Annotated in this window: 54 protein-coding genes and 2 pseudogenes (2 of these 56 only partly in view); 19 read left to right on the top strand and 37 right to left on the bottom strand. The window is 59.8% G+C overall.

The features are described from left to right. Positions 1–439: the 5' portion of a protein-export chaperone SecB gene (gene secB / locus ACERZ8_RS05655; protein WP_407591191.1), read on the bottom strand. It extends 56 nt beyond the left edge of the window; only the first 439 of its 495 coding nucleotides appear in the window; it begins with the start codon at positions 437–439; the stop codon falls past the left edge of the window. 58 nt (positions 440–497) lie between these two features. Continuing rightward, complete coding sequence (locus ACERZ8_RS05660) at positions 498–965, bottom strand: FxsA family protein (RefSeq protein ID WP_407591193.1); 468 nt, start codon at positions 963–965, stop codon at positions 498–500. A gap of 115 nt (positions 966–1,080) precedes the next feature. On the opposite strand from ACERZ8_RS05660, the pseudogene ACERZ8_RS05665 reads away from it, so the two are divergent. From ACERZ8_RS05665 to ACERZ8_RS05675, 3 genes and pseudogenes are all read left to right on the top strand, one after another. Then, positions 1,081–1,741 (top strand): annotated as a pseudogene (locus ACERZ8_RS05665) (Tim44/TimA family putative adaptor protein). Positions 1,742–1,782: 41 nt separating this feature from the next. Continuing rightward, positions 1,783–2,772: a murein transglycosylase A gene (mltA, locus tag ACERZ8_RS05670; RefSeq protein ID WP_407591195.1), complete on the top strand. Its 990-nt coding sequence runs from the start codon at positions 1,783–1,785 to the stop codon at positions 2,770–2,772. Next, complete coding sequence (locus tag ACERZ8_RS05675) at positions 2,769–3,359, top strand: Smr/MutS family protein (RefSeq protein WP_407591197.1); 591 nt, start codon at positions 2,769–2,771, stop codon at positions 3,357–3,359. Before mltA ends, ACERZ8_RS05675 begins: the two co-directional genes overlap by 4 nt. On the opposite strand, the gene ACERZ8_RS05680 is transcribed toward ACERZ8_RS05675, so the two are convergent. The 4 genes from ACERZ8_RS05680 to hslV are packed head-to-tail and all read right to left on the bottom strand — an operon-like array spanning position 3,342 to position 7,610. Continuing rightward, the gene (locus ACERZ8_RS05680) at positions 3,342–4,586 is read right to left on the bottom strand and encodes an MFS transporter (protein WP_407591198.1); all 1,245 of its coding nucleotides are present in this window, start codon (positions 4,584–4,586) and stop codon (positions 3,342–3,344) included. The genes ACERZ8_RS05675 and ACERZ8_RS05680 overlap by 18 nt on opposite strands. Then, positions 4,583–5,686, bottom strand: coding sequence for an alpha/beta hydrolase (locus tag ACERZ8_RS05685; protein WP_407591199.1), 1,104 nt, complete (start codon positions 5,684–5,686; stop codon positions 4,583–4,585). Before ACERZ8_RS05685 ends, ACERZ8_RS05680 begins: the two co-directional genes overlap by 4 nt. Before the next feature lie 54 nt (positions 5,687–5,740). Further along, entirely contained in the window at positions 5,741–7,048 is a 1,308-nt protein-coding gene (gene hslU / locus ACERZ8_RS05690) for an ATP-dependent protease ATPase subunit HslU (RefSeq protein ID WP_407591200.1), read from the bottom strand. Then, the gene (hslV, locus tag ACERZ8_RS05695) at positions 7,041–7,610 is read right to left on the bottom strand and encodes an ATP-dependent protease subunit HslV (RefSeq protein ID WP_407591202.1); all 570 of its coding nucleotides are present in this window, start codon (positions 7,608–7,610) and stop codon (positions 7,041–7,043) included. The genes hslU and hslV overlap by 8 nt, the downstream gene beginning before the upstream one ends. A gap of 66 nt (positions 7,611–7,676) precedes the next feature. Here hslV and ACERZ8_RS05700 point away from each other — a divergent pair, with 66 nt between their 5' ends. Then, positions 7,677–8,645, top strand: coding sequence for a phosphotransferase (locus tag ACERZ8_RS05700; protein WP_407591205.1), 969 nt, complete (start codon positions 7,677–7,679; stop codon positions 8,643–8,645). Here the strand turns inward: ACERZ8_RS05700 and trxA are convergent, their stop codons facing one another. The 8 genes from trxA to regB all read right to left on the bottom strand — a co-directional run bounded on the left by trxA (position 8,646) and on the right by regB (position 20,480). Then, positions 8,646–8,966: a thioredoxin gene (gene trxA / locus ACERZ8_RS05705; protein ID WP_407591207.1), complete on the bottom strand. Its 321-nt coding sequence runs from the start codon at positions 8,964–8,966 to the stop codon at positions 8,646–8,648. A gap of 38 nt (positions 8,967–9,004) precedes the next feature. Continuing rightward, the gene (addA, locus tag ACERZ8_RS05710; protein WP_407591209.1) at positions 9,005–12,340 is read right to left on the bottom strand and encodes a double-strand break repair helicase AddA; all 3,336 of its coding nucleotides are present in this window, start codon (positions 12,338–12,340) and stop codon (positions 9,005–9,007) included. Continuing rightward, positions 12,337–15,285, bottom strand: coding sequence for a double-strand break repair protein AddB (addB, locus tag ACERZ8_RS05715; protein ID WP_407591211.1), 2,949 nt, complete (start codon positions 15,283–15,285; stop codon positions 12,337–12,339). The genes addA and addB overlap by 4 nt, the downstream gene beginning before the upstream one ends. After that, positions 15,278–15,970 carry a nucleotidyltransferase family protein gene (locus ACERZ8_RS05720; RefSeq protein ID WP_407591213.1) on the bottom strand — a complete coding sequence of 231 codons (693 nt, stop codon included), beginning with the start codon at positions 15,968–15,970 and terminating at the stop codon, positions 15,278–15,280. The genes addB and ACERZ8_RS05720 overlap by 8 nt, the downstream gene beginning before the upstream one ends. Next, the gene (locus ACERZ8_RS05725) at positions 15,946–16,968 is read right to left on the bottom strand and encodes an aminoglycoside phosphotransferase family protein (RefSeq protein WP_407591215.1); all 1,023 of its coding nucleotides are present in this window, start codon (positions 16,966–16,968) and stop codon (positions 15,946–15,948) included. The genes ACERZ8_RS05720 and ACERZ8_RS05725 overlap by 25 nt, the downstream gene beginning before the upstream one ends. After that, positions 16,961–17,434 (bottom strand): tRNA (adenosine(37)-N6)-threonylcarbamoyltransferase complex ATPase subunit type 1 TsaE, encoded by a 474-nt coding sequence (tsaE, locus tag ACERZ8_RS05730; RefSeq protein ID WP_407591217.1) that lies wholly within the window; start codon positions 17,432–17,434, stop codon positions 16,961–16,963. The genes ACERZ8_RS05725 and tsaE overlap by 8 nt, the downstream gene beginning before the upstream one ends. Positions 17,435–17,478: 44 nt before the next feature. Beyond that, on the bottom strand, positions 17,479–18,876 hold the full coding sequence (locus tag ACERZ8_RS05735) for a PAS-domain containing protein (RefSeq protein ID WP_407591219.1): 1,398 nt from the start codon (positions 18,874–18,876) through the stop codon (positions 17,479–17,481). 206 nt (positions 18,877–19,082) lie between these two features. Then, on the bottom strand, positions 19,083–20,480 hold the full coding sequence (regB, locus tag ACERZ8_RS05740; protein ID WP_407591221.1) for a sensor histidine kinase RegB: 1,398 nt from the start codon (positions 20,478–20,480) through the stop codon (positions 19,083–19,085). A 78-nt stretch (positions 20,481–20,558) separates the two neighbouring features. Here regB and ACERZ8_RS05745 point away from each other — a divergent pair, with 78 nt between their 5' ends. Continuing rightward, positions 20,559–21,176: an SCO family protein gene (locus ACERZ8_RS05745; RefSeq protein WP_407591222.1), complete on the top strand. Its 618-nt coding sequence runs from the start codon at positions 20,559–20,561 to the stop codon at positions 21,174–21,176. A gap of 87 nt (positions 21,177–21,263) precedes the next feature. Further along, positions 21,264–21,818, top strand: coding sequence for an ActR/PrrA/RegA family redox response regulator transcription factor (locus ACERZ8_RS05750; protein WP_407591223.1), 555 nt, complete (start codon positions 21,264–21,266; stop codon positions 21,816–21,818). 37 nt (positions 21,819–21,855) lie between these two features. Here the strand turns inward: ACERZ8_RS05750 and ACERZ8_RS05755 are convergent, their stop codons facing one another. The 3 genes from ACERZ8_RS05755 to adhP all read right to left on the bottom strand — a co-directional run bounded on the left by ACERZ8_RS05755 (position 21,856) and on the right by adhP (position 24,037). Next, on the bottom strand, positions 21,856–22,341 hold the full coding sequence (locus tag ACERZ8_RS05755; RefSeq protein ID WP_407591224.1) for a GNAT family N-acetyltransferase: 486 nt from the start codon (positions 22,339–22,341) through the stop codon (positions 21,856–21,858). Beyond that, positions 22,338–22,934, bottom strand: a complete 597-nt coding sequence (locus ACERZ8_RS05760) for an HD domain-containing protein (RefSeq protein ID WP_407591225.1) — start codon at positions 22,932–22,934, stop codon at positions 22,338–22,340. The genes ACERZ8_RS05755 and ACERZ8_RS05760 overlap by 4 nt, the downstream gene beginning before the upstream one ends. Before the next feature lie 74 nt (positions 22,935–23,008). Beyond that, positions 23,009–24,037: an alcohol dehydrogenase AdhP gene (adhP, locus tag ACERZ8_RS05765; protein ID WP_407591227.1), complete on the bottom strand. Its 1,029-nt coding sequence runs from the start codon at positions 24,035–24,037 to the stop codon at positions 23,009–23,011. A 155-nt stretch (positions 24,038–24,192) separates the two neighbouring features. Between adhP and ACERZ8_RS05770 the strand changes: the two genes are divergently transcribed. Then, positions 24,193–24,504, top strand: coding sequence for an S-adenosyl-L-homocysteine hydrolase (locus ACERZ8_RS05770; RefSeq protein WP_407591229.1), 312 nt, complete (start codon positions 24,193–24,195; stop codon positions 24,502–24,504). A 75-nt stretch (positions 24,505–24,579) separates the two neighbouring features. Then, the gene (gene ahcY, locus ACERZ8_RS05775; protein WP_407591232.1) at positions 24,580–25,968 is read left to right on the top strand and encodes an adenosylhomocysteinase; all 1,389 of its coding nucleotides are present in this window, start codon (positions 24,580–24,582) and stop codon (positions 25,966–25,968) included. An 80-nt stretch (positions 25,969–26,048) separates the two neighbouring features. Here ahcY and ACERZ8_RS05780 read toward each other — a convergent pair whose 3' ends face one another. The 4 genes from ACERZ8_RS05780 to ACERZ8_RS05795 all read right to left on the bottom strand — a co-directional run bounded on the left by ACERZ8_RS05780 (position 26,049) and on the right by ACERZ8_RS05795 (position 30,929). Further along, on the bottom strand, positions 26,049–27,164 hold the full coding sequence (locus ACERZ8_RS05780; protein ID WP_407591234.1) for a polysaccharide biosynthesis/export family protein: 1,116 nt from the start codon (positions 27,162–27,164) through the stop codon (positions 26,049–26,051). A gap of 139 nt (positions 27,165–27,303) precedes the next feature. Next, positions 27,304–28,785 carry a heme biosynthesis protein HemY gene (locus ACERZ8_RS05785; protein ID WP_407591236.1) on the bottom strand — a complete coding sequence of 494 codons (1,482 nt, stop codon included), beginning with the start codon at positions 28,783–28,785 and terminating at the stop codon, positions 27,304–27,306. A 12-nt stretch (positions 28,786–28,797) separates the two neighbouring features. After that, entirely contained in the window at positions 28,798–30,162 is a 1,365-nt protein-coding gene (locus ACERZ8_RS05790; protein WP_407591237.1) for a COG4223 family protein, read from the bottom strand. 101 nt (positions 30,163–30,263) lie between these two features. Continuing rightward, positions 30,264–30,929, bottom strand: coding sequence for a uroporphyrinogen-III synthase (locus tag ACERZ8_RS05795; protein WP_407591239.1), 666 nt, complete (start codon positions 30,927–30,929; stop codon positions 30,264–30,266). Between the two features lie 89 nt (positions 30,930–31,018). On the opposite strand from ACERZ8_RS05795, the gene tsaD reads away from it, so the two are divergent. The 5 genes from tsaD to ACERZ8_RS05820 are packed head-to-tail and all read left to right on the top strand — an operon-like array spanning position 31,019 to position 34,200. Beyond that, positions 31,019–32,113, top strand: coding sequence for a tRNA (adenosine(37)-N6)-threonylcarbamoyltransferase complex transferase subunit TsaD (tsaD, locus tag ACERZ8_RS05800; protein ID WP_407591241.1), 1,095 nt, complete (start codon positions 31,019–31,021; stop codon positions 32,111–32,113). Next, positions 32,110–33,048: an NAD(P)H-dependent glycerol-3-phosphate dehydrogenase gene (locus tag ACERZ8_RS05805; protein WP_407591243.1), complete on the top strand. Its 939-nt coding sequence runs from the start codon at positions 32,110–32,112 to the stop codon at positions 33,046–33,048. Before tsaD ends, ACERZ8_RS05805 begins: the two co-directional genes overlap by 4 nt. Before the next feature lies 1 nt (position 33,049). Beyond that, complete coding sequence (locus ACERZ8_RS05810) at positions 33,050–33,325, top strand: YciI family protein (RefSeq protein WP_407591245.1); 276 nt, start codon at positions 33,050–33,052, stop codon at positions 33,323–33,325. Further along, positions 33,322–33,741 carry an EVE domain-containing protein gene (locus tag ACERZ8_RS05815; protein WP_407591246.1) on the top strand — a complete coding sequence of 140 codons (420 nt, stop codon included), beginning with the start codon at positions 33,322–33,324 and terminating at the stop codon, positions 33,739–33,741. Before ACERZ8_RS05810 ends, ACERZ8_RS05815 begins: the two co-directional genes overlap by 4 nt. 60 nt (positions 33,742–33,801) lie before the next feature. After that, positions 33,802–34,200 carry a DUF1761 domain-containing protein gene (locus ACERZ8_RS05820; RefSeq protein ID WP_407591247.1) on the top strand — a complete coding sequence of 133 codons (399 nt, stop codon included), beginning with the start codon at positions 33,802–33,804 and terminating at the stop codon, positions 34,198–34,200. A 228-nt stretch (positions 34,201–34,428) separates the two neighbouring features. Here ACERZ8_RS05820 and ACERZ8_RS05825 read toward each other — a convergent pair whose 3' ends face one another. From ACERZ8_RS05825 to dnaN, 7 genes are all read right to left on the bottom strand, one after another. Then, positions 34,429–34,770, bottom strand: coding sequence for a DUF2853 family protein (locus ACERZ8_RS05825; RefSeq protein ID WP_407591249.1), 342 nt, complete (start codon positions 34,768–34,770; stop codon positions 34,429–34,431). 183 nt (positions 34,771–34,953) lie between these two features. After that, positions 34,954–35,448 (bottom strand): PRC-barrel domain-containing protein, encoded by a 495-nt coding sequence (locus ACERZ8_RS05830; protein ID WP_407591251.1) that lies wholly within the window; start codon positions 35,446–35,448, stop codon positions 34,954–34,956. A 74-nt stretch (positions 35,449–35,522) separates the two neighbouring features. Further along, the gene (locus ACERZ8_RS05835) at positions 35,523–36,197 is read right to left on the bottom strand and encodes a nitroreductase family protein (RefSeq protein WP_407591252.1); all 675 of its coding nucleotides are present in this window, start codon (positions 36,195–36,197) and stop codon (positions 35,523–35,525) included. A 3-nt stretch (positions 36,198–36,200) separates the two neighbouring features. Beyond that, positions 36,201–38,618, bottom strand: a complete 2,418-nt coding sequence (gene gyrB, locus ACERZ8_RS05840; RefSeq protein WP_407591253.1) for a DNA topoisomerase (ATP-hydrolyzing) subunit B — start codon at positions 38,616–38,618, stop codon at positions 36,201–36,203. Between the two features lie 80 nt (positions 38,619–38,698). Further along, a complete protein-coding gene (locus tag ACERZ8_RS05845) occupies positions 38,699–39,319 on the bottom strand; it encodes a LysE family translocator (protein ID WP_407591255.1) in 621 nt (206 codons plus the stop codon). Then, on the bottom strand, positions 39,316–40,416 hold the full coding sequence (recF, locus tag ACERZ8_RS05850) for a DNA replication/repair protein RecF (RefSeq protein ID WP_407591256.1): 1,101 nt from the start codon (positions 40,414–40,416) through the stop codon (positions 39,316–39,318). The genes ACERZ8_RS05845 and recF overlap by 4 nt, the downstream gene beginning before the upstream one ends. 48 nt (positions 40,417–40,464) lie before the next feature. Next, positions 40,465–41,583 (bottom strand): DNA polymerase III subunit beta, encoded by a 1,119-nt coding sequence (dnaN, locus tag ACERZ8_RS05855; RefSeq protein ID WP_407591258.1) that lies wholly within the window; start codon positions 41,581–41,583, stop codon positions 40,465–40,467. 304 nt (positions 41,584–41,887) lie between these two features. Here dnaN and ACERZ8_RS05860 point away from each other — a divergent pair, with 304 nt between their 5' ends. Further along, positions 41,888–42,580, top strand: a complete 693-nt coding sequence (locus tag ACERZ8_RS05860; protein WP_407591259.1) for a 1-acyl-sn-glycerol-3-phosphate acyltransferase — start codon at positions 41,888–41,890, stop codon at positions 42,578–42,580. 66 nt (positions 42,581–42,646) lie between these two features. Here the strand turns inward: ACERZ8_RS05860 and dnaA are convergent, their stop codons facing one another. The 5 genes from dnaA to ACERZ8_RS05885 all read right to left on the bottom strand — a co-directional run bounded on the left by dnaA (position 42,647) and on the right by ACERZ8_RS05885 (position 47,252). After that, positions 42,647–44,008 (bottom strand): chromosomal replication initiator protein DnaA, encoded by a 1,362-nt coding sequence (gene dnaA, locus ACERZ8_RS05865; protein WP_407591260.1) that lies wholly within the window; start codon positions 44,006–44,008, stop codon positions 42,647–42,649. Between the two features lie 497 nt (positions 44,009–44,505). After that, positions 44,506–44,769 (bottom strand): 30S ribosomal protein S20, encoded by a 264-nt coding sequence (gene rpsT / locus ACERZ8_RS05870; protein ID WP_407591262.1) that lies wholly within the window; start codon positions 44,767–44,769, stop codon positions 44,506–44,508. A gap of 110 nt (positions 44,770–44,879) precedes the next feature. Continuing rightward, positions 44,880–45,656 (bottom strand): enoyl-CoA hydratase, encoded by a 777-nt coding sequence (locus ACERZ8_RS05875; protein WP_407591264.1) that lies wholly within the window; start codon positions 45,654–45,656, stop codon positions 44,880–44,882. A 63-nt stretch (positions 45,657–45,719) separates the two neighbouring features. Further along, positions 45,720–46,571, bottom strand: coding sequence for a bifunctional DNA-formamidopyrimidine glycosylase/DNA-(apurinic or apyrimidinic site) lyase (gene mutM, locus ACERZ8_RS05880; protein WP_407594175.1), 852 nt, complete (start codon positions 46,569–46,571; stop codon positions 45,720–45,722). 57 nt (positions 46,572–46,628) lie between these two features. Further along, positions 46,629–47,252 (bottom strand): hypothetical protein, encoded by a 624-nt coding sequence (locus ACERZ8_RS05885; protein WP_407591266.1) that lies wholly within the window; start codon positions 47,250–47,252, stop codon positions 46,629–46,631. A 96-nt stretch (positions 47,253–47,348) separates the two neighbouring features. Here ACERZ8_RS05885 and ubiE point away from each other — a divergent pair, with 96 nt between their 5' ends. Both ubiE and ubiB read left to right on the top strand, forming a co-directional pair. Then, positions 47,349–48,101, top strand: coding sequence for a bifunctional demethylmenaquinone methyltransferase/2-methoxy-6-polyprenyl-1,4-benzoquinol methylase UbiE (gene ubiE / locus ACERZ8_RS05890; RefSeq protein ID WP_407591268.1), 753 nt, complete (start codon positions 47,349–47,351; stop codon positions 48,099–48,101). A gap of 1 nt (position 48,102) precedes the next feature. Continuing rightward, positions 48,103–49,635 carry a 2-polyprenylphenol 6-hydroxylase gene (gene ubiB / locus ACERZ8_RS05895; protein ID WP_407591269.1) on the top strand — a complete coding sequence of 511 codons (1,533 nt, stop codon included), beginning with the start codon at positions 48,103–48,105 and terminating at the stop codon, positions 49,633–49,635. Positions 49,636–49,693: 58 nt separating this feature from the next. Here ubiB and ACERZ8_RS05900 read toward each other — a convergent pair whose 3' ends face one another. Beyond that, entirely contained in the window at positions 49,694–50,875 is a 1,182-nt protein-coding gene (locus ACERZ8_RS05900) for an acetyl-CoA C-acyltransferase family protein (RefSeq protein WP_407591271.1), read from the bottom strand. 96 nt (positions 50,876–50,971) lie between these two features. Between ACERZ8_RS05900 and ACERZ8_RS05905 the strand changes: the two genes are divergently transcribed. The 3 genes and pseudogenes from ACERZ8_RS05905 to tdh all read left to right on the top strand — a co-directional run bounded on the left by ACERZ8_RS05905 (position 50,972) and on the right by tdh (position 53,847). Then, positions 50,972–51,532 (top strand): helix-turn-helix domain-containing protein, encoded by a 561-nt coding sequence (locus ACERZ8_RS05905; RefSeq protein ID WP_407594178.1) that lies wholly within the window; start codon positions 50,972–50,974, stop codon positions 51,530–51,532. A gap of 94 nt (positions 51,533–51,626) precedes the next feature. Then, positions 51,627–52,813: pseudogene (locus ACERZ8_RS05910) on the top strand (glycine C-acetyltransferase). After that, positions 52,810–53,847 carry an L-threonine 3-dehydrogenase gene (gene tdh, locus ACERZ8_RS05915; RefSeq protein WP_407591272.1) on the top strand — a complete coding sequence of 346 codons (1,038 nt, stop codon included), beginning with the start codon at positions 52,810–52,812 and terminating at the stop codon, positions 53,845–53,847. The pseudogene ACERZ8_RS05910 and the gene tdh overlap by 4 nt, the downstream one beginning before the upstream one ends. Before the next feature lie 7 nt (positions 53,848–53,854). On the opposite strand, the gene ACERZ8_RS05920 is transcribed toward tdh, so the two are convergent. From ACERZ8_RS05920 to ACERZ8_RS05930, 3 genes are all read right to left on the bottom strand, one after another. Beyond that, on the bottom strand, positions 53,855–54,598 hold the full coding sequence (locus ACERZ8_RS05920; protein ID WP_407591274.1) for a metallophosphoesterase family protein: 744 nt from the start codon (positions 54,596–54,598) through the stop codon (positions 53,855–53,857). Between the two features lie 161 nt (positions 54,599–54,759). Beyond that, positions 54,760–56,355, bottom strand: coding sequence for a phosphoglycerate dehydrogenase (gene serA, locus ACERZ8_RS05925; RefSeq protein WP_407591275.1), 1,596 nt, complete (start codon positions 56,353–56,355; stop codon positions 54,760–54,762). An 81-nt stretch (positions 56,356–56,436) separates the two neighbouring features. Further along, positions 56,437–56,761, bottom strand: the 3' end of a protein-coding gene (locus tag ACERZ8_RS05930) for a phosphoserine transaminase (RefSeq protein WP_407591276.1). 818 nt of this gene lie beyond the right edge of the window; only the last 325 of its 1,143 coding nucleotides appear in the window; its start codon lies off the right edge, out of view; the stop codon is at positions 56,437–56,439.

Raw genomic sequence — 56,761 nt, forward strand, 5'->3', positions numbered from 1 at the left:
GCGAGATGAAATCGATGTTTTCAAGGTTGAGCGGCGGGAAGCCACCGTCACGGGTGATGTCGCTGACCACACGGCGCAGGAACGGGAAGATCATGCGCGGACATTCGATCAGCAGGAAGGGATGCATCTGGTCTTCGGGCACGTTTTCAATGTGGAACAGGCCCACATAGTCAACTTCAAGAACGAACAGGACGGTCTCACCCTCTTTGGCCTTCGAGGTGATCTTGAGCTTGATCGCGACCTCGTACTGGTTGTCTTGCGACCGTTTCTTTGCGTCCAGGTTCACCTGTACCTGAACGTCCGGCTGGACGTCTGGCGACGCACCTTTCTGCGCCACGATGTTTTCGAACGACATGTCGCGTACGAACTGTCCAAGCACGCGCATCTGCGGCTGAACTGGTTGGGCTGCTGGTTGCGCTGCTTTTTCTTCTTCGGCCATTAGTCTTCTCCCGAGGGCGATTGAATTTTGTGTCTGGTAACAGCTTGGCGACGCGGCCTCAATGCTTCGTCCAGCCTGAGGGTGGGCGACTGTCATCGGGTCCGGGTTCTACTTCTGCATACTCGCCTTCGATCACATCCGATTGGGGTGGTCGCTGGGGGTGCGTGCTGAACGTCGTGACGTTTATGCGGGCACGCGCCCATTTGAACACGGCCAACCGGACGGCGGGCACAAGCAGGGCAAAGCCGACAGCATCGGTGAAAAACCCCGGCGTCAGCAACAAAGCGCCGGAAAACAGGATCATTGCGCCATGGGCCAGCGCCTCGGACGGGTCGCGCATTTCATTAAACGAAGATTTGACCTGCCCCAGCGCCTGCATCCCCTGCGCGCGCACCAACATGGTGCCAATTACAGCGGTGATAACGACAATCAGCAGCGTGTACCAAAGGCCGATGGCCCCCCCGATCTGGATAAAAAGACCGATTTCAATCAACGGGACCGTAAGAAATGCTATAAATAACCACATCTGCGACATCCTTTCCCCTGCCCACGCAGGCCGTGCAGTGGACTTGGCACCACTGGTCACCTACATAGTGGTCAGACGTGGCGGTTGCCACCCGACCCCGCTTAACGAGGTATGAATGAACTCTCCGTTGATCCAGTTGCTTGTGCTTGCAGGCATCGCCGTCTTTTTGATCCTGCGTCTGAAAAACGTCCTGGGAACGCGTGAGGGTTTTGAACAGCCCCCCGTTCCGAAACAGGCGAATGATCGTCTTGGGCGCCCCGACCTCGAAGTGATCGAAGGCGGACCCGACCTTGATATCACCGATCACGTCGAAGAAGACAGTGACGCCGCCAAAGCGCTGGCCGGTATGAAGCGGATTGAACCGTCGTTCAACGTCGCCGACTTTTTGCAGGGCGCGCGCGGTGCCTACGAGATGATCGTGATGGGGTACGAAACGGGCGAGTTGTCCAATATCCAGCCCTTCCTGTCCGAAGAGATTTACGAGATCCTTTGTCGACGGTGTGGCCGCACGCGAAGATCAGGGCCTGACCATCGAGGCAGACTTTATCGGTGTGCGCGAGCTGAAGCTGATGGACGCCACTTTCAACGAAGACACGAACGAGGCTGAGCTGACAATCCGCTTTGTTGCGGAGCTGACATCCACTGTCCGCGATCAGGGCGGCGACATCGTGGAAGGCAGCCCGACCGAGGTAAAACGGCAAAAAGACACATGGTCCTTTGCCCGAACCATGGGGGCTGACGACCCGAATTGGCTGTTGGTGTCTACAGACGCGTAATCCGGCACTGTGTCGGGTTCCTTTGTGCGGCTGCGTTCACGGTGAGTGGGGCGGCCGCAGATATCCGTTACACGGTTCTGGATTATTCCGCCCTTGATGGGTGGGCTGAGGACGATCACGCGTCCGCCCTAGATGTCTTTCGCAGCACATGTCGTGACATGAACGACCCCGATTGGCGATCTTTGTGCGCGGTCGCATCAGAGATACCGGACGCCAAAGCGTTCTTTGAACTCTTCTTTCGCCCGGTTCTGATCGAAGACGGGCAGCCGGGGCTGTTCACGGGCTATTTTGAACCTGAGCTGCAGGGATCGAAGCGACCAAGCACCCGCTATCGCTATCCGGTCTATGCCATGCCGCGCGAGGCGCGCGTGTCCCGCCCCTGGCACACCCGCCGCGAGATCTTGCAAGGCGGTGTCATGAGCGGGCGTGGTCTGGAAATCGCCTGGGTCGATGATCCTGTCGAATTGTTTTTCCTTCAGATCCAGGGGTCAGGCCGCATCAAGCTGCCAGGCGGGCGCACGATCCGGGTTGGATATTCCGGTTCGAACGGGCACGAATACCGGTCCATCGGGCAGGAACTGGTGCGCCGTGGCACCTATGCACCTCATCAGGTCAGCGCGGACGTGATCAAGAACTGGGTGAAACGGAACCCTGCTGCGGGCGAGGAGCTGTTGTTTCACAACCCCTCTTACGTCTTTTTTCGCGAGGTGAGTGAGGTGCCGCCGGAACTTGGCCCGCTCGGTGCGATGAACCGGTCGATCACCACGATGCGGACAGTTGCGGTGGACCCGGCCTTTGTGCCGCTAGGCGCACCTGTCTGGATCGAAAAGGATGGGCGCGACCCGCTGCGCCGGTTGATGGTCGCGCAAGACACCGGATCGGCGATCAAGGGTGCGCAACGGGCTGACGTCTTCTTTGGCACAGGTGACAAGGCCGGTCGCGAGGCCGGTCGTTTGCGTGATCCCGGCCGCCTGATGGTCCTGATGCCGATCCAGCGCGCATATGCCCTGCTGCCCGAAAGCGCGATATGAAACGCCGCAAGCTGCGACCGGATGAGGAAGAACTGTGGCGCAAGGTTGTGTCCAATGCCGAACGCCTGCACCCGGAAAAGCGGCTGAAACCTGCTGATTTCGTGACGACTCCGCCTGTGCAGCCGCGCAAGAAGGCGACATTCGATGCGATGCCGAAATCCCTGACGATCAAGCCGTCCCGCCCAACGACGTCTGCCCATCTGTCCCCGTCTATTGCGGAACAGGTGGGTGCCCAACCGGTGCAGATGGATCGCAAGGCCTTTGACCAGATGAAACGGGGCAAGTTGCGTCCCGAGGGCAAGCTGGATCTGCACGGGATGACGCTGGAACGCGCGCACCCTGCCCTGACCCGCTACATCCTGAGCGCGCAGGCGCAGGGCAAACGGCTGGTTCTGATCGTCACGGGCAAAGGCAAACAGCGCGATGATGGCGGGCCGATTCCGGTGCGCTTTGGCGTGTTGCGCCATCAGGTGCCGCAATGGTTGTCCATGCCGCCACTGTCTTCGGCTGTGCTGCAGATCACGCAAGCGCATCTGCGCCACGGTGGCGGAGGTGCCTATTACGTATATCTACGCAAGACGCGGTAGGGCGGTGCGATAGCGCCGGATGCCCAACCACATGCACAGGCTGGAAAACAGGAAATAGACGGCGACTCCCAGATATTGCGTGGTCAGATCGATCTGCAAATCAATCAAAACACCTGTGATCCCCGGCCCAATGGCGGAGCCCAATACCATCACCGCCGTCGCCATCGCCTTGATCGAGCCGATGAACCGTGTGCCATAGAATTCGGCCCAAAACGCGTTGGGTAGGGTCGAATTGGCCCCTGTCGTCAGCGCCAGAAAAACAAAGCCGATGGCGGCGTGACCAAGCGAGGTCGCGACAGCGAACACGCCAAACGCGATGACCATGGGCAGTTGATACAGTGGGATCAACCGCGCGGTTCCGAACCTGTCCAGCGCAATTCCCGACACGACCATCGCCCCAATCGCAACGGATGTGTAAAGCGGAAACAGGGTGACCAGCGAAAGGTGCGTCCATCCTTTCAGCTCGGCAAAGTACACCTGATGAAAAAAGAAGGCGGTGTTGAACGCGGACGGCCCCAGAATGGCGGGCACCATGAACCAGAACAGAGGGTGGCGCAGCGCGGAGCGACGCGACCAATGCACATCGTCCATGCCAATGCTTTGGTTTTCATCGGCCATGGATTGCGGCGTGCGTTCGGTGCGCAGCAGCGTCATGAGGATTGGTATGCCCACAAAGGCGATGCAGGCGGCCACCACCCAAAGTGAGCGCCAGTGAAACACCCCAAGCAGGGCCACAAAGATCAGCGGCAACAGCGCCTCACCGGCAGCGAATCCAAGCGATGCGATGGACAGTGCGCGCCCGCGCGTCGCCACGAACCAGCGCGCCATGGACACGATGGCGATGTGGCTGCACATCCCCTGCCCCATTAGACGAAGGGCAAAGATGACCACGGGCAACAGTGCCACATACGGGTTCCACGCCATTGCCAGACAAGCCACTGCCAAGCCCCCCAACACAAGAATGCCGAGGGTGCGCGCGCGGAACATGTCCGTCAGGCTACCCGCCCAGATCATGACGGCAGCAGATGCCGTGGTACCCAGCGAATAGATCGCACCCCAACCGCCGTGACTGAGGCCAAAATCGGCCTGAATTTCAGCGGCAAAGAGCGAAATGAAATATGTCTGCCCAAATGAGGACAAAAGCGAAAGCAGCGCCCCGGCGGACAGCCAGTTCCGGTTTTCGCTCAGAAAGGAAAGCAGACCTGTCGGCAGCGTGCGTGCCGTCACTGTCCGATGCTTTCTTCGGCAGGGTCAACCGGGCGGCTGACCTGACCCGTGATGACCCGGCGCTGGCCCGGCAACAGGACAATGGCCCCGCTGCTGCCCCGCAAAAACTCGCGATCCAGATCCGAGGACCGGCGCAACAGTTGAATGAGCGCAGGTGAGCCGCCAGCCACAAAATGATTGCCGGATTTCCGGTCGGAAAATGCGGTCACATCGACCACGTTGATCGGCAGGTCCGCGACTTCGTCAGCGTTCGCGATATTGCCAAGCTGGGTTCTTTGGCCGCGCAAACGCGAGGACAGCCGCAGCACTGCGTCCTTGCGTGACACGATCACGACGAACGGGTCAGGCACATCCCTGATCTGGCGAAACTGGCTGCGAAAGACGTCGACGTTGATGTCTGGCGACATCAGGATGACACCGCGAATATTCGCCCCAACCCACCCGGGCTGCGCAATTTCAAGCTGGCGAAACGTCTCCATCACCAGCGCGCTGCCCATGGAATGCGCCACGACGATCACGTCCGGTTGTCCCGCACTGCGCACTGTGCGCAACAGATCGGCCAGACCATCGCGGGCAAACAGCGCGCTGTCCTGGTCGTATTCATAGCCCAAAGGATTGGCGCGGCTTGGCCAGGCATAACTGACATGGGCGCCGGGAATTTCCAGGTCATGGCCCAGTTGCGCCATGCGGAACGCGGAATCCGCAAAGCTGTTGTTAAAGCCGTGCACAAACACGGTGACTTCGCGTCGGTCCGTCGATCTGGCGTCGATCTCGGCACGCAGGCTGCGCGTGAACCCGGCCGGTTCGTCAAATTGCTGCAGCTCAGCAATGGCGAAATCGCGCTCCGGTTTGGGCCGATCATACCCGTCCGACACGCTACCCAGTTCACGATTTGGCGGGATCGAGACTGTGGTTTTCAGCAGGCGCAATTTCGTCGCGCGTTCGATGCCAAATTCGCCCGAATCGTTCGTCGCCCGCGTCGTGCCCATAAAAACGGGCACGTTCAGCCCAAAATTCAGCGCATCGGGAACGACGGGCGCGGCTGTGCGGTCATTGCACGCGGCAAGAAGCATCATCAACGCAACTGTCACCCACCGCATGTTCTTTGTCCTGCCTGTCCCTGACCCGGTCTTAGCCCAGATCAGCCTGCGCGACTACAGCACATAGCGACTGAGATCGGTTGAACGCGACAGCTCGCCCAAATGCTGCTCTACAAAGGCGGAATCAACGACGATTTCCTCGCCACCCCGATCCGGCGCGGTAAAGGACAGTTCCTCGAACACACGTTCCATCACGGTATATAGGCGGCGCGCGCCGATGTTCTCGACGGCCTGATTGACCTCGGCCGCGATGCGGGCCAGCGCGCGAATACCTTCGGGTTCGAACGTCACGGTGACTTGTTCGGTCGCCATCAGGGCCGAATATTGCAGCGTCAGCGCGTTGTCGGTTTCCTCAAGGATGCGTACGAAATCGTCTTCGGTCAGCGCGCGCAACTCGACCCGGATTGGCAGGCGGCCCTGCAATTCGGGCAACAGGTCTGACGGTTTGGCGATATGGAAGGCGCCGGAGGCGATGAACAGGATGTGGTCGGTTTTGACGGGTCCGTGTTTCGTGCTGACAGTTGTTCCTTCGATCAACGGCAGAAGGTCGCGCTGCACCCCCTCGCGGCTGACATCACCGCCGCGCGCGTCCGAGCGGGCACAGACCTTGTCGATTTCGTCAAGGAACACGATCCCGTTTTCCTGCACGGCCTCCATCGCCGTTTTGGTTACGGTTTCATCATCGAGCAGCTTGTCGGCCTCTTCGCCGATCAGAACATCATAACTGGCGGCGACAGTCAGTTTCTTACGTGTGGTGCGTCCGCCCATCGCTTTGCCGAACAGATCGCCGAGGTTCATCATGCCCGCGCCCGCCCCCGGCTGGCCGGGGATATCCATCATCGGGAATGGGTTAGAGGTATCGGCGACGTCCAGTTCGATCACGGTGTCGTCCAGTTCGCCTGACCGCAGTTTTTTGCGAAACATCTCGCGCGTGCCATCGCGTGCGTCCGTGCCTGCGATGGCGGTGATCACGCGATCTTCGGCGGCTTGCTTGGCCTTGGTCGCGACATCCTCGCGCATCAGATCGCGGGTTTGCGCGATGGATGCGTCTACGAGATCACGAATGATCTGTTCCACGTCGCGCCCGACATAGCCGACCTCGGTGAACTTGGTTGCCTCGACCTTGAGGAAGGGCGCGCGCGCCAGTTTGGCCAGACGGCGGCTGATTTCGGTTTTGCCCACGCCGGTGGGGCCGATCATCAGGATGTTCTTGGGATAGACCTCGTCCCGCAGGTCATCACCCAGTTGCTTGCGCCGCCACCGGTTGCGCAGGGCGACGGCCACGGCGCGTTTGGCATCCGCCTGTCCGATGATAAAGCGATCGAGTTCCGAGACGATTTCGCGTGGGGTCAGGTCAGTCATTCTTGTTTCCTTTGAGCGCCTCGACGGTCAGGTTTCCGTTTGTGTAGACACAGATATCGGCGGCAATCGCCATCGCATCCCGCGCCACGGTTTCTGCGTTGCGGTCGCTGTCGATCAGCCCGCGCGCCGCCGCCAGCGCAAAGTTGCCGCCCGACCCGATGGCCGCCACATTATGTTCGGGTTCCAGCACGTCGCCCGCGCCCGTGATCACGAACATATCGGTGCCGTCTGTGACGATCAGCATCGCTTCCAGCTTTTGCAGGTACTTGTCCGTGCGCCAGTCTTTGGCCAGCTCGACACTTGCGCGCGCCAGTTGCCCCGGCGTCGCCTCCAGCTTCGTCTCAAGCCGTTCCAGCAGGGTGAACGCATCCGCAGTTGACCCGGCAAAGCCTGCGACCACGTCAAATCCACCGGGGCTGAGGCGCCGCACCTTGCGTGCACTGCCTTTGATCACGGTCTGACCCAGCGACACTTGCCCGTCGCCTGCAATCACCACCTCGCCGCCCTTTTTCACACCGATGATGGTGGTGCCGTGCCAGCCGGGGAAACTATCATTTTGCATGCGTTGTACTCCTCTGGCAGGGTATGTGAAACGTCAGCGCGCTGTTCACAAGGGCTAAACAAAATAATGATGGCACCGCACCGTCATCTGTTGGAGGCCGCGCAAAGCACGTTTGATGATCTGGTTGTTCAGGCCTTTGACGATCCGCCCGCCTATCGCAAAGTACGGCATTGGATCAAATCGGATGCCAACCGCGAACATGTTGTGGTGCGCTTTGACAGTGATGGCGCGCCTCCGCTCATCCTCAAGCAGGCGTTTCGCCCCAAAGACGAGGCCGAGTTTTCGGGAATCCTGAGAAACCTGCGCGCGGCCGAGGCAGCGACCGCCGATCTGGACGATGTGACAGTGCCGCGTATTCTGGCGGTGGATATGGCGCGGCAGGCCTATTTGATGACGTTCATTCCCGGTCAAACGCTGTTGGATCTGTGCCGTCAAAGCGATGATCACAGACCGATTTTGCGGCAGGCAGGCCGCTGGCTAGCGGCCTATCATGCCGGGACATTTCAGGAGGACCGCGCGTTCCAGCCCAAGTTCATGGCGCGCCATATGCTGCATCTGGTCAGTCAGATGGACAGTGGCGAACGCCGGATAAAGGGGCAAAAACGGTTCAAGGCGTTGGCGCATCAGGTGCAGGATTGGGTGGGCCCATGTTCCGGCAGGATCAGCAAGGTGTCAGCGAAACATGGTGATCTGAATGCACACAACATCCTGATGTCGGACGGGTCTGTCGGGGCCTATGATTTCCTGCCACACAGCCACGCGCCGGTCGGATATGACATCGCACGCCTGTTGCTCAGCTACACCCAGATGGAGGGTGACATCAGTGCAATCCCGCAGGGGCATGTGATGCCACCGGCGCTTTTCGATGCGTTTTTTGAGGGATACGGGTTTGTCCCCCCGGATGATCCCGGGGTGACGTTCCTGATGCGGATACAAATCCTGACGGATTGGAACAGGTTTAATCACAACCTGACTGTGTCCGCCACGCTCCGGTTTCAGCGACTGCGCGCAATCGCCAACCGGGCGTTTGACTGATCAGATCGACGATTCGATCCAGCTTTGCAGGGCGGCCTTTGGTTTGGCGCCCGCCATGTTCGAAACGACCTCACCGTTTTTGAAGATGAACAGCGCAGGAATACCACGCACGCCCATCTGCGCAGGCGAATTTGGATTTGAATCCACGTCGACCTTTACGATTTTGACTTTGCCTTCCATCTCGGTCGACAGCTCTTCGAGCGCTGGGCCGATCTGTTTGCACGGGCCGCACCATTCAGCCCAGAAATCCACCACGACGGGGACATCGGAATTTTTGACTTCGGCGTCAAAAGTTGAGTCAGTTACTGCCACAGTCGCCATTGTATTTCTCCTGGATGGATCACGCGTAGGGTCGGAACCTATGTATCGCCCTTGATGTCGTCAAGATATGGCGTGCGTTGCAGCGCGTCCATCACCATATCGTGCGGAAGGGACATCAAATTTCCCGTTCGCGTCCACAGAATGCTGAGTGTTTGGGCGCGGCCCGGGTAAATCTGAAACAGTGCAGTGCTATAGGCGGCCATCTGGCGCAATACGCCGTCCGGGCACATATCAGGCGTTTCCGGGACGGCCCGGTTGCTTTTGAAATCGATGATGTGGATGTGGTCGGGCGTCACGATCAGACGGTCGATCATACCATGAAGGCGTGTTTGGCCAAGCTGCGCGGTGACGGACACTTCGGCAAGTGTCGATGACGCGAAAATATGGGCAAGAGAAGGGTCGTTCAGAATGGCTTCGGCCTCTCGTCGCGCTTGATCACATAACTTGTCACTTAACTCTATGGGCGGGCGCTTCGTTGACTGCGGTGCGCTTGTTTCCAGCAAGTGATGCACCCAGGTGCCGTAAGCCTTTGCCGTGTCTTCATCGAGCCCGTCACCGGGCAGCGCCTTGGCCCCGCCCAGATCAGAGGGGGAGACGGTTTTGGATGGCGTAGGCAGCACGGGTGCATCAGCCGAAAAGAGCGCGGGCAGGTCAATGTCCAGTGTGTTCCCTGTTGGCTGAGGCCCGGCATCTGCGAAGTCCCACGACCCATGCTCCATCCGCAGCCCGGGGCCAACAGGTGTCTGCAACTCAAACGCACCGCTTGCGCGCATGCCGGCCTCGACCCGCTGGTGCCAGTCGTCACCATCTTTGGCCAATTCGCCGGATGCCCCGACAATCAACCACTTTTCCGCCCGTGTTAGAGCCACATATAGCAAGCGCAGGGACTCCTCGCGCTGGGCGGCTTTCATCTCTTCGATCCGTTCGACCATCTGGTCCGGCTGCGCTGCCGAGGGCATTTTCCAGACTGGCGTGCCGTTCATCGTGATGATTTCATCCCGGATCACGATGTCTCGCTTGCCGCATTCCGGCAGAATGACAATGGGGGATTCAAGGCCCTTGGACCCATGAACCGTCATCACCCTGATCTGGTTCGAGGCGCTGTCGATCTGGCGTTTGACCTCAAGGTCGTCCGTCTCCATCCACGCCAGAAACCCGGTCAGGCTGGGCACTGACGCGCGTTCGTAAGCGAGGGCCTGGGACAGAAGCGCGTTTATTCCGTCTTCTGCCTCTGATCCGAGCCGCGCCAGAAGCCGTTTGCGCCCCTCGTGCCGGGTCAACATGCGTTCAATGAGATCGTAGGGGCGCAGAAAGTCGATGTTGTCCCGCAAATCGAACAGGACCGAGACTGTTTCGGGGTATTCGGCCTCTTTTTTGCGCAATGCGGCCCACAGGAATTCATCCTTCCGGTGATGGGCGAGTGTGAACAAATCCTGTTCCGACCACTTGAACAAAGGTGAGCGCAGCGCTGTTGCGAGCGACAGGCTGTCATCCGGTGTCGCAAGAAAGGCGAGCAGCGCCCCAAGATCGCGCACGGCAATTTCGGCCCCAACCTTCAGACGGTCCGCCCCCGCGATGGGCAGTTCCGCTTCCTTGCAGGCGCGAATGATGTCGGGAAAGATACCGCCGCGGCGTTGCACAAGGACCAGGAAGTCGCGCGGCTGGACGGCGCGTGGGCCATTCTTGTCCGGAATATGCACCTTGTCCGTGATCATGGATTTGATCTGGCCCGCGATCTGCCTTGCAAGAATACGGTATTGGTGTTCCGGACTGCGCCGGTCCAGTGGGTCAAACCAATCCTGATCCGGTTCCTTGTCCGGTTTCGGTACCAACGGCCACAGATCAACTCGACCGGGCAGATCCGTGTTGAACGCGATATGTTGCCCGTGACCAAATCCGGCTGATGCGGCATCGCGAAACACCTCGTCCACCAGCCGTAGGATCGCGGGCGACGATCTGAACGAATGATCAAGGGTCAGATCGTGCAAATCTTGCCCCGATTCACCCAGTTTAGAGCCAAATTCACGCTGCATCCGGTCAAACTCGCGCGGATCAGCGCCTTGAAAGGAATAGATCGATTGTTTCTTGTCGCCGACCACGAAAATCGTCCGTGTGACATCAGCCCGCGCGCCTTCACCGCTCGAAAACTCCTCAGCCAGTCGGCGGATCACATCCCACTGCGTCGGGCTGGTGTCTTGCGCCTCGTCCACCAGAATGTGATCGATGCCGCCATCCAGACGGTACAAAACCCAGGCGGCAACGCGGTCATCGCTTAGCAATTGGCGCGCCTTCTGGATCAAGTCGTCAAAATCCAGCCAGCCGCGCCTGTGTTTGACAGCCTTGTAGTGATCGGCAAAGCGGCGCGCGAACCGATGCAGCACGACCGTGCGCTCGGCTGCCTCGAGCGCCAGCATGGGGGCGCGCGAATCTGCAACCCGCTGCATCAGGAAATTCAGCGGTTCAATCAGGTGTGGCACCGCGTTTTGCGTATCTTTGGTGGGAAACTGCCCAATTTTGGCCTGATGCGCTGCTTTGGCTTTGGGCCCAAACAGAAAGACATCCATCAGATGTGGCAATGCGCTGAAATCAAGGCCGCTCAACCTGCTCAGCTTTGCGCCAGCCTTGGCATCATTCCCGCCTCGTTTGATCAACGCTGGTATCAATGCTTGCAACGTGTCCCAATCTCCGGCCGTGAAGGCCGCATGTTCGATGGCCGCCCTTGTCAGTGATGGCGGTTGATCAAACAATGCCAGCGCATCACCCAAACGCATTTCGGTAAAGGCGTCCGCCATCCCCACCATCGATTTGGTCAGCTTGAGAAAATCCTCGCCCGTGTAGTATTGGGCGACGGTGGCAAGTACGCCTGCATCCTCGCCTTCGGCCATCTGGTCCACTAGCTCAGCGCGCAGCAGGTCTGCAGCGCGATCTTCGATTTCCGTGAATTGTGGACTTACCCCGGCTTCGAGCGGAAAACGCCGTAACAGAGACGCACAAAACGAGTGGATGGTCTGGATTTTCAAACCCCCCGGCGTCTCAATCGCGCGGGCAAACAGGGTGCGGGCGCGGCGTAAATCTTCTGCGTGAGGTGTGCGATCCAGACCCAGTTCCGCCAGCGCCGCCGTTAGTGCGTCGTCATCCAGCATCGCCCAGGCGCCCAGCCGCTGGAACAGGCGGTTCTGCATCTCGGAGGCTGCGGCTTTGGTATAGGTCAGGCACAGAATGTGCTGTGGTTCGACCTCTTCCAGCAGCAGGCGGGCGACGCGATCTGTCAGCACGCGTGTCTTGCCCGACCCTGCATTTGCGGACAGCCATGTCGATGCCATCGGTTCCGCCGCACTGTGTTGACGGCGTGTCGCCTCGTCCAGCTGCGTCACGTCAGCACCTCGGGTTCGGCATCTGCGGACACATCCCATTCACCAAAGCGCGCAAGCTGATCATAATCGCGCGCGTCTGTATCATTTTCCATGGCGCGGCGAGACACGTACCCTTTGTCGCCTTCCAGATAGGCAGACAGCAGGCTGACCAGTTCAGCGAGGATTTTGGAACCCGGTTCGTCATCGATGGGGGCGTCTTCGATCCGTGGATTCGACCCTAACCCGACGAATTGCGCGGCTCGCACTGTGCGCGGCCCCAGTTTGTTGAATGCGCCCTCTTCGACCATCGCTGCCTCGATCAGAAGCTGTTTGTCAAAGTGCCTTTGCTTGTCGCGGGTGGGCGGTGATCCGGATTTGTAGTCATACAGAATGACGTCGCCCGCCGGATCGATGTCGATGCGATCAGCGCGGCCCGTCAAAGTTGTCGCGATGGACGGCAGGACAAGGCGGCCTGTTGCGTCCTTTTCAAACAGGCTGGGGGTGGCAATGGCCTGACGCTGAATCTCAGTCTCGACAATCCACGCGGCGGAACGTTGAAAGCGGGCGAGCCACAGGGCGCGCGCAGCGGGCCAGGGGACTTTGGCGGTCAGCACGTCTTGTGCGTGGCTTAATAGCGCCTCGACCGACAAAGCGTTGGACTCTGCGAGCGTCGCTTTGACAAACGCCTCCATGACGTCATGCGACAGGATCCCGCGCAGTAGCGCATCAGGTGTCTGCACCAACGGATTGAGCGCGCGCAGCTTCAGGCAATGTTTGGCATAGATGGCGTAAGGATCGCGGATCAGTGTCTGGATCTCGGTCACGCTGAAACCACGGGGCCGCGCCGATACAGGCGGGCAGGGCGCGGGTCGCGGGGCCCTTGCGACGTCCTCGGTCGTCTCCAGTTTGCGCACGCGATCCAGCCAGATTGATCCGCGGTTCTGCATGTCCTTCCAGACGTCTGGCGCACCTTGCGTCGCCAAACCGACCGTCAGGTTTTTCAATCGGTTGATCCACCGCGAGGGTACGGTTTCTGCATCGTCCGAACGGATGGAACGCGTCAGCCATACCTCAGGCGCGGCGATGGCTTGTTGAAAGTCATGGGCCGAAAGCCCGATGCGGCGTTCGGGCAACAAAAGCCCTGCATCGAGACGCATTTTTCGGTTGAGCCACGGATCAGGTTTGGGCGCTTCGGGCCATGTTCCATCGTTCAAACCCGCCAAAATGACAAGTTCGGCACCTTGAACCCGTGCCTCTAGCGTGCCCCAGATCATGATCGTCGGGTGAGGCGTGTCGCGGTCGCGCACTTCGCCCTGACTGAGAATACCGCCAATCAGGTTTGCGTAATCCGAGGCGGTCAATTCGACGCCAAATTCGGCCTCGTCCCTGACCGATGCGATGGTAGCACGCGCCTCCTGGCCCGCCTTTTTCAGCCACAACTCACCTGCATCCTTGCCGTTCGGTCCATTGGCGATGGATTCGGCAAGCGCGATGTGGCGATCAAGCCAGTCGGCCAGCATCAATTTTCCCGGTAACTGTTGTCCAAAAGTCAGACTGGCCACCCACGTGGCCCAGCGTTCCATTCCCTCGACATCGTTTTTATCAGCAAGGCTGGCGCAATGCAGCAGGCTGTCACGGTCGGGATAGGGCAGCCCCTGTTTGCGCATCCGCAATTCCAGCTTTTGCGTCTTGAGCACATGTTCGTTTCGGTCATGACCCGAATGCGTCAACGGATGTTTGAGCAGAGTGAGCAGCGCCTCGGCATCCAGCGGACGGTCAAACAGGTTGGCGACATGGCGCAGGAATCGACCAGGTGGGGACAGGTGCAGGGGCGTGCCCGCGCTGTCGTCCGGCAAAATGTTCCAGCGATCAAGGGCGGCGGTGACCTGACGGGTCAGCATCCGATCTGGCGTGATCAGGGCGGCGCGCTGCCCGGTCTCCGCAGCTTGGCGCAGGCGCATGGCAATTGCGATGGCTTCGGCGCGGGGTGTGTCCGCCTCGACCAGCGTGATCGGGGCGGTCGCAACATCGAGGTCGGTAAGTTCGGGCCCTTCAATCCGCCAAGCATCGGTGACCGGGGCCGGGCGCAGGGCGAGGGAGACGAGACGGTTTCGCGACTTCGTCAGCACAGGCGTGTCCGACCAGTGTGCGATGTCGTTTGTGTGGATATTCAACCGTTCGGCAAGTTTCAGAGACCTGAATTGCGGGTGGTCTTCACCCGCTTTGTCCTTGGCCATCTCATCCCAGACGTCGGGCATGTCGAAATCGAAACCGGGCAGGATCACACCGCCTTGCGGCAACGCGGCGATTGCCTGCATTAACAACTGCGTGGTGCCGCGCGATCCGGTGGAGCCGACGACCAAAACAGGATCTGTAACGGGTGTTTCGGCCCAATGGGCGATGAGACGCAGTACCGTGTCGCGCTGTCGCCCCTCGGCATCCGGAGCGTCGCCGGACGCATCGATATAAGATTGCGCGATTGCGATGAACTGTTGCGCGCGCGCCCAATGACCGGACTGATCGGATACATCGAGCTTTGCAATATCCGCCGCACTCACGCCTTCACCCTGCATCTCGTCCATCAGGGTTGCCAGACTGTCCGCCATATCAAACCCGGCTGTTTCGGGGGCGAACCCTGTCTGTTGTTCGATTAGTTTGTTGGTCAGCGCGACCAGTTGCAGACGACGACGCAAGGCCGAGGCTGCCTCTGGCAGCGGATCACCCGGCAACAGATCATCAAGGTCTGTGATCATCCGGATACGCGGCAAAAGGCGGGGCGGCCCGGCATCGAACAAATCGCGCAGACGGCGCGCCATGCGTCGGGTGTTGACGAACAAGGTGACCCGCGCCCAGTCTTCTGGCGCTGCATTTTGCAGCCTTTGCTCCAGCCCCCGGATGACGGCGGCGGGGAAATCCACGCCCATGGCGCAGCCGAAGACGCGGGGTGATGTCGAGGGGTCAAACATCGCCGCGCTCCAACATGGCCTCAGCCTCTGCAATGCCGCCGGGGTGGCCGACATCGCACCAGTGCCCGGGATAGGTGAGACCGAACATACGCTGCTGATCTGCCATCATGTTCCAAACAACGTTCAGCGAAAACGCCTTGTCAGGGACTGTTTTCAGTAAATCGGTCTTCATGATTTGTGCGCCGGCATAGACAGAGTCACCGCCACGGTGCAGACGGCCAGCGGCATCAATGTCAAAGTCGCCGCGCCCCGTTCTGCCATGAACCCGCTCCAGCGGCACACAGACCAACAAGGCATCCATGGCGGCAGGATCCCACGCGTCGAGCAACAATCGCAGCGGGTTTGGTCCGGCCCAGATTGCATCGGAATTCAAGGTGGTCACAGGGCCCGTGCCAAGCTGTGGCAACGCGTTTCGCAAACCACCGCCGGTTTCAAGAATCTCGGGCTCTTCCCGGATTGTCAAAACGGATGTCCCATTCAGATGCTGTTCAAGAAGCTCTGGCAGATAGTGCAGGTTTGCGACAATCGGGTCTGCGCGCACGCCACGTGCAAGATCGAGCGCGTGATCGATCAGCGCGCGCCCGGCCACTTTGATCAGGGGCTTGGGCTGATGCGCGGTCAGGTGCTTCATCCGCGTCCCGAATCCGGCCGCAAACAGCATCAGGGCAGGGGGATGGTGGCGCATTGATCTTTGAGCTTTTGCAAAAGGGCAGGGGTGGGTGTCGGCAATGTTTCGTGAACTAACGGTTTGATTTTCGCCAATGAGGGATGGTTCAGATTGATATTGATGTGCCCCCAAACACGCGGGATCAGATCGACATAGTGCGGCTTGCCATAGTGCATCGACAGACGTGCGAACACGCCCAGTATCCGCATGTTTCTTTGGACGCCCAGTAAGGCAAAGGCGGCATGAAACATGCCCGCGTCACACCCGGCCGCAGTGACATAGCGTTTGATCATCATGTCGCCCGTGTCGGCATGCACATCGCGCCGCGCATCCTGCACAATAGACATGAGATCATAGGCCGGGTGACCCAGCATCGCGTCCTGGTAATCCAGCAGGCCAACCCGCTGGACACCGCTGCGTGCGGGCAGCCAGATCAGGTTTTCGGCGTGGTAGTCCCGCTGGATCAAGACAGTGGCGTCTGCATCCAGTGGCGCGAGCAGCGCGTGAAACTCCGTCTCAAAGGCCGCTTTGGCGCCCTGATCGACAGACCCCTGCGTACCGCGCTGATACCAGTCGAACGCCAAGGCGGCGCGTTCAGTCATCACGTCAGCATCATAGCGGGGCAGGTCAGGGGCCTTGGATTGATGCAAATGCAGCAGGACATCGACGGACGCCTCATAAAGCGGCGTTGCCAGACTTGCATTCTTTTCAATCACACGCGCGAACAGGTCATCGCCGAGGTCTTCGATCAAAAGCAGTCCGTTCTTCTGATCATCAGCAAAGATTTCGGGCGCCGACAATCCAACGCTGCGCAAGTGGTTGGTGATCTCTAAGAAAGGGCCGACATCTTCGCCCTTTTCTGCCGGGGCATCCATCAGGATCACTGTGGCCTGAGGGGATTTTGCCAACCGCTCATATCGGCGGTTCGAGGCGTCGCCTGCGACCAGCGTGCGTTTTATCCCGCCCCAGCCTGCGTCTGCCAGAAAGGCTGAAATGATCTTGTCGCGGTCAGACATGTTGCACGAGGTCCGCAAGCCGGGCGTGCCATTTGGCATCCGTCCAGGACAGGTGCGCCGTGCGACTGTCAGGCTGTGGGGAAATATCGATCAGCAGCGCATCTGCCGGGGTCAAAGGGCCAAGGCGATCAGGCCATTCGACCAGACAAATCGCATCCTCGAACGCTTCGACCAACCCAAGTTCGTCGATTTCCGTGTCCATTGACACACGGTACAAATCGGCGTGCCACAATGCACCCGACGTGGTGTCATAGGTTTGGACAAGCGTGAAAGTTGGCGATGGGACGTCTTCGGGTGTGATCAAAAGCGACTGGATCAAGGCGCGCGCAAAATGGGTTTTGCCAGCGCCGACTGGTCCGCTCAACAACACAACGTCCCCAGGGCCTAAAACCTTACTAAGCGCGACACCACATCGGGCCGTGGCATCGGCGTCAGGCCAGTCGAGGTTTAGTGGGCTTGCAGTCATCCCGCCAAACTATCCGCATCCCCGGTCGCTGCAAGCGGAATGACCTAGACTTTGATGCGAGGCGCGGGTGCTGGCAGTGGCAGGTTTTCGGCAAAACGGACAACTGTCGCACCGGATGCGATCGGAGACAGGCGGACCGTGTAGGGACCATCCTGAAGGTGGATCACATCTGCCTCCCATGGCGCGCGTTCACCCAGCTTCATCACAAAGTCGCGGATGTCTGCCCATGCGGGGTTGGGAGCGGTCTGGGCCTGCCATTCCTTGATCGAGTCGACGATTGTGACGTCTGCAAAACTGCAATCGGGGTCCATGTTCCACATCTCGCGGAAGGCGCTGTTGCAGAAGGTCAAAACACCTGCCGAGGAAAAAACCGCCAGCGCATCTTCGAATGTGTCCATCAGGGACTGGCCCAATTCCAATTCGGCGCGGAAGTTTCGGGTCAGTGAGATTTCGGCGGTGATGTCTTCGATCAGAAAGGCGACGGCACCGTCGGGATGGGGGCGGCCACTGACCCGGTATGTGTGGCCGGTATCAAGGGTCCATGTCTCTTGATAGCTGGCATGGGTTGCCGCCGCGATCATGTCTGAGATTTCCTGACGCCAAGAACTGTAGTTTTTGGGCTCGGGCATCACCCGGTTGTCGCGCAAGCGGTCGAAAAAGGCGAGCAGGGCGGGCCGACCACTCAGGAACTCGACCGGCAGCGAGGTTAAATCAACCATCGCTGGATTGAACAGGGCAAGCTGGCCGTTGCGATCAAAAATGGCGAGGCCAATAGACAGATGTGCGAATGTCTTGGCCAGCGTCTGGACAAAGTTGCGCTGGGCCACTTCGGCTTCGATGACGGCGTTGATATCGACGGCGTGGTAGATGATGCCGCCGTCCACTTCGGTCGCCGTCACGTTGTACCATTCGGTTGTGCCGGTTTCGGCAATTTTCACCGCGACGCGCAAGGTGCGCTTGTCGTCCAGCTCGTCAGGGTCGGGTGTGAACAGCGGTTCGTCCATCCCTGTTTGATCCGGGCGGGCCGCCGTCGCGAGCGTTTCGTAGGCTGTGTTAAACCACTGAATTCTGCCATCCATCCCAACCAGCCAAATCGGGTAGGGAGAGGCAGATGCAGCAAGGCGCAGCGTTCCAAGTTCCGCTTCGATGGATTTGGCCGCGTGCACGGAACTGGCATCCGTCATGAATTCGTGTTCGATCACGACGCGGGTCATTTCCTGTTCGCGGTCCAGATGCAGGATCGCAGGATCATCCAGCGCGGCGGAGTGCAGGGTCAGGGATTCAAGGGTGCGCAACCCATCTGCATCCGGCAGACCGGGGAAACGGGCCATCAGGGCCGCGCGCAGGGCGTGCCAGTCGGTTTCACCGGTTTCCTTGAACAAAACCGCCCGGGCCTGTTCTGTCGCATGTTCCAGATCGAGGTCGCAAAACAGGAAATGCATACCTTGGGGGTCGGTTGAGGCATCGACGCGGGCACTGTCCCGCGCATCCCCAAAAAGGCGATACCCGCACCAACAGCAGCCGCTGCACAGACAAACACTACGATGATCTCGACCACAGGCACGCTTTGTCACCTTCCAACCGCGAGGCTTCACCCATGCTTCACTAAGGTTAACACTGCGTTAACTTTGGTGCGTCGAACGCGGTTTCAGGCCCGTATTTTCACATTTTGACCCTGTGGCACGGCATTTTCGCCACTTCGCGCGTCAATCTTGTGGCGGGGCCAGACAACCACCACGATGGCGCCGCGGTAATCGCCATTTACTGGTGTGGTTGCGTAAGGGTCGGATCCGTTGGCGAATGTCAGTTCAGCGCCAGAGCGTTCCAGAAGGGTTTTCGCGATAAAAAGGCCAAGGCCCATCCCCTCGTATTCTGGGCGTTCGACGCGCGCCGAAGCGGGTTTGCGCCACCGCACAAACGGCTCGCCGATCCGGCCCAGAACGTGCGCCGGAAACCCGCGCCCGTCATCCATGATGCGCAGGGTGATTTCCGTATCCGTCCAATGCGCCTCGATCCACACGGTCGAGCGGGCGAAATCGACGGCGTTCTGAACCAGATTGCGCAGGCCGTGAATGATCTCGGGCTGGCGGACGATGGCAGGCTGATCCACTTCGCCGCCCGCATCGGGATCGTGGATGAAATTGACCGTTTTGCCGCGATGGATGTGGGGTTCTGCGGCTTCTTCCATAACGGCCATCAGGGGGGCCTGGCGCAAATGAAGGTCGTCTTTGCCGGCCCGGCCCATGTCGCGCAGGATATCGCGGCACCGGTCCGCCTGTTCGCGGATCAATGCCGCATCTTCGCGCAATTCAGGCTGATCTGACAGTTCTTCCATCAACTCGGCGCTGGCCAGTTTGATGGTCGCGAGTGGCGTGCCCAATTCATGCGCGGCGGCGGCAACAACGCCGCCCAGATCGGTCAGCTTCTGTTCGCGTGACAGCGCAAGCTGGGTGGCGGACAGCGCATCGGACATCGAATGGATTTCGAACGTCACACGGCGCGAATAAAGGCCGATGAAGCACACGGCAATCACCAGCGCGATCCAGTTGCCGAAAACAAACAGGTCCGGAATGCTGAGTGTCGCACCGTCCTGCGTGCGCAAAGGCAAGTGAAACTCTGACAACAGCGTCACGATGATGATCGCCGTTGCCCCCACCAGAATGGTGGACCGTGTTGTCAAAACAGCGGCTGAAATCGTCACAGGCCCCAGCATGAGCAAGGCAAACGGATTGTTGAGCCCACCGGTCAGCGACAAAAGAAACCCAAGCTGCAACAGGTCGAACAACACCATCAGCAGGTTTTCGGATTCGGCGAGGCGCTTGTTTTCAGGAAACACGAAAATGGCTATCAGGTTGCCGATCACCGATATGCCAACTGCCAGATAACACAGCCCGATTTCAAGCTGCAGCCCATACATCTGTTGGGCCACGGTCAGTGCCACCAGCTGGCCAACAATCGCCACCCAGCGCAACAGGATCATGGTGCGCAGTTTGATCCAGTTCGAGCGTTGCTGGCCGGTTACCAGCCCAATTTCAGATTGCGCCATCATGTCACTACTTCGTTGGTTGCACAGGAGTGTAAGGTTGATAGCAAGGACATCAACTTCCAAGCTATGAGGCCGAACATGACCCGTATCATTGCACCCATCGCTGCACTTGTCGCCGCCGTTTTTCTGGGTGGGGTCTGGTGGATGTCGCAGGGTGGTGAGGAAACGGGCATTGCGCAGTGTTCGGCCACCAAGATCGCAGGCGACGGCAATCAGATTGGCGGACCGTTCGAGCTGGTCAATGCCGAAGGCCAGACAGTGACCGATCAGGATGTCATCACTGAACCGACACTGATCTATTTCGGCTATACGTTCTGCCCCGATGTCTGCCCGTTGGACACCGCCCGCAATGCCGAGGCTGTCGATCTGCTGGAAGAACGCGGCATGTCTGTCACTCCGGTCTTCATAACCATCGATCCCGAACGCGACACGCCCGAACTGGTCGGCGATTTTGCCTATAACCTGCATGAAAAGATGATTGGTCTGACGGGATCGGTTGAACAGGTCGCCGCCGCGTCTGCGGCTTATCGGACGTATTACAAGGCGCATGACAAGTCGGATGAGTTCTACCTTGTCGATCATTCGACTTTCACTTATCTGGTGATGCCTGAAATTGGATTTGTCGAATTTTTCCGCAGGGATACGTCGGCGGACGCGATGGCGGACACGGTCGCATGTTTCATTGAAAACGTCTGAAAAGACGGAAAAATTTGACCCGGGCGGGTCAGCGCTCCATATCTATCCCCAGCCATAAAAGACGGAATACGGGAACTGGAGCACCACATGGCAGACGCCGCGATGCCCGAACTGGGCACTGACAAGACACTATTACTGGTTGATGACGACGAACCGTTTCTGCGCCGCCTTGCCAAGGCGATGGAGAAACGCGGGTTCGAGATCGAGACCGCGGACAGTGTTGCGGGTGGCAAAGCCATCGCGACCGCCCGTCCCCCGGCCTATGCTGTTGTGGATTTGCGGCTTGAGGATGGAAACGGACTTGATGTCGTCGAGGTTCTGCGCGACCGGCGGCCTGACGCCCGCGTTGTCGTCCTGACGGGCTATGGTGCGATTGCGACGGCCGTGGCGGCGGTGAAAATCGGCGCGACCGACTATTTGTCCAAACCGGCCGATGCGACGGATATCACCAATGCACTGCTGGCCACCGGCGACGACCTGCCCCCACCGCCCGAAAACCCGATGAGCGCGGATCGCGTGCGCTGGGAACACATCCAACGGGTCTATGAGCTGTGTGACCGTAACGTGTCGGAAACAGCGCGTCGTCTGAACATGCACCGCCGCACGTTGCAACGCATTCTGGCCAAACGCTCCCCGCGTTAGCGGACAGCTTGGCCACAACTGACAATTAATCGACGCGTTACAGATCGTAGCGTTTGAGGATCTTGTCGACAGTATGGCCGTTCGCCATTTCGTAATTGTCGATCCGGCCATAGTCCTGAAATCCGCGCGACTGGTAGTAGATCAAACCGCCTTCATTATCCGCACGGATGTTGGCGTTGATCCATTTGTAGCCAATCGTTTTGGCCGCAGCCCTCGTCGCCTCGAACAGTCGTGAGCCGATGCCAAGACCCGTTTGCCCGATCTGAACGAAGGTCGCGATCTCGGCGGCCTCGGGCGGCAAATAGTCTGCCGCCTCAATCCATTGAAAACCCAAGACCTGTTCGCCGTCGTTCACAGCAACATGCCATGCTGCGCGGCCATCATTGGCAGACATCCATTCCGCCAGATCATTGCCGGACACCGCGCTGGTCAACGCTGTGGTTGCCCCATCGGCTATGATTTCATTCAGCAGGCGGGCCATTGATGACGCATCAAGGCCGATGGCCGGACGGACGTGGATCATATGCACTGCTCCAGCAAGGCGCCGTGTCGCGCTGTAAAGGCGTGGCGGGTTTCAAGCGGTGGGCGCAGCACGATTTGCAGATCGTCGATCATGTCGGCGGGTGGTTTGCCAAAGAAACGTGTCGCCTCGGCTTCGGTAAACCCTGCGATTTGGGTCGCCTCCATCCATGCGCTGATCTTGTCGGCCCTCTTGATCTGTTTCTTGATCGTCGCGGGCACTTTGGCGGGCAGGCCAAATCGGATGTGAACCGCAGCCTCAAGCCGTTCATCCAGTGCGCCATAGCCTGGCCCGACCGCCGCCTTGACCGGTGAAATCATGTCACCGATCACATATTCCGGCGCGTCATGCAGCAGTGCGGCCAGCTGCCATTTGGGCGGTGCCTTGGGCGCGATACGGCTAAAAAGCGTCTCTACCAAAAGGGAATGTTCGGCGACCGAATAGGCAAAGTCGCCTAAAGTCTGCCCGTTCCAGCGCGCGACAAAGGCGAGACCGTGGGCGATATCCTCGATCTCGATGTCCATAGGCGTGGGGTCAAGCAGGTCGAGGCGACGACCCGACAGCATCCGTTGCCATGCGCGTGGTTGTTTCGCCATGTGTCCCTGTCCTGCGTGTACTGGTCGGCCACGTTTGTTCCACGACAGGCAGGGCGAGGGAAGGGTGAATACAACTACATACGCAGCACAATGCGCCCTTCGATGGCACCGGCGCGCATCCGGTCAAAGATGGCGTTGATATTGTCCAGTGTGTCCCACGAGAAATGCGATTTCACTTTGCCCTCTGCCGCAAACGCCAAAGACTCGGCCAGGTCATTGCGCGTGCCCACAATGGATCCGCGCACGGTGATCCGTTTCAACACAACCTCAAAGATCGGTAGCGGGAAGTCACCGGGTGGCAGGCCCACAAGGGACATAAAGCCACCAGCACGCAACATGCCCACGGCTTGCGAAAACGCGGAATTGGACACTGCCGTGACCAGAACGCCGTGCACGCCGCCCATCTGGCTTTGCAACTCGGCGACGGGATCCTGATCGACGGCGTGAAAAGTCTCATCCGCCCCCAGCTTGCGCGCCAGATCAAGTTTGTCCTGATGAACATCGACGGCGATCACGCGATATCCCATCGTTTTGGCGTATTGCACGGCCATGTGCCCCAACCCACCAATGCCGGAAATGGCGATCCAGTCGCCCGGCTTTGCTTCAAGCTCTTTCAGGCCCTTGTAGACAGTCACGCCAGCGCACAACACCGGCGCGGCCGGGCCAAAATCCAATGAATCGGGCAGCAAGCCCACGTAATTCGCATCGCATTGCACATAATCGGCATAGCCACCGTTTACGGAATATCCTGTGCGTTGCTGATCGGGGCACAGGGTTTCCCAACCGCCCACGCAGTGTTCGCAGCGCCCGCATGCGCTGTGCAGCCATGGCGCGCCGATCCTGTCGCCCTCCTTGAGGTGGGTGACGCCTGCGCCAACGGCTGCAACTTCACCCACCCCCTCATGGCCCGGGATAAAGGGGGCGGTCGGCTTGACCGGCCAATCGCCTTCGGCTGCGTGCAGGTCTGTGTGACACACACCGCTGGCCTGCACCCGCATGAGGACTTGGCCGGGTCCCACTTCGGGAACAGGGACGTCGCGGATGTCGAGCGGGGCGCCGAGTTTGTGTACAACGGCAGCTTTCATTGTCTTGGGTAGGGACATTGAGGCCTCCAGCCTGAGTGTGGGTTGATGTTGGCTTGGTATGCAGAGAAATCCGCCACGCGCCGTTGATGCAGATCAACGGTCTGGCCCGTTCGGGGCCGGGTTATGTGGAACATTTTCCGCGCATTGCGGGTTTGAAAGCGAAGGAGATCGCTATGAAACCCGTTTTGTTGTTTGCCGCTGCGTCTGTTGCAGCCACCGCCTTGAGTGCCACAACCCTGTCTGCAAAGGACGTCTGCATGTCTGCAGCCGAGATGGAGGCCAGCCTGATCGATTGGTATGCAGAGACACCGGTCGAGGGGTCAGGAACGGAAACAACGGCGATTTGGGCGTCAGAAGCGAATGGAACGTGGACGCTGGTGCAGTACCTTGCCGATGGACAAAGCTGCGTTCTGGCACAGGGCAACGACTGGGGTAGCACGGTCAGCGACGATCTGATTCTCGCCACGCTGGACACCGGCGACTAAGTCCGACTCAAAGCCGCATTGAGCCTGATGGCAGAAACTGGTAGCGCATCCTCAACTTTCATGAGGATGACGCATATGGCGACTGATTACGTTGTAAAAGATATCGCGCTGGCCGGGTACGGTCGCAAGGAACTGGACATCGCGGAAACGGAAATGCCCGGGCTGATGGCATGTCGTCAGGAGTACGGCGAAAGCAAGCCGTTGTCCGGCGCGCGCATCGTCGGATCGCTGCACATGACGATCCAGACGGCTGTTCTCATCGAAACTCTGGTCGAGTTGGGTGCGGACGTGCGCTGGGCCTCGTGCAACATCTTTTCGACGCAGGATCACGCGGCGGCTGTGATCGCCGAAAGCGGCGTGCCGGTGTTCGCCGTTAAGGGCCAGTCGCTGGAAGAGCATTGGGATTACCTCGACAAATCGTTCCAGTTTGCCGACGGGCCAAACATGATCCTGGACGATGGTGGCGACGCGACCCTGTACGTCCTTCTGGGCGCGCGCGCAGAAGCGGGTGAGGAAATCATCCCCGTTCCGACATCCGAAGAAGAGACAGTGATCAAGGCGCAGATTGCCAAGCGTATGGCCGAAAGCCCCGGCTGGTTCACCAAAATCCGCGACCAGATCAAGGGCGTTTCCGAGGAGACGACAACCGGCGTGCACCGCCTTTACGAACTGGTCCGTGACGGACAGCTGCCCTTCCCGGCGATCAACGTGAATGATTCGGTGACCAAGTCGAAATTCGACAACAAATATGGCTGCAAGGAATCGCTGGTCGATGGCATCCGCCGCGCCACCGACACCATGATGGCCGGTAAGGTGGCCGTGGTCATGGGCTACGGCGATGTGGGCAAAGGTTCGGCCGCGTCGCTTGCCGGTGCAGGCGCGCGCGTCAAGGTGACCGAGGTTGATCCGATCTGCGCCCTTCAGGCCGCCATGGACGGGTTTGAGGTTGTTCTGCTTGAGGACGTTGTAGGCTCTGCCGACATCTTCATCACCACCACCGGCAACAAGGACGTGATCCGCATCGAGCACATGCGCGAGATGAAGGACATGGCCATCGTCGGCAATATCGGCCACTTCGACAACGAAATTCAGGTTGCTGCGCTGAAGAACCACAAGTGGACGAGAATCAAGGAACAGGTGGACATGATCGAGATGCCGAATGGCAATCGTCTGATCCTGCTGTCCGAAGGGCGTCTGCTGAACCTTGGCAATGCGACGGGCCACCCGTCTTTCGTGATGTCGGCAAGCTTTACCAACCAGGTGCTTGCGCAGATCGAGCTGTGGCAGAACACGGACAAGTACAAAAACGACGTCTACATCCTGCCCAAACATCTGGATGAAAAAGTGGCCCGCCTGCATCTGGATCGCATCGGTGTGAAACTGACGCAACTTGACAGCGCGCAGGCCGCCTATATCGGGGTGACGCCCGAGGGGCCGTTCAAGCCCGAGCATTACCGGTATTGATGTGCGTGGTGGGGTGAAACCCCACCCTACGGACGAAAGAAGAGGCCCCGCACAGTTGCGCTGGGGCCTTTTTCGTAAGGTCAGTTGCCGTCCAGTGCGTTGCTGACACCCACAGCAGACCCGATCAGGCCGAACACTGTGCGCACAGACCCAACAGGGCTTTCCGTGGCCATGACCAAATCGTTGGGATTGATCTGGAATTTGCGCGCGGCAAAAATGTCTTCGGCAGATGTCAGATCGATGGTGAACACCACCTGGGCCTTGGGTGGGCCGGATCCGTCACTGCGCACCGCCTTTTGCGGGTAGTCGCGCAGGACAAGAATGCCCTTGGGATTGGCGCGGGTGTCGTTCAACCCACCCAACAGCGCCAGCGCTTCAATCGCGGTGATGTGTTCCTGATTGAACGGAACGACGGCTTCTGACCCGGTCGCACCCAGAGCGACGAAATACCGGTCATCCTCTTCCACGATCACACTGTCCCCGCCGCGCAGCACGACATTGGCAGAGGGCCTGTCAAACAGCGTGTCGGCACGGATATCGTAGGACTGGTTATCCCTGATCACACGGACCAACGGATTTTCAAGGCTGTCCGTGATCCCCCCCGCGACGGAAATCAGGTTCAGGATCGAAAAGTCGCGATTGGGCATGGGGTAGGTCCCGGGCTTGGAAAACCCCCGTACCGCACTGACGGAATTGTCTGGCCCCGCCTGCACGGTCAGTTGAACCTGTGCGTCAGGCACAACGGATTCAAGCTGGTCTTCGATGCGTTCGCGCGCGCCCTCTGGTGTTGCGCCACCAACGGACACTTCGTCGACATAGGGCACGAAAATGGTGCCGGAGGGAGAGACGCGGAGCCCTAACAGGGTCACATTGTTTGCACCCAGCGACGTGAGCAATGAGCTGTCCTGATTGTCCCATATCACAAGGTCGATCAGATCGCCCGGACGGATGAGGTTCGATTTCGGCCCACGGGTGCCGCTGAACCAATGGTAATGGCCGGCCCATCCGGTCACCGGCCATGTGCGCAACTGGGTGATGTTCGCAGGTGTAACCGGGACAACTGAGAATGTCGCCGTCTCATCACCCTGACTGCGCACAACCTCGCTTTGGATGGCAGCGCCGCGTGGCAGGGTGCAGGCCGACAAGGTCAGCACAAGGTAGAGTGCGAGCAGTTTGTTCAATTTCAGTCGCACCACGCATGTTCCCCCGGCCTTTCCCGTCACCGTCCGCGCGGCTCACACCGACAAGACGCCCGGAAAGACGACATGAAACACGTATAACGCGAGTATCAGGGCCTGCAAGTATTGCGAGGCGCAAGCGCGGGCGTGGACCCGGCTATGCGCCCTTTTTCTTCGGATTGCCGAGGTCTTCGGCCTCGATCACGTCACTTTCGTCGCTGGTGCTTTCAACGACGGTCATGGCATTGCCTGCCGCCTCCGCACTTTGTGCCCCAAGCAACGGCAGCATCTCCGTACCTCCGGGCATCGCGATTTCAGCGCTGGGCGGGCGTTTCCACGACAGGGTGTCAAAGGCAGAACAGTTGGTGCAGATCGGCGTCCATTCGGCATGGATGTTCTGGCAATTGTCACACACCCATTGCGGGCCACGCGGCGCGGACAGTGCCCGCGTCAGCCAGCCCTGAACAACGGCGTCACTTGCGCCCTGACCCCGTTCAATTGCGGCCATCAACGTCGCAGAACGCGTCGTGGGATCGGTTTCAAACAGATCGCCAAGGGCACGCCGGGCCGCCGGGAAATCCTCGGCAGCGATGTTGAGTTCGGCCATCAGCATTCGGGATTCCGAATTCTCCGGGTGGCTGCGCGTCAGTTGGGCAAACCGTTTTAGACGGGCCGCTGGCGTTTCATTGGGTTCAATCGCTGCAAATGCGGCGGCAAGGTCGGGATGGGGTTGTGCCTCCCACGCCTTTTTCAGCAGCCGTGTGGCGTATTTCTTCTGGCCTTGCTCGATATACCCTTCGGCGGCCATGACGGCGGCGGGGATCAAATCTGGCGATTGCTTGTTGGCGGCAATCGCGGCCTCGCGGGCTTCGATGGTTTGTTCCTTGTCCAGAACCTTTTTCGCCTCGCTCAGCGCAAGAACGGCGTCGCGGCGTTTGTGAATGTCACGTGGCAGGTTGCCGTATTTCAGCTTGGCCGACAGGGTCTGACGCGCACCCGCCCAATCTTCGTGCCCGGCCTGAAGTTTCAGCAGCACGTCCTGCGTATCCTCATGCTTGGGTTTCAGCGCGAACGCTTTTTCCGCCAGTTTGAGGGCGGTGTCTGTGTCCCCATCCGCCAGCTTTTGCTTCATGATTCCACGCACGCCGACAAAGCGGGTGGAATCGTTCTGCACCAGTTTGCGATAGGTTTCTTCCGCCTTTTTGCGATCCCCGGCCAGTTCTGCGGCCTGCGCTGTCAGCAGGTTGGTCAGTTCGGGACGGTTCAGGTAACGGTCGGCCTTTTCCGCCTTGGCCAGTGCTACGCGCCCTTCTCCCGAGGCGAGCGCCATCATGCCTTCGGCCAGCGCATCGAACCCTTTGGCGGCTTTGTTGCGCGCAAAATAACGGGACAGCGCGGTTTCATCCCCGTTGAGGAATTTCCAGAACGCGACCAGCAGACCCAGCAGTTTGAGACCGATCCAGATCACCAGCACCAGCACGATCAGGCCAACAACGGATTCCAGTGGGCCCAGCGTGAATTCCTGACCGGCCACGATAACACGCACCCCGCCTTCGGCTTCGAGCAAATAGCCAGCCCCAAGGGCCAGTGCGGCAACGGCCACAATGAAGACGACGATTTTAACCAATGACCAGATCATAAATAGGCCCCTTCAGAGTGCAGACAGGCGTTCTGCCAATGCGTTTGCCGCTGTGACGGCGTCTTGGCGCGATTGCGCCTGTTCCAACCATGATTCCATGGCGTTGCGTGCGGGTTCGGGCAGTGCCTCAGCCTCGGCTAGGGCATCACCCAACCGTCCGGCCCTGACAGCAGCCTCGACCCGGGACAGGACCGAGTTCGGGTCCGAACCTTCGCGCGGCTCAAGCGCCCGGGCCCCAAGCTGGCGCTGCAAAAACCCGCCAAGCCCGCTGCTGTCCTCGCCTGCACCGCGTGCGGCGGCAAGGGCGGCACGGGCCGCATCCGGGATTTCTTCCTGCAAGGTGGCAAGGGGCGTGACCCCGTCAGCGGCGACTGATTGCAGCACTGCGGGGATGTCCGTGGCACCGGCCTGTTCCAGATCGCCCAGGGCCGTGGCAAAGGGCGCGCCGGTGTCGATGGCCGACGTGATCCGCGTCAATGCGGCACGCATCAGCGTTGCATTCGCTTCGGCGACCGCATCACTTTGGATCGACTGCGCATTGGCCAGAAGCTGATCGATTTCGGCCTGCTGGGCGGCAGCGACAGAGCGCAGTTCCGCCATCGCGGCTTCAAGGGCTTCGTCCGGGACCTCAACTTCGGCCGCGGGCTGCGCGACCAGCGCATCCACCCGCGCCGTCAGCACATCAAGGCGTTCCGACAGGGGGGCCAATGCCGCCACTTGTTGCGAAAGTTCGCTGAGCTGATCTGTCACCGGGCTCAGATCAACCTGACCTTCGGTGACAATGGGCGGTTGAGACGCCGGCAGTTCGGCAAAGGCCGCTTCTAGGTTGGAAAGACGATCATTGGCGTCTGCGATCCCTTGGGCGATGGCCGGGTCAACCTCTGGGGTCGGGGCCTGAAGGCTTGCGGGCAGCATATCGCTGCGGGCCGCCATAAATCCGAGGATGGCCGTCAGAATGCCAGCAAAGATCATCGGCAGCACCGACGCCCGCTCCGGTTCCGGCTGGACAGGTGTTGGCGCTGGCAGCATTGCGCTCTCAGGCTCAGGCTCAGGCTCAGGCTCAGGCTCAGGCTCAGGCTCAGGCTCAGGCTCAGGCTCAGGCTCAGGCGCTTCGCTCGTTTCGGCTGACTCGTCGCTGCTGATCTCGGCTTCGATCACATCTTCAGCAGTTGTCGCGTCGGATTTGTCCGCGTCACTTTCCTGCGCTTCAGGGGTATCGTCAGTCGTCGATTCAACGTCCGTCGATGCGTCTTCTGTCGGCGCATCTTTGGTCACTTCATCGACGACACTACCCTCAATGAGTGTCTCATCTGTTTTGGGAGTTTCAGAGGATGACTCGTCCTTGGTGGCCTGATTTGGGCGTTTCCGTTTAGCCAAGGTCGTCTCCCCCTTCCGATTCTTTCGACGCGCAGCGCGCCGTCTTGAACTCTACTCTGCGCGCCGCTGCCCCTCAACCCGCTGGGTTGTAATCAGTTCCGCTAGGCCACGTGGGAAAGTGCAGCGCCCATCGACTGTGCATCGGGGTGCGTCGCAATGGTCAGACTGGCCAGCGCATCCGCTGGCAATACGGCGGCGATTGCCGCGCTTAAGGCGACTGCGTGCACGGATGCGGTGTTTGGGGTCACTTTCAAAAACTGTGCGGCCGTGCGTGGTGAAAACAGCGGTACGACGACCTGCGCGGCGGTCGCGATGATCTGTGACGCCTCGGGTGTGAGCGGGCACAGGCGCTGATCGTAAACCGCGATATTTTTGATGTTCAGACCTGCCTTGGCCAGTCGGCCCGCCACATCGCCCCGCGTGTGCACACCGGACAGGTGCAGTAAATTGTTCTCAGGGGCGACCGACCGCAAATTCTTAACCAAACCGTCCGCATCCGTGCCCATTTGCCGGGCGTCCCAACCCCGGTCCTGCGCAACCTTTGTAGTGGCCGATCCGATGCAATAGGCGATGCGGCCCTGTCCGTCAGGCGCGGCGCGCACGCCATTGGCAGAGGAAAACACAGCGCTGTCGTGTGCATTGATCGTGACCGTGAGCGGCAGCGGTACGATTTCGACGAGCGGGCTGAACACCGGTTCGAACCGGGCACGGGTTGCATCCGGAAGGCTTGCCACAAACGCCTCGGACGCAGATTGTGGGCGCGTCATGATCAGGGGAATGGGAGCGGGGGATGCATTGTTTGCCACAGTTCAAAGTGTTACCTCGCGCAGTCTGTACGTGCAACGGACCTTGACCCATGAGTCGCGCCAAAACCTTGCTGGGAATTGAAAGCAGCTGTGATGACACAGCCGCCGCTGTGGTGCGCGGCGTTCCGGGCGAAATGACGGCGTTGTCATCGGTCGTTTATGCGCAGACCGACCTGCACGCAGCCTTTGGCGGTGTCGTTCCCGAAATCGCGGCGCGCGCCCATGCCGAACGACTGGATGTCAGCATCGTTGCAGCGCTGGAACAGGCGGGTATCGGGCTGGACGGGATCGACGCCATCGCGGTGACCTGCGGCCCCGGCCTGATCGGTGGCGTGGTGTCGGGTGTCATGATGGCAAAAGGTCTGTCCGCAGCGACCGGCCTGCCCATGTACGGCGTCAACCATTTGGCGGGCCACGCCCTGACCCCGCGTTTGTCGGATGGCGTCGCGTTTCCCTATCTGATGCTCCTTGTGTCCGGTGGGCATTGCCAGTTCCTGATCGTGCACGGGCCAGACAGGTTCGAGCGTCTGGGCGGCACAATCGACGACGCCCCCGGCGAAGCATTTGACAAGGTTGCCCGCCTGCTGGGGCTCGGACAGCCCGGAGGCCCTGCAATAGAGACGATTTCGCATGAGGGTGATCCAGCGCGCTTTGCTTTTCCGCGTCCTTTGGCGAACAAGCCGGGCTGCGATCTCAGCTTTTCCGGGCTCAAGACTGCGGTGCTGCGCGCGCGCGATGATCTGGTCGATGCGCAGGACGGTTTGCACGAACAGGATCAGGCGGATCTCGCTGCATCTTTTCAGGCGGCCGTACGTGACAGTTTGGTTGGCAAAAGCGCGCGAGCGCTGGAGCGTTACCTCTCCCTCACTCCCGATACGCCGACATTCTGTGTCGCGGGAGGCGTTGCTGCGAATATGACGATTCGAGGCGGGTTAGAGACGATATCGGGCGAATTCGGCGTGCGGTTCCTCGCCCCGCCTCTTGCGCTGTGCACTGACAATGCTGCGATGATTGCAGCTGCGGGGATCGAACAGATGGCCGTGCGGGCGCCAGACGATATGAGCCTGTCGGCGCGTCCCCGGATGCCACTGGATATGGACAGCGCTGCAATGCTTGGCTCCGGCAAAAAAGGGGCGAAGGCGTGAGCGTTGCGGTGATTGGGGCGGGCGCATTCGGGACAGCCCTTGCCATTACACTGGGGCGGCAGGGGCCGGTGACCTTGTGGGGCCGTGACGTTGCCGGGATGCAAGCGGAACGACAGAACCCCCGACGCTTGCCGGACGTGCACTTTCCTGACGATCTGACAGTTTCCACCCAATTAGAGACTGCTTTGGCCGCTGACATTTTGCTGATGGCCGTTCCGATGCAGGCCCTGGCCGGTTTCGTATCCTCGCACGATTTGAGTGGCAAAACTGTCGTGGCCTGCTGCAAGGGCATTGATTTGAACACCGGGTTTGGCCCGGCCAAAATTCTGGAAACGGCTCAACATGCTGCCGTCCTTACCGGCCCCAGCTTTGCCGCCGACATTGCGCGCGGATTGCCCACCGCTCTCACGCTTGCCTGTTCGCAGGATGCAGTCGCCCGCGATCTGCAGGCGCAACTGTCCACGCCGACCTTGCGCCTTTATCGCAGCGCAGATGTGATCGGTGCCGAGCTGGGTGGCGCGTTGAAAAACGTGATCGCGATCGGGTGTGGGGCCGTGATGGGCGCTGGCCTTGGGCACAGCGCCCGCGCGGCGCTGATGACACGGGGGTTTGCCGAGATGCAGAGGGTGGCCGGCGCATATGGTGCGCAGGCGGATACCTTGATGGGCTTGAGTGGGTTGGGTGATTTGACCCTCACCTGTACGTCCGATCAATCGCGGAACTATCAACTGGGCCTTGCCCTTGGTGCAGGACGTGCATTTGATGCCAGCGTCACGGTAGAAGGGGCGGCGACCGCGCAGGCCCTACGCCGTGTTGCGGCGGACCGCAAGTTGGACTTGCCCATTTGTGGGACTGTGGCAGATCTTGTGGATGGCCACGTGGATATCAAAGGCGCGATGGACCTGCTGCTGGGCCGCCCGCTGAAGGAGGAATGACATGATTTTTGCGTTGATGGCATGGGACAAGGATGGTGCATTGCCCATTCGAATGGAAAACCGGCCCGATCATCTGGCCTATCTGGAAAGGACGGGCGTGGTGCAAAAGGCGGGTCCATTTCTGGATGGAGAAGGTCAACCATGCGGGTCGCTGATCGTGCTGGATGTGGACGACTTGGCCGCGGCACAGGCCTGGGCTGACAATGACCCCTATGCCAAGGCCGGGTTGTTTCGTGACGTGCAGATCACGGCGTGGAAGCAGGTGATGGGCACATGAACTACTGGTTGTTCAAATCCGAACCGTCAACCTGGAGCTGGGACAATCAGGTGGCCAAAGGGGACGCGGGCGAAGAATGGGACGGTGTTCGCAACTATCAGGCCCGCAATTTCATGCGCGAGATGGCGATTGGGGATCGCGGCTTCTTTTACCACTCGCAAACGGAAAAGGCGGTGGTGGGCATCGTCGAAGTGATCGCAGAGGCCCACCCCGACAGCACAACCGACGATGAGCGCTGGGAATGTGTGGATATCAAGGCGATTGAACCGGTTAAAACCCCTGTCACGCTTGAGATGGTCAAGGGCGATGAACGACTGTCCGAAATGGCCCTGATCCGCAATTCGCGCCTGTCGGTCCAGCCGGTGACAGAAGACCAATGGCGCATCGTCTGCGAGATGGCGGGCGTGTCCCCATAACCATTTGGCGATCCGCGTCCGTTCTGGCACATTGCATTAAAGTGCCAAAAGGAGGGACAGATGGGATTTCTTGCAGTGGTCGTCGCGGGCATCGCGGGGTTTATGTTCGGCGCGGTGTGGTACACCATTTTTGCGAAAGCGTGGATGGGCGCATCCGGCGTGGCCCTGAACGAGGCTGGCGATGCACCTGCCAACCGGTCGGACCCGGTGCCTTATGTGACAAGCATCGTCGGGGCCATTCTGGTTGCGGGCATGATGCGCCACGTTTTTGTCTTAAGCGGGATCGATACGCTGGGTGAAGGTATCGTGTCAGGCTTTGGCATCGGTCTGTTTCTGGTCAGTCCATGGATCGCCACGTTCTACGGGTTCAGCGGGCGGCCATTTCGCCTGACGTTGATCGATGGCGGATATGCCACGTTCGGCTGCACCGTCATTGGCTTGGTTCTGATGTTGTTCTGAGGAAAAAAGGGTTCTGATCCAAATCGATCAGAACCCTTTCACCCTTCGGCACGCACTCCCAAGAGCCACCGTACGTGTGCTGTAAAATAGGGCCTGACCTTCTGGTCTGACCCTCCGGACTTAGGCGTTTGAAGGTGCAAACGCAAATCCAAAGTCCCTAGGATTGGAGTCAAAACAGAAACACCCGCTGGTTCAGCGGGTGTTCTGGTGTTCAAAAATCAGGTCAGTTCAGCTGTAGGTCGACTCTTTGCCGAAATGCTTGGTCAGCATGTAATAGACAACGGCGCGGTACTTGTTGCGCTCGGATTTCCCGTACGTCTCGATGACCTTGTTGATCGCGTCCATCAGTTCGGGGCCATCCTTGAGGCCCAGCTTTTTCATCAGGAAGTTTTCCTTGACGGTTTCCAGTTCGCCTTTCTGGCTGGCCGCAACTGTCGATGCATCGGCGTTGTAGATCGAGGGGCCGCAGCCAATCGTCACTTTCGTCAGCAGATCCATGTCTGGCGTCATGCCGCACTTGTTCTTCAGGTCGTCCGCGTATTGCGCGATCAGATCGTCGCGTTTGCCCATATTTTGTCTCCCACCGGTGTGTTGCGCCCAGATTTCGGATCAGGCGCAAGGCATTGCATTGAAGTGTGGGCAGGTTAACGACAATCGTGAATATGACAAACATTTTCGGGGGGAAAAGTTTTTGGCGGACATCAAAAGGGGCACCCCCACGGGCACCCCTTCGATGTTCAGCCGTTGTGTCGTTCAGAGCGATACGTCGAGCGGATATTCAGACGGCAGGCTTTCCAGCTCACTCTCGTCGACTTCCGGCAGCGCTTCCAGCTCTTCTTCGGTCCATGTGGCGAGGCGCAGCGTGTCATCCTCGGTCATCACGAATTCTTCCATCGGGACGGCCACAGTGTACTCACCCAAGCCCAGCACTCCGCCAAGGCCGACCACGGCCACGTAGCCGTCAAGCGAACGCACGATATAGTCGATTTCGCCGACAGTTTCGTTCTTGGCGCTCAGCACATTCAGGCCGATCAGATCCTCGACAGTTGTGGTTGCGTCAGATGTTTCAACGCCGTCCAGTACGTTGTCCATTGCGGCTTCAGTGTCGTTGGCCAGATCCTGTGCCGTCTCGATATAGGCGGTGTCGGCCTGGCTTGTCTCGTCGGTTTTCATCGTGTCGCCCGCAAAGGCAGGGGCGGCCAGAATGGCGGCGGTCGCAGCAGAAAGCTTCAATGTATTCAGTGTCATAACATCCTCCATAGTTACATCGCTGAACTAACGAAGAAGTCGTGAAACGGTTCCAAAGTTTTTTGAACGTGGCGCTAGCGGACGGTCAGGATGTCATCCAGCGGCTTCTTTTGCTTGGCGAATTCGGGCACTGTCGCACCTTGCGCGGGATGCCCCACGGCGATGATCATTGTCGCCTTTTCGCTGTCAGGCCGTTCCAGAAGATCGCGCAGAAACCCCATTGGGTTGGGGGTATGTGTCAGCGTGGCGAGCCCCGACAGGTGCAGCGCCGTCAGCAGCATCCCGGTGGCGATTCCCACGCTTTCGGGCACGTAATAGTGTTTGTGGCGCTTACCCTCTGCATCGACCCCGTAGCGTTGGGCAAAGACGACGATCAGCCATGGCGCGTCTTCCAGGTGCGGCTTGTCGGCGTCTGTGCCGATGGGAGCCAGCGCTTCAAGCCATTCTTCGCCGGCGCCGCCTGCATAGAACTTGCGCTCTTCCTCTTCGGCGGCGGCGCGGATTTGCTTTTTCAGGGCTGGGTCGCGGACGGCAACAAAATGCCAGGGCTGTTGATTGGCTCCGGAAGGTGCTGTACCCGCAGCGGCCACGCAGGCCGCGATCACCTCTTGCGGTACGGGTGCTGTGTCGAATTCGCGTATCGTGCGCCGTTCGGCCATATCGGCGTGAAACGTGCGTGCCCGCGCAAGCATTTCGTCGTCAGGCACGGCGGATTGGGGCGGCAGGGGCTTGTGTGTCTGGTTCGCCATAGCTCAGAAATCCAGATTCTCGACGCTCAGCGCATTTTGCTGGATGAATTCACGCCTTGGTTCGACGACGTCACCCATCAGCTTGGTGAACAGATCGTCCGCCTCGGCCATATCCTCGACCCGCACCTGCAACAGCGTGCGCGCATCCGGGTCCAGCGTGGTTTCCCACAACTGATCCGGGTTCATTTCGCCCAGACCCTTGTAGCGTTGCAGGGACAAACCCTTTTCACCCTCGGCAAGGATCGCATCAAGCAGGTCCATCGGGCCCATGATCTGCACGTTTTTGTCTTTACGATGCAGCGCAGCGGGGGTGCCATAGACGTCTTGCAGGCTTTGCGTGAACGTGCCGGTCTTGCGCGCCTCGCCCGAGCGCAACATGCGCCCGTCGAGTGTGCGCACCTCTTCGACGCCGCGCAGGATACGGGCCAGTCGCACGCCTTTGTCCTGCGTGATCCGGCCTGCCCAGCCGCGTTCCCATTCCAGCGCGATCAGGTTCAGACGCTCGGCCACCTTGTCTGCCACGCCCTGCAGATCGCCATCGACCGCACCGGGCACAAAGGCCCCTGCAATCGCCGCCTGTTCGAGGATATGGCGCGGGTAATGCGTTGGGAAGGCTTGCAGCACGCGGCGCAACTGCCGCGCCTCTTCGACCACGCGAACAAGGTCTTGCCCGGCGATTTCCTCGCCATTGCCCTGACGCAGCATTGCCCCTTCGATGCCCTGCTGGATCAGGTAATCCTGCATCTCGGCCTCGTCCTTGAGGTAGACCTCGGATTTGCCACGCGACACTTTGTAAAGCGGTGGCTGCGCGATGTAGAGGTACCCGCCCTCGATCAGCTCGGGCATCTGACGGTAGAAGAAGGTCAGCAAAAGCGTGCGGATGTGCGCGCCGTCCACGTCGGCGTCCGTCATGATGACGATCTTGTGGTAGCGCAGCTTTTCGATGTTGAACTCGTCGCGCCCGATCCCGGTGCCAAGGGCCATGACCATATTGCCGATCTCTTGCGACCCAAGCATCCGGTCAAACCGCGCCCGTTCCACGTTCAGGATCTTGCCTTTGAGCGGTAGAATGGCTTGCGTCTTGCGATCGCGCCCGGTCTGGGCAGAACCGCCAGCGCTGTCGCCCTCGACAAGGAAAATCTCGGTATTGGCGGGGTTCTTGTCCGAACAGTCCTTGAGCTTGGAGGACAGAAAATTCATGTCCATCGGGTTCTTGCGCCGCGTCAGGTCTCGGGCCTTGCGCGCCGCCTCACGAGCCAGTGCCGCCTCGATGATCTTGCCGACGATGATCTTGGCCTCGTTCGGGTTTTCTTCGAACCACTCGGCCAGCTTTTCGTTCACTAGCCCTTCGACTGCGGGACGGACTTCGGAGCTGACCAGCTTGTCCTTGGTCTGGCTGCTGAACTTGGGGTCGGGCACCTTGACGGACAGCACGCAGGTCAGCCCCTCGCGGGCGTCGTCGCCGGTAAAGCTGACCTTTTCCTTTTTCGCGATGCCGGTGGCCTGGGCATAGTTGTTGATTGTGCGCGTCAGCGCGCCGCGAAAGCCCGCCATATGGGTGCCACCATCGCGCTGCGGGATGTTGTTGGTAAAGGGCAGGACATTCTCGTGATAGCTGTCGTTCCACCACATCGCGACCTCGACGCCGATGTCGTCCTTTTCCCCGTGGATAAAGATGGGTTCCGGCATGACAGAGGATTTCGAGCGGTCGAGATATTTCACAAACTCGCGCACCCCGCCTTCGTAGAACAGCTCGGATTTGAGCGTCTCAACAGGGCGCTCATCGGTCAGAATGATGCGCACGCCCGAATTCAGGAACGCCAGTTCGCGCAACCGCTTTTCCAGCGTCTCGAAGGAGTATTCGAGATTGGAGAACGTCGAAGTCGAGGCGAGAAAGCGCACTTCGGTCCCGGTGCGATCACCCGCATCGCCCACAACCTCAAGGTGCTTGGCGGTAAAGCCACCCTCGAACCGGGCCACATGTTCTTTGCCGTCGCGCCAGATGCGCAGTTCCAGCCAGTCAGAAAGCGCGTTGACCACCGACACACCCACGCCGTGCAGGCCGCCCGACACCTTGTAAGAGTTGCTGTCGAATTTGCCGCCTGCGTGCAGTTGGGTCATGATGACTTCGGCGGCGGACACACCTTCTTCTTCGTGAATTCCGACCGGAATCCCGCGCCCGTTATCGCTGACGGACACACTGGAATCCGCGTGAATCGTGACGGTAACGGCATCTGCATGACCGGCCAGCGCCTCGTCGATGCCGTTGTCGACGACCTCGTAGACCATGTGGTGCAGACCGCTGCCATCGTCGGTGTCACCGATATACATGCCCGGACGTTTGCGTACCGCTTCCAAGCCCTTGAGAACTTTGATGGAATCCGCGCCATAGTCTTCGGGGGCTTGCTCGTTATTTGCCATGATCCGGCCTCTTGTTCTGTTCCGCTAAATATACGGTTTTTCGGCGGGATTGTCACGCCACTGACACAAGATTTTGCGTTTCAGGTCAGGGGGATGACAAGGCCGACACAGATCAGCAAAACGCCCGCAACGATGTTCATCCGGCGCAAGGCTTCGGGGCGCTGCATGAGGCGTCTTGCACGGTCGATGAACAGCGCCATGGCAAGGTTGCCAAGCAGCGGGATGACCATGGAAAGTGACACAATGATCGCAATGTCCAGTGCTGTCAGGCGCGTCAGATCAAAGAAGCCCGGCAGCATGCCTGCATAAAACAGGATCGCCTTTGGGTTGCCAAGGATCACAACCAGCCCCGCCACAAACCCCGCCCACATGCCGGGACGCGTCAGGCGGTTGTCGGTGTGGATCTTGTCCCCGGCGTGACGGATCACCAGCGCCCCCATCACCACGAACATCGCCGCAGCGACCCATTTCAGCACCTCAAGAAAGCCGCCATAGACCGACAGCACCCATGTGATGCCAAAGATGGCCAGCAGCGACCACAGCACGTCGCCGACAACGACACCCAGCGCCAATGGCCACGCGGCATGAAACCCACCCGACAGACTGCGCGCGATCAATCCCACCCAGACTGGCCCCGGCGTCAGGAACAGCACCAGCAGCGCGCCTGCATAAAGCGCAATGTCCCACAGATCGAGGGTCATGGGCCTGCGACCGCGCTGATGCCGTCTGTTTCGGTAACTTCGATGTATTGTGCACGCGCGCCCAGACTGTCGAACAACTGCGTTTCTGTGCCTGTCATCCACGCCTGCGCGCCCAAGGCACAAATCTCGTCATAAAGGGCCGCCCGACGGTCTGCATCCAGATGGGCGGCCACCTCATCCAGCAGCAATATGGGCGGTGCACCAAAGTCCCGGGCCAACGCCCTTGCATTGGCAAGGATCAGGGACACAAGCAGCGCCTTTTGTTCGCCGGTTGAACAATCCTTCGCGGGCACATCCTTGGCTGCATAGATCCCGTAAAGGTCTGCGCGGTGCGGTCCGATCAATGTGCGCCCCGCCGCCAGATCGCGGCTGCGCCCGTCGGCGAGGGCCGCGCGCAAATCTTCGGCGGACTCCGGCAGGCCCAATTCACCCGGCTGCAATGTCAGCGTGGCGGCCGGAAACGCCGTCTGCGCGTCGCCCTGCGCCTCGGCAAGTGCCTGCAAAGCACTGAGACGGTTGGCGTGCATGGCGGCCCCGGTTTCCGCCATCCGCTGTTCCAGCGCACTGTACCAATGCGGATCGCGCACCATGTCCTTGAGCAACCTATTCCGCTCGCGCATCGCCTTGTCATAGTCCAGCGACAGTTGCGCATGATCCGGCAGAAAACTGAGGGTCATACGATCCAGAAACCGCCGCCGCCCTTCCGCCCCTTCGATCCACAGCCGATCCATGGACGGGATCAGCCACAAGACACGCGCGATGCGCCCCAGCGCCGTCTGTGCAGCCGTCTTGCCATCGATGCGCACCTGACGCGCCGCGCCGTTTTCCGACCATGTTTCAACCTCGTGCACCTGATGCAGCGACTGCAACACACCGGTCAGTTTCCAGCCGAGCGCCTCGGGACGGCGCGTCATGTCCTCAGCCGACGACCGGCGCAGCCCGCGCCCGGGTGACAGCAGCGATACCGCTTCAAGGATGTTGGTCTTGCCCGCTCCGTTTGGTCCATGGATTGCCACGGGCCGTGCATCCAATGCCAACCGCGCGATTTTATGCGAGCGGAAATGCGAGAGGGTCAAAGCAGAAAGGGACAGCGCCATTCACCGTCCCCTTGTCTGATTCAAAAAATCTCCGCCGGAGGCAAGAATTCAAACGCGCATCGGCATGACGACATAGACCGCGCTCAGGTCGTTGCCTTCGCGCATCAGGGTCGGATCGCCTGACGAGTTGAACAGGAACACCGCATTTTCGCGGTCCACTTGAGACGCGATTTCCAGCAAGTATTTGGCGTTAAATCCAATTTCCAGCTTTTCGTCGCCATAGGCCACGGCAAGCTCTTCTTCCGCGGCACCCGAGTCAGGCGCGTTGACGGACAGGATCAGCCGGTCTTCGTCCAGTTGCAGTTTCACCGCGCGCGAGCGTTCGGAACTGACAGTCGCGACCCGGTCAACGGCCTTGGCGAAATCCGAGGCGTCGACTTCCATCTTGCGTGTGTTGCCCGCCGGAATGACGCGGGTGTAGTCCGGAAATGTGCCGTCGATCACCTTTGAGGTCAGCGTGATATCGGGGGTGGCAAAGCGGACCTTGGTTTCGGACACGCTCACCGCGATTTCCATGTCGTCATCGTCCAGCAGCTTGCGCAATTCACCCACGGTTTTGCGAGGCACGATCACGCCCGCCATATCGGCAGCCCCTTCGGGCAAATCGCTGTCGATCCGGGCAAGGCGGTGGCCGTCTGTCGCAACACAACGCAGTGCGCGCCCTTCATCTCCATCCGCGATATGCATGTAAACGCCGTTCAGATAATACCGCGTCTCTTCGGTCGATATGGCGAATTTGGACTTGTCGAACAGGCGGCGCAGCTTAGGCGCCGCGATCGAGAAGTTCGACGCATATTCAGAACTTGCCATGACTGGAAAGTCTTCTTTCGGCAGCGTGGCGAGTGAGAAATTCGAGCGCCCTGCCTCGACCGTCAACCGGCCCGCAGCACTGTCCGCCGTCAGCGATACCAGCGCGCCATCGGGCAGTTTGCGCACGATTTCATGCAAGGTGGTGGCGGACACGGTCGTCGCCCCGGCCCGTTCGACCTGTGCCGGGGCCTTGTCGACCACTTCGATGTCAAGATCGGTGGCGCGGAAGGTCACGTCGGACCCTTCGGCCTCGATCAGCACATTGGCAAGGATCGGAATGGTGTTGCGCCGTTCGACCACGGATTGGGCCTGGCTGACGGCCTTGAGCAGCACGCCGCGTTCGACACTGATTTTCATGGTCTGTCTCCCATCGATCCCCGACCGCATTGCAGGGAGGGGCACCCTAGCCCAAACACGCGGCTTCACAAGTATTTTCTTGTTTTGTCCGTCGGATCGCGAGGGGCGTCAAGTCAGCGTCGCCTCAAGCGGCGGCAAAATTACGCAGTTGCCGGGTTTGGGGTCGCCATTGGTGGGGAAAATCGGCCTGAGTTTACCATTGACCTGCATGTCAGCTTGTCCAACGCTGGATCAGGGACAGAGATGTGCCAAAGGTTCAGAAGGGCGATTTCATGATGTCAGTGTTCAACAGTGCAGGGCCCGAATGATCCGGTTTCTGGATGCCACTCTGGGCAGGTGGCTGCGCCATTTCCTGTTCGTGCTGGTGCGCAGCTACTATGCCCTGTTTTACAACGTCAGTTGCGCGGGCAAGCATCTGTTGCAGGACAGGCCGGGAACTTTGATCCTTGCCACCCATGTCAGCCGTCATGACGGGCCCCTGATCGCGGCGATCCTCTATGCGACGAAACGCATTCGCCCGACGGTCCACTATGACGAATATTACAACTGGTCGCAGTTTATACCGATGTTCATCGCCTCGGCCATCCCGATGAGTTCACCGAAATCCTGGCCAGACGAAAGACGCAAGGCGCGCAAGGCTGTGGTGCTTGAGATCGTGCACAAGGTGCTGGCCAAGGGCAATTCCGTGCTGCTGTTTCCCGCCGGTAAAGTGCGGCGCGAGGAACGCGAACGGGTGCCCGCCTATCTGTCCGGCGTCCATGACATCCTGAGGGCCGAGCCGAACACGCCCGTCATGCTGCTGCGCATCGATGGGTTGGGGGCGCATCAACCGGCGACCTATGACAGTTTCTGGACATTCCTTGGCATTAAAAAAGGGCGGCGGCACGTCACGATGGATTTGCGTCCCCTGACCGATCTTGATGCCTCGATAGACGTCGAGGCGTTCAATGCGCGGCTAGAGGATCTGCTGAACACACCGATTTCCCACGCATTGTAAGCCCGGGTGGCACCACGAAAAACGGCGCCTCAGGGGCGCCGCTGTCAAGGGTGATGTGGGTACCTGTTACGCTTCAAGCGCGCGGCGCAGCAACTCCAGGTCTTCGGCGATCTGCCCATCCTGCTGGCGCAATTCATCGATCCGTTTCACACCATGCATCACCGTCGTGTGGTCGCGCCCACCAAAGCGGCGGCCAATCTCGGGCAGGCTGCGCGAGGTCAGGTGCTTGCACAGATACATTGCCACCTGACGGGGGCGGGCATAGCTGCGCAGGCGTTTGGGGCCGATCATATCGCTCAGGCGGATGTTGTAATGCTCGGACACTTTGCGCTGAATTTCCTCGACCGTGATCTTGCGTTCCGAGGCACGTAGCACATCGGCAAGGCAATCCTGCGTGAGGTCCAGATCGATCTTGCGCCCGACCAGCGAGGCAAAGGCGAACAGGCGGGTCAGCGCCCCTTCGAGGACACGCACGTTGTTTGAAATGCGCAAAGCAAGGAATTCCAGAACGCCGTCTTCGACCTTGAGGTCGGGATAGACAAGCTGCTGCTGTTCGACCTTGGACTGGAGGATGCCCAGACGCAGCTCGTAATCGGTGGGGTGCAGATCGACGATCAGGCCGCATTGCAGGCGCGATTTCACCCGCTCTTCAAGGTCCTTGATCTCGCCGGGGGCGCGGTCGGCGGAAATGATAATCTGTTTGTTCTGATCGACCAGCGCGTTGAAGGTGTGAAAGAACTCTTCCTGCGTGCTGTCCTTGCCCGCGATAAACTGCACGTCATCGACCATCAATACGTCGACAGAGCGGAACAGCTCTTTGAAATCCATCATCTTGCGATCACGCAACGCCTGCACAAAGCGGTACATGAATTGTTCGGCGGACAGATACAGGACATTCATGCCGGGCTGACGGGCGCGCAATTCCCACGCGATGGCGTGCATCAGGTGCGTTTTGCCAAGGCCGACACCACCATAAAGGAAAAGCGGATTGAAGGTGACGGGACCACCTTCGGCGACGCGGCGGGCCGCGGCATGGGCGAGTTCGTTGGGTTTGCCGACGACAAAGCTGTCAAAGGTGAACCGTTTGTCCAGCGCGGCAGCGGCCAAAGCGGATGTGGACGTCTGCGCAGCCGGAGCCGTTGCAGCAGGCGTCGGTGCATCCAGAGCAGTGGGCCGGGCCTGGGCATTGGCAGCAACGGCAAAACTGAGGCGGCGCACATCGTCATATTCCGACTTCAGTTCATGCAGGATCAGATCCGAAAAATTCTGACTGACATAATTGCCCATGAAATTAGTCGGCACATCAAACGTGACGATCCCGTCCGTGAGTTCCCGAAATTTCAACGGCTCGATCCATGTTGTATAATTGTTCTGACCGACGGTCTTAAGCAGCCGTTTTCTCAGCTGTCCCCATTCTTGTTGAGTCATGTGTGCACTATCATCCTTTCCGCCACCTCTATCCGACGATCTTCGGCTCGTCAGAATTGCCCGTCCCATAACTTGAGGCAAACCGCTCTTGCTGCGCTGCCATACAACAGCGCATTCAGTTCGGCTGGACTTCACAGATTCCGCACGTGCAGCACCCATTACCCGGGCATCTTTCACGTGCTCTCCGCACACCAATCCATTTTGACAGGTTCAGCAGCGGCACCATCGTGCGCTCTAAAACGCGGGCTATACTCGCAACAGCACTACCCGACCCGGTTGCGGACGCATTGCAGCATGCATCCTGTTCCGGCCTGTCCCCCCAAGGCGATTCCTGATCGCATCACGGTGGTATCAAGTTCGTTCGCAGGCCGTCTACACATCTTGCGACTTGACTCGGACTTTCTCAAAAAAGAATCTGTGCGTGCCTTGTTTTTATAGAGAAAACGCAAAAGGCGTCGCAAAATTGCGACGCCATGATCTTGCAATTTTGGGTTGTGTCAGCCGAGCGCTTTCACCCGGGCCGACAGTCGCGACATTTTCCGCGACACGGTGTTCTTGTGATAAACACCCTTGGTCACGCCGCGCATCAGTTCAGGTTGCGCGGCCTTGAGGGCGGCACCTGCCGCATCCTTGTCACCCGAGGCAATCGCCTCTTCGACGCGGCGCAGATAGGTGCGGATGCGCGACCGGCGCGCCTTGTTCACTTGAAAGCGTTTGTCGTTTTGACGGGCCCGCTTTTTGGCCTGAGGCGAATTTGCCATTTTATCTCGTCCCAATATTGGTGCGGTAGTTTCAGAAGTCCCGGTCTTTAGGCGCGACTCACCTGCCTGTCAAGCAGATGCGGGATGCCGCAAGGACGGGTGCAAAGCCCCTATTTGTCGCGGAACTGCGCGGTGCGCTTTTCAAGGAAGGCTTCCATGCCCTCTTTCTGATCTTCGGTCGCAAACAGCGAATGGAACACGCGCCGCTCGAACAGCAAACCATCGCGCAGCGGCACTTCGAAGGATTTGTTCACCGCCTCCTTGATCGCCATGGTCGAAATCATCGACTTCTCGGCAATCTTGTGGGCGGCGGCCATCACTTCTTCCATCAGTTTCTTGGGTGAGACCACGCGGCTGACCAGTCCGGAGCGTTCGGCTTCGGCTGCATCCATGAAGCGGCCCGTCAGGTTCATGTCCATCGCCTTGGCCTTGCCCACGGCATGGGTCAAACGCTGCGTGCCGCCGATCCCGGCCATCACGCCCAGGTTCACTTCGGGTTGCCCGAACTTGGCGGTTTCCGAGGCAATGATGAAATCGCACATCATCGCCAGTTCGCACCCCCCGCCCAGCGCATAACCGGATACAGCAGCGATGATGGGCTTGCGCACGCGGGATATCGCGTCGGTTTCGGGGCCGAACAGATCTTCGGTAAAGACTTCGATATATGTCTTGTCTTTCATCATGGCGATGTCCGCACCGGCGGCAAATGCCTTTTCCGACCCGGCCAGAACAATGCAGCGCACCTTGCTGTCGGCCTGTGCCGCAGCCATTGCATCCGCAAGTTCGCTCATCAATTGGTCATTCAGAGCATTCAACGCGTCGGGCCTGTTCAGGGTCACTTTCGCGATGTGGTCTTCAACTTCGACGATGATCGTCTCGTAGGCCATAAGGGTCTATCCAATGGTTGCCGTTGAGGGCCGAGCATTACCACGGCGCGCTCCTGTTTCAAGCTATGATTGGCACGACCTGCAGTAGAAGGATGATCGACCAGACTGCACGATCCGGGATATGGACGCGCCGCAATCGGGGGTGCGGCAGGGTTCACCCTCCCGTCCGTAAACGTCAAAGCGGTGCTGAAAATATCCAAGCTCCCCATCGGCTTGGCGGAAATCGCGCAGCGATGATCCACCTGCCTCAATCGCCTCTGTCAGCACGTCGCGGATGATCGGAACCAGTGCCGCGACACGGGGTTTCGCAATCCGCCCGGCTTTGCGCGCGGGCGAGATTTGCGCACGATAAAGCGCCTCACAGACATATATATTGCCCAATCCGGCAACGATTCTCTGATCCAGCAGGGCGGATTTCACCGGCGTGTTCTTGTTCCTGAACGCGTCGATCAAATGCCCTTCGTGAAAATCGTTTCCCAACGGTTCGGGCCCGAGCACGGCGAGCAGCTTGTGCTGCTCCGCCCCGTCTGTCGTCATCAGGTCCATCGCCCCGAACCGGCGCGGATCGTTGAAGGTGATGCGCGCGCCGTTGTCCATGTGCAGCACAACATGGTCGTGTTTTTCCGCCGCCGGGTGTTCATGCGCGAATTGTCCCAGCGGATCGCCAGACACCAGCATCCGCCCCGACATGCCCAGATGGATCAGCAGCGTCTCACCCGAGGACAGATCGGCCAGAATGTATTTTGACCGCCGCCGCAGGCCCAGAACGTGCTGCCCGGTCAACCGATCCGCCATGCCCGGCGGGAACGGCCAGCGCAGGTCGGGCCGGTTCACGTCTGCACGCGCAATCACGGCACCCGTCATCGCAGGGGTAAGGCCACGGCGGACGGTTTCGACTTCGGGCAGTTCGGGCATCGGGTCTCGCTTTGTCGTAAGTCGCCCACAGATAGTGCCCATGGACGCCCCGTGCAATCAGCGCGCGTTTATGTCCAGCCGTTCGATGATCAGCGCTTTGAAAGTGTCATGCCCTTCGATGAATCGGGGCACTGAAATCCTGGAACGCCCCGCAAAGTGCAGCGTGAACCCATCCCGTGTTGTCTTGGCCGAGGTCAAATCCCAAAGGTCAAACTCGCGCTGAACCAACATGGCGGTGGTGCACGACATCTCGTCCTGATCAATCTCAAGCCGAAAGGTCCAGATGTAGATCCCGCCCCAGATCAGAAACGCGAGCATCATCAGGTAGTAGTGAACCGGAGTCTGGCCTGCGAATTCGGTGAACAGCTCAAGATACGCAACAAAGGCGACAAGCAGCGGCATCAACGCAATGTATCCATAGCGCCATCCGACAGTCGCCCGAAACACCTGTGTGCTGCCAATCGTTTGCGGCGTCTTGCGCCCAACGGCAAAGACGTTTCCGATCGCTTCTTCGGGATTCCCGACGGGCGACCAAAACCCGATAAGCGTGTTCAACAGCCGATCCCACATGGTGCGATCTGTACGGATGTCGCGCGGGCCGATCAGCCGTTTGGCAATGTAGGCACCCCCAAAGTACAGGGCGACATTCAGTGCGATCACGAAAAAAGCGACGAGTATCATGGCTGCGACCTTTGCGCTGATTTGACTATTTGTTTCTTGCCTCACGAGTCTTTAAGCACAAATGCGACGTAACAGAGACCGACCCGGATCATTTGCATGACTGAAGCCCCTGAAAAGAAAACCCATTTCGGATATCAGACGGTGACCGAAGGGGAAAAGGCCGGGCGCGTGCAGGGTGTGTTCAACTCGGTCGCCTCCAAATACGATATTATGAACGATGTGATGAGCGTCGGCATCCACCGCATCTGGAAAGAGGCGATGATGGATTGGCTGGCGCCGCGTGCTGGCCAGAAATTGCTGGATGTGGCAGGGGGCACGGGCGACATCTCGTTCAAGTTCCTCAAACGTGCAGGCCAGGGCCACGCCACCGTGCTGGACCTGACCGAACCGATGCTGGTCGAGGGGCGCAAGCGTGCCGAAGCGGACAAGATGGCCGACAGCCTTGATTGGGTGGTGGGGGACGCGATGGCGCTGCCGTTCGAGGACAGCACATTCGATGTCTACACAATCAGCTTTGGCATCCGGAACGTGACCCGCCCCGCCGATGCGCTGGCCGAGGCCTATCGCGTCCTCAAACCCGGTGGCCGCCTGATGGTTTTGGAATTCAGCCAGTTGCCCAATGACGGGATGCAAAAGCTGTATGATCTCTACAGCTTCAACGTCATTCCGCGCATGGGCCAGATGATCGCCGGGGATCGCGACAGCTATCAGTACCTTGTCGAATCGATCCGCAAGTTCCCGGACCAAGAGACGTTTCTGGCCATGATCCGCGACGCCGGGTTCGAGCAGGCCAAGTACCGCAATCTGACCATGGGCGTCGCCTGCCTGCATTCGGGTTGGAAGCTGTAACGTGCGTGGCCCCCACAACATCATCCGGCTGATCCGCACGGGCGCGACGCTGGAACGGACCGGCGCGATGAACGTCGTCCTCGATGCGTTCGAGGCACCGCCCGCCCTGCGCTTCGTCGCCAAGGCGCTGGGCAAACCGTTTCAATGGCTTGGGTATAGCGGTGATGCGACCATGCCGCCTGCAACGCGCGCGCTGACGGCCCTTGGACCGGCCTACATCAAATTCGGACAGGTCCTGTCCACCCGTCCGGACGTGGTTGGGGACGAACTGGCGGTTCAATTGCGCGTCCTGCAAGACAAGTTGCCACCGTTTTCAACCCAAGAGGCCAAGGCGGAGGTTGAGCGTGCATTGGGTCTGCCCGCCGATACGATCTTTTCCGAATTCAGTGAACCGGTCGCCGCGGCCTCAATCGCGCAGGTGCACAAGGCGCGCCTGGCCGACGGAGGCGACCCGGTGGCTGTCAAAGTCCTGCGCCCCGGCATCGAAAAAGCGTTCAAAAAGGATGTCGATGCGTTCTACCTTGCTGCGCGCATTGTCGAAATCTTTGCGCCCGGCGCCCGGCGTCTGCGCCCGATGGAGGTGATCACCCATTTTGATGGCGTCGTGCAGGGCGAACTCGATCTCAGGCTCGAATCCTCAGCGGCCGGCGAATTTGCCGCCAACACCAAAGATGACGGGGGCTTTGACCTGCCAAAGATCCGGTGGGAGCATTCCGCGCGTCGGGTCATGACGCTGGAATGGGCGGATGGCGTGCCCATGGGCGACAATGCGGCCATCGATGCCGCGGGCCATAACCGCATCGACCTCAGCGAACGTGTGCTCAAGCTGTTTTTGCTGCACGCCCTGCGCGACGGGTATTTCCACGCCGACATGCATCAGGGCAACCTCAAGGTGGCGGCCAACGGTGACATCATTGCCTATGATTTCGGGATCATGGGGCACATCGATGAATACACGCGCCGTGTCTATGCCGAAATCCTGTTTGGTTTCATCCGCAAGGATTACAAGCGCGTCGCCGAGGTGCATTTCGAGGCAGGGTATGTGCCCGCCGACAAGGATGTCGACGAATTCGCCCGCGCCCTGCGCGCGGTGGGCGAGCCGATTTTTGGCATGGACGCGTCCAAGATTTCGATGGGCCGTCTGCTGAACTACCTGTTCGAAGTGACCGAGCGGTTTGGCATGGAAACCCGGACCGAGCTGATCCTGCTGCAACGCACCATGGTGGTGGTCGAGGGGGTCGCGCGCAGCCTCAATCCCAACATCAATATCTGGCAAGTCGCGGCCCCGGTTGTCACCGACTACATCCAGAAATCCATCGGCCCCAAGGCCGTCATCAATGATCTCTACAAAACCGCCCGTGTCCTCACGCGCTTTGGCCCGCGGTTGCCCGGCCTTGTCGAACAGGCGCTGATCGCCCAATCCAACCCGTCCCCCGACAAACGTCGCGGCTTTTGGCGGTGGATTGCCCTTGCAGGCATATTCGGGCTTCTGGCGGGCGGTGGTCTGACGCTGCTGGTCGAGGCCTTGGCCTGATCTTCTTTTGATCAAAATACCTTCGGGTCTGGAGCAACGCCCCAGTCCTCAGAATGTCTCAGCCAACACGTTCAATTGCCAGCGCAATGCCCTGACCGCCGCCGATGCACATGGTGATCAACGCCTTGGACCCGCCGATCCGCTCCAGTTCATAAAGCGCCTTGACCGTGATGATCGCGCCTGTCGCCCCAACGGGATGGCCCAGCGCAATGGCGCCACCATTGGGGTTCACGCGCGCCGGATCAAACCCAAGGTCGTTGGAGACTGCCAAGGCCTGCGCGGCGAACGCCTCGTTTGATTCGACCACATCGAAATCAGACGCGGACAGGCCGGTCCGGTCCAACAGATTGCGCACCGCAGGGATTGGCCCGATGCCCATCACTTCGGGGCGTACTCCGGCATGGGCATAGCCAAGAACGCGAGCGCGCGGCGTCAGCCCGGCTTTCTCTGCGGCTTCGGCAGTGGCCAAAACAACAGCCCCCGCACCATCGTTGATGCCAGAGGCATTGCCTGCCGTGACAGACCCGTCTTTCTGGAACACCGGGCGCAGTCCGCCCAAGGCGTCGAGGCTGGTCGCTTTGGGATGTTCGTCGACGTCAAATGCCACGGTGTCGCGTTTGACCCGCACTTCCACCGGCGTGATCTGGCTGGCAAAGCGGCCATCAGCAATCGCGGCTGCGGCTCGTTCCTGACTTTGCATGGCAAAGGCATCTTGCGCCTCGCGGGTGATCCCGTGTTCGGCGGCAACATTTTCGGCCGTGACCCCCATGTGGCCGGTGCCAAACGGGCAGTTGAGCGCGCCCAGCATCATGTCCAGCGTGCGCACATCGCCCATCTTTGCGCCCCAGCGCTGGTCCGGAATGATAAAGGGCGAGCGCGACATGTTCTCGGCCCCGCCAGCCAGCCCAAACTGCGCATCGCCCAGCATCAGAGACTGTATGACAGACACAATCGCCTGCACGCCCGACCCGCAAAGGCGGTTCACATTCATCGCGGGCACCGTGTCTGGCACCCCCGCCTGCATCGCGGCAACGCGGCTCAGGTACATGTCGCGCGGTTCGGTGTTGATCACGTGGCCGAACGCAACATGGCCGATCTGCCCACTCTCAACGCCCGACCGTTCAAGTGCTGCTTTGGCCGCCACAGTGCCAAGATCGATGGGTGTGGTGCCGGCAAGTGCGCCGCCGAACGTGCCGATGGCCGTGCGTGCGCCGCCTAGAATAACGATGTCCTGGGTCATGATGATCCTCCCTGTTTCGACCATGATGACGATGCGGGCCGGTCAAAGGAACCCCGGACCTTGACAGGGATGCAACAGCACGGGCAACTGTCCGTCATGACGGATGAAACGGACGCTATCCTATCGCTTTTGCCTGCCCGCCTGAAGGACGCGCGGCGGGCGCAGGGCCTGTCGCTTGATGCCGTGGCCAAACTGTCGGGTGTCAGCCGATCCATGGTCAGCCAGATCGAACGCGGAGAATCCTCGCCCACCATCGCGACCTTGTGGAACCTGACCCGCGCCTTGCAGGTCGATTTCGCCGGGCTGCTTGATGAACAGGCCGCAACGCAGATCGAAATCCTGCGGGCGGCGGATGTGCCAAGCATCGAAAACCGTGGTGCGGGCTGCACCATCCGCATCCTGTCCCGCCCCGAAGATGCTGGGCAACACGAAGTGTACGAGTTGCGCTTTGCAGAAGGTGGCGTGCTCGACAGTCAGCCCCACAGGCGCGGCGCGCGCGAGCAACTGACTGTGATTGAGGGCAAGCTGATCGTGACCAGCAGCGGGGCCAGCCAGAAGATCGGGCAGGGGGACACGGCCCGCTATGCCGCCGACGTGGCGCACAAGATCGAAGCGACACGGCCCAGCCGCGCATTTCTGGTGGTTCAGGACGCCTGAAATCCGTCTTTACGGATTTTCGTCCAAGATCACGAAATCCTGTATTTCGGAATCGCATCCGGTATGTTAGATTGCCCGCCAAAGGAGTCTGACCATGACGCACGCATTTCTTTCCCACATCACTGACACTCTGGCCCAGATCGACGCCGATGGCATGACCAAGCGCGAGCGTATGATCACGTCCCCTCAAGGGGGCGGATCGCTGTCGGGGATCGCGAGGTGCTGAACCTGTGTGCCAACAACTATCTGGGCCTTGCTGACCACCCTGACCTGATCGCTGCCGCCAATAGCGCAATGGAAAGCCACGGCTTCGGCATGGCCTCTGTCCGCTTCATCTGTGGCACGCAGGATCTGCACCGCGCGCTTGAACAAAAACTGGCCGCGTTCCTGGGCAAAGACGATGCGATCCTGTTTGCTGCCTGCTTTGACGCCAACGGAGGTTTGTTCGAGCCGCTTTTGGGGCCAGAAGATGCGATCATTTCCGACGCACTCAATCATGCGTCGATCATCGACGGTATTAGGCTCTGCAAGGCGCAACGCCATCGCTATGCGAACAGCGATATGGCCGGTTTAGAGACACAATTGCAGGCGGCCCGCGCCGCTGGCGCGCGCCACATCATGATCGCGACGGACGGCGTGTTTTCGATGGATGGCTATCTGGCCAAGCTGCCTGAAATCACCGACCTCGCTGCAAAATACGACGCGCTGGTGATGGTGGATGATTGCCACGCGACCGGGTTCATGGGGCCAAAAGGCGCGGGCACGCCCGCCCATGCCGGTGTCGATGTGGACATTCTGACAGGGACGCTGGGCAAGGCGCTGGGCGGCTCCATCGGTGGTTACGTCGCGGGGCCGCAACCCGTGATCGACCTGCTGCGCCAGCGCGCGCGGCCCTACCTGTTTTCCAACTCTCTGCCGCCCTCAATCGTTGCTGCCGGGATCGAGGCCATTCGGCTGGTCGAAGAAGGCGACGCCCTGCGGGCCCAACTGTTCGACAACGCGGCCTATTGGCGCGCGGGTCTGAGCGATCTGGGGTTCGAGCTGTTGCCGGGCGAACACCCGATTATCCCCGTTATGCTGGGTGAGGCGCAGGTGGCGCAGGACATGGCCGCACGCCTGTTTGAAGAGGGTGTCTATGTCTCGGGATTTTTCTTTCCGGTGGTGCCGCGCGGGCAAGCCCGTATCCGCACGCAGATGAACGCGGCGCTGACGCGGGATGATCTGGATCGCGGGCTGGCCGCATTCGAGGTCGCGGGCAAAGCTGTAGGCGTGCTGTCATGACCAATGAGATGATCGCGCTGGAAAAGACGCATCCCCGTGAGGGTCTATGGCAAGTCACGGCACCAGTGCCTGAAATCGGCCCCGATGATGTGCTGATCCGCATCAACAAAACGGGGATTTGCGGAACCGATATCCATATCTGGAACTGGGATGACTGGGCGGCGCACACTGTGCCGACTCCGCTGATCACCGGGCACGAGTTTGCGGGTGAGATTGTCGAAATCGGCTCTAACGTGCAGGATTTGGCGCTGGGCCAACGCTGTTCCGGGGAAGGGCACCTGATCGGTAAAACCTCGCGCCAGTCGCGCGCGGGCAAGTTCCATCTGGACCCGGCAACGCGCGGAATCGGCGTGAATGAACAGGGGGCCTTTGCCGAATACCTGCGCCTGCCTGCGTTCAACGTGGTGCCGCTGCCGGATGAGATCAGTGATGACATAGGTGCCATTCTCGATCCGTTGGGCAATGCGGTGCACACCGCGCTCAGCTTTGATCTGGTGGGCGAGGATGTGTTGGTGACTGGCGCGGGACCCATCGGGATCATGGCCGCTGCCGTCGCGCGGCATGTAGGGGCGCGCAACGTGGTGATCACGGATGTGAATCCGGACCGCTTGGCGCTGGCTGCGCGTGTGGCGGATGTGGTGCCAGTCAATGTGTTGGAGCAGGATATGGCCAGCATCATGCCGGGGCTGAAGATGAAGCAGGGCTTTGACGTCGGTCTTGAGATGTCGGGCAATCAGGCGGCCCTTGATCAGATGGTCGAGGCGATGACCATGGGTGGGCGCATTGCGATGCTGGGCATCCCGCCGGGCAAAAGCCCCGTGGACTGGAGCCGCATCGTCTTCAAAGCGATCACGATCAAGGGCGTCTACGGGCGCGAGATTTTTGAGACGTGGTACAAGATGATCGCCATGTTGCAGAACGGACTGGATGTGTCCGGCGTGATCACGCACCGCTTCAAGGCGCGTGATTTTGCAGACGGGTTTGCGGCGATGAAGTCCGGATCGTCCGGCAAGGTCGTTCTCGACTGGACCTGAGCGCGGTTCAGGCCGCCACGACCTCGCTGTGCAGAGGCTTGCGCCCCGCATCGGTCAGCATCCACCCTTCGGTGCCTTCGAAAACGGCGGCGGTCAGCGGCTCTCCGTATCCGGCGGCGGTGTCGAGGTTGACGCGGTTCCCGTAATGGGTCGCATGTCGCACAGGTGTGTGCCCATGCACGATCACCTTGGGATGCGGCGCGGTATAGTCGTGAAATTCATTCCTGATCCACAACAGGTCTTCTTCGGTCTGTTGCGCAAGGGGCACGCCGGGCCGGATGCCCGCATGTACGAACATCAGATCGCCGACCGTGTGGGACAGTTTCAGCCCTTCGAGGAAGGTCACATGCGACTTTGGAACTGCAGCGCGCGCATCGGCCTGCACATCTTTTTCGCGGCGGCGCGGGCCTGCGTCCACATCATAGGAGGCCAGCGTCGTATCGCCGCCAAGGCGCGGGTGCAGCCAGTAAAGTTCAACCATCATGTAAGGGTCATGCAGGATCGGGCGCTGCATGAACCATTCGAACATGCGGTCGTGATTCCCCTTGAGGAAGGTCCAGTTGCGCTGCGCCTTTTGGCCCGCGACCAATGTGTCGAGCACCGCGCGGCTGTCCGGCCCACGATCAGTATAGTCCCCAAGAAACACCACGGGCGCGTTCGGGCCGCCATCTGCCTCGATCAGTGCAAGGATGCGATCCAGTTCGGCCTTTTGACCGTGAATATCGCCGATAGCGTAAATGGGGTCTGACATGCGATTCCGTTTAACAGCAACTCAAAAAGCTGACGTATCGGGATTCGAAGGCAGATGTAAGGCGCGCGCGTGTCGCAGGTTTAACGAGGCGCGCCTATTGCTGGGAAATTGAGCAATCAAGAGCGTGAGGCAGGGTTGCCCGCTGCCTCACGCCACAGCTGTCAGGCGACGTCAAAGGCGAGCGGTTTCACTTGCGTGAACATGCCCGTGCCATCCAGCGTTTTCAGCACATCTGCAGGGATCGGATTGTCGACGTAAAGCAGGGCAATCGCCTCGCCCCCCACCGCATTCCGGCCCAGGGTAAAGTTCGCGATGTTCACGCCATTCTTGCCCATCGTGTTGCCCAGTAGACCGATGATGCCGGGAACATCCTCGTTCGTGGTGTAAAGCATATGCGCCCCGATCTCGGCATCGATGTTGATGCCTTTGATCTGGATGAAACGCGGTTTGCCATCGCTGAACACCGTGCCTGCGACCGAGCGTTCGCGCTTGCTGGTGACGACGGTGACCTTGATATAGCCGTCAAACGTGCCCGATTTGTCCTGATTGGTGGTCGAAATCTTGATCCCGCGTTCCTTGGCGACAATGGGCGCGCTGACCATGTTCACGTCCGGGTTGGCGCGTTTCATGATGCCTGCGATCAGGCCGCAATTCAGCGCATCAAGGTTCATTTCCGCAACTGCACCGTCATAAAGGATGTTGATCGCCTTGATCGGCTCGTCCGTCATCTGACCCACAAAGCTGCCCAGATGCCCGGCCAGTTTCAGCCAGGGGCCCATGACCTTGGCCTCTTCTGCCGTAACGGATGGCATGTTGAGCGCGTTTTCCACGGCCCCGGTCAGCAGGTAGTTCGCCATCTGGTCGGCGACCTGCAGGGCGACGTTTTCCTGTGCCTCGGTCGTGGCCGCCCCAAGGTGCGGCGTAACCACGACATTGGGCAGGTTGAACAGTGGGTTTTCCTTGGCCGGTTCCTCGGCAAAAACGTCAAAGGCGGCCCCGGCCACATGGCCCGACTTCAACGCTTCGGCCAGCGCGACCTCGTCCACGAGGCCCCCGCGTGCGCAGTTGATGATCCGCACACCCGGTTTCATCGCGGCGATGCGTTCGGCGGTGATCATGTTGGCGGTCTGTTCGGTTTTGGGGACGTGTAGGGTGATGAAGTCGGCACGCTTGATCAGGTCGTCGAGTTCGACCTTTTCCACGCCCATCTTGTTGGCCTTTTCCGTGCTCAGGAACGGGTCAAACGCCAGCACCTTCATCTTGAGGCCGCGCGCCCGGTCGCACACGATCCCGCCAATGTTGCCCGCACCGATCACGCCCAGCGTCTTGCCGGTCAGTTCGGTGCCCATGAATTTGGACTTTTCCCACTTGCCCGCATGGGTCGATTGCGAGGCCTCGGGGATTTGCCGTGCGACGGCAAACATCATCGCGATGGCGTGTTCGGCCGTCGTGATCATGTTGCCAAAGGGTGTGTTCATGACGATCACACCCTTTTTGGAGGCCGCATCCTTGTCGATATTGTCCGTGCCGATGCCTGCGCGCCCGATGACCTTGAGGTTGCTGGCATTGTCTAGGATCGTCGGCGTCACACGCGTGGCGGACCGGATGGCGAGGCCGTCATAGTTGCCGATGATTTCCGCTAGTTTTTCCTTGTCCTTGCCAAGGTCGGGCTGAAAATCGACCTCGATCCCGCGGTCCTTGAAGATTTGCACGGCGGCGGGGCTGAGTTTGTCAGAGATGAGTACTTTGGGGGCCATGATGTGGTCCTTTTGGAGATGTCGGGTGGCGGACGACGCGTCCGCCTTACGCATTTACAGAGAGGGGGTGAGGCTCAGGTGTCACTGCGCCGCGATTTCAGCCTCGAACGCCCATTCGAGCCAGGGCAACATAGCCTTGATATCAGAGGTTTCGACGGTGCCGCCGCACCAGATGCGCAGACCTGGAGGGGCATCGCGATAGGCGCCGACGTCAAGCGCGACGTTTTCATCGGCCAGCCGTTTTGCAACAGCCTTGGCGAATGCCGCGCCATCGGTAATCCGGTCGTCGGTGAACTTGAGGCACACCGAGGTTGTCGACTGCGTCGCTGGGACGGCCGCAAGGTTTTCGATCCAGTCATGCGTCTCTACAAAAGAGGAAATCGCGTGTGCGTTCGCGTCTGCGCGG

Origin of the sequence: Tateyamaria armeniaca, from assembly GCF_045797845.1 — a bacterium.
GTDB classification, from domain to species: domain Bacteria; phylum Pseudomonadota; class Alphaproteobacteria; order Rhodobacterales; family Rhodobacteraceae; genus Tateyamaria; species Tateyamaria armeniaca.

Coding starts and splice junctions, on each gene's coding strand:
- ACERZ8_RS05660 (WP_407591193.1), bottom strand. CDS start 965: ATGTGGTTATTTATAGCATTTCTTACGGTCCCGTTGATTGAAATCGGT.
- ACERZ8_RS05675 (WP_407591197.1), top strand. CDS start 2,769: ATGAAACGCCGCAAGCTGCGACCGGATGAGGAAGAACTGTGGCGCAAG.
- ACERZ8_RS05685 (WP_407591199.1), bottom strand. CDS start 5,686: ATGCGGTGGGTGACAGTTGCGTTGATGATGCTTCTTGCCGCGTGCAAT.
- hslU (WP_407591200.1), bottom strand. CDS start 7,048: ATGACTGACCTGACCCCACGCGAAATCGTCTCGGAACTCGATCGCTTT.
- hslV (WP_407591202.1), bottom strand. CDS start 7,610: ATGCAAAATGATAGTTTCCCCGGCTGGCACGGCACCACCATCATCGGT.
- ACERZ8_RS05700 (WP_407591205.1), top strand. CDS start 7,677: ATGATGGCACCGCACCGTCATCTGTTGGAGGCCGCGCAAAGCACGTTT.
- trxA (WP_407591207.1), bottom strand. CDS start 8,966: ATGGCGACTGTGGCAGTAACTGACTCAACTTTTGACGCCGAAGTCAAA.
- addB (WP_407591211.1), bottom strand. CDS start 15,285: ATGTTTGACCCCTCGACATCACCCCGCGTCTTCGGCTGCGCCATGGGC.
- ACERZ8_RS05720 (WP_407591213.1), bottom strand. CDS start 15,970: ATGCGCCACCATCCCCCTGCCCTGATGCTGTTTGCGGCCGGATTCGGG.
- ACERZ8_RS05725 (WP_407591215.1), bottom strand. CDS start 16,968: ATGTCTGACCGCGACAAGATCATTTCAGCCTTTCTGGCAGACGCAGGC.
- tsaE (WP_407591217.1), bottom strand. CDS start 17,434: ATGACTGCAAGCCCACTAAACCTCGACTGGCCTGACGCCGATGCCACG.
- ACERZ8_RS05735 (WP_407591219.1), bottom strand. CDS start 18,876: ATGCATTTCCTGTTTTGCGACCTCGATCTGGAACATGCGACAGAACAG.
- regB (WP_407591221.1), bottom strand. CDS start 20,480: ATGGCGCAATCTGAAATTGGGCTGGTAACCGGCCAGCAACGCTCGAAC.
- ACERZ8_RS05745 (WP_407591222.1), top strand. CDS start 20,559: ATGACCCGTATCATTGCACCCATCGCTGCACTTGTCGCCGCCGTTTTT.
- ACERZ8_RS05750 (WP_407591223.1), top strand. CDS start 21,264: ATGGCAGACGCCGCGATGCCCGAACTGGGCACTGACAAGACACTATTA.
- ACERZ8_RS05755 (WP_407591224.1), bottom strand. CDS start 22,341: ATGATCCACGTCCGTCCGGCCATCGGCCTTGATGCGTCATCAATGGCC.
- ACERZ8_RS05760 (WP_407591225.1), bottom strand. CDS start 22,934: ATGGCGAAACAACCACGCGCATGGCAACGGATGCTGTCGGGTCGTCGC.
- adhP (WP_407591227.1), bottom strand. CDS start 24,037: ATGTCCCTACCCAAGACAATGAAAGCTGCCGTTGTACACAAACTCGGC.
- ACERZ8_RS05770 (WP_407591229.1), top strand. CDS start 24,193: ATGAAACCCGTTTTGTTGTTTGCCGCTGCGTCTGTTGCAGCCACCGCC.
- ahcY (WP_407591232.1), top strand. CDS start 24,580: ATGGCGACTGATTACGTTGTAAAAGATATCGCGCTGGCCGGGTACGGT.
- ACERZ8_RS05785 (WP_407591236.1), bottom strand. CDS start 28,785: ATGATCTGGTCATTGGTTAAAATCGTCGTCTTCATTGTGGCCGTTGCC.
- ACERZ8_RS05795 (WP_407591239.1), bottom strand. CDS start 30,929: ATGACGCGCCCACAATCTGCGTCCGAGGCGTTTGTGGCAAGCCTTCCG.
- tsaD (WP_407591241.1), top strand. CDS start 31,019: ATGAGTCGCGCCAAAACCTTGCTGGGAATTGAAAGCAGCTGTGATGAC.
- ACERZ8_RS05810 (WP_407591245.1), top strand. CDS start 33,050: ATGATTTTTGCGTTGATGGCATGGGACAAGGATGGTGCATTGCCCATT.
- ACERZ8_RS05815 (WP_407591246.1), top strand. CDS start 33,322: ATGAACTACTGGTTGTTCAAATCCGAACCGTCAACCTGGAGCTGGGAC.
- ACERZ8_RS05820 (WP_407591247.1), top strand. CDS start 33,802: ATGGGATTTCTTGCAGTGGTCGTCGCGGGCATCGCGGGGTTTATGTTC.
- ACERZ8_RS05825 (WP_407591249.1), bottom strand. CDS start 34,770: ATGGGCAAACGCGACGATCTGATCGCGCAATACGCGGACGACCTGAAG.
- ACERZ8_RS05830 (WP_407591251.1), bottom strand. CDS start 35,448: ATGACACTGAATACATTGAAGCTTTCTGCTGCGACCGCCGCCATTCTG.
- ACERZ8_RS05835 (WP_407591252.1), bottom strand. CDS start 36,197: ATGGCGAACCAGACACACAAGCCCCTGCCGCCCCAATCCGCCGTGCCT.
- gyrB (WP_407591253.1), bottom strand. CDS start 38,618: ATGGCAAATAACGAGCAAGCCCCCGAAGACTATGGCGCGGATTCCATC.
- ACERZ8_RS05845 (WP_407591255.1), bottom strand. CDS start 39,319: ATGACCCTCGATCTGTGGGACATTGCGCTTTATGCAGGCGCGCTGCTG.
- recF (WP_407591256.1), bottom strand. CDS start 40,416: ATGGCGCTGTCCCTTTCTGCTTTGACCCTCTCGCATTTCCGCTCGCAT.
- dnaN (WP_407591258.1), bottom strand. CDS start 41,583: ATGAAAATCAGTGTCGAACGCGGCGTGCTGCTCAAGGCCGTCAGCCAG.
- ACERZ8_RS05860 (WP_407591259.1), top strand. CDS start 41,888: ATGATCCGGTTTCTGGATGCCACTCTGGGCAGGTGGCTGCGCCATTTC.
- dnaA (WP_407591260.1), bottom strand. CDS start 44,008: ATGACTCAACAAGAATGGGGACAGCTGAGAAAACGGCTGCTTAAGACC.
- rpsT (WP_407591262.1), bottom strand. CDS start 44,769: ATGGCAAATTCGCCTCAGGCCAAAAAGCGGGCCCGTCAAAACGACAAA.
- ACERZ8_RS05875 (WP_407591264.1), bottom strand. CDS start 45,656: ATGGCCTACGAGACGATCATCGTCGAAGTTGAAGACCACATCGCGAAA.
- mutM (WP_407594175.1), bottom strand. CDS start 46,571: ATGCCCGAACTGCCCGAAGTCGAAACCGTCCGCCGTGGCCTTACCCCT.
- ACERZ8_RS05885 (WP_407591266.1), bottom strand. CDS start 47,252: ATGATACTCGTCGCTTTTTTCGTGATCGCACTGAATGTCGCCCTGTAC.
- ubiE (WP_407591268.1), top strand. CDS start 47,349: ATGACTGAAGCCCCTGAAAAGAAAACCCATTTCGGATATCAGACGGTG.
- ACERZ8_RS05900 (WP_407591271.1), bottom strand. CDS start 50,875: ATGACCCAGGACATCGTTATTCTAGGCGGCGCACGCACGGCCATCGGC.
- ACERZ8_RS05905 (WP_407594178.1), top strand. CDS start 50,972: ATGACGGATGAAACGGACGCTATCCTATCGCTTTTGCCTGCCCGCCTG.
- tdh (WP_407591272.1), top strand. CDS start 52,810: ATGACCAATGAGATGATCGCGCTGGAAAAGACGCATCCCCGTGAGGGT.
- ACERZ8_RS05920 (WP_407591274.1), bottom strand. CDS start 54,598: ATGTCAGACCCCATTTACGCTATCGGCGATATTCACGGTCAAAAGGCC.
- serA (WP_407591275.1), bottom strand. CDS start 56,355: ATGGCCCCCAAAGTACTCATCTCTGACAAACTCAGCCCCGCCGCCGTG.